Consider the following 57,069-nt stretch of genomic DNA (forward strand, 5'->3'; position numbering starts at 1 on the left):
TGAGGATTCTCAAAAACGCAGTTTTTGGCAAAATAAAAAAGCTGCCCCAAAACTAGGGCAACTTCCAGTGATATCAATATTCTATATTCGTTAAAATATGAATTAATCAAATTATCGAAAACGCTCGTTTTTGGTATAAAAGCCTCTTTCCTTACATTTAATGTTAAAGGAATGAAGCAGCATTGTCAATTTGAAAAAAGGATCAGAAAGGATGAACTGGAATGTATGTTATTCAAATGACGGATGAGTTCGGCATTACCAGTATTTTTTCTTCGACATACAGATGGGGAGGAGAAGTGAAAGCTCTAATAGCTATTGAAGGTGTTAATAAACCAAAAATATATTCAAGTGAAAAAAGGGCTAAACAAGGTTTAAAAAGTTTAGAACTTAGATTAGCAGCAGCAGATAAAATGGAAATCATTCCGTATGGAGGGAGTATCAAAAAGAATCAACAACTGAAGGAGTGAAAAATAAATGTACCTAACAAAAAAAGAACTGCTTTTTTTGACGTTCTTACTTGATGGTTGGGGTGAGGCAGGGTTTAATGATTCCGAAATGTGGAATGCTTTAACGCCTGATCAATTAGATAATATCCAATGGCTTTTTGATGGCAAGGATAGTTTTGAACTAAAGCTAAAAGAAGCTGGCTACACTCTGCAGAAAGTTATAGATGAAATGGACTTGCCGGAAGAGATAAAAGACTATCTTCGATAAGTTCCCAAAAAGGATCGGAAATGAAGGAAGAAAAAATGGAAAAATCAAAGGACGAAAATATTAAAATTAAGAAAATATAATAATAGAGGAGAGATATTTATGGCTTATGATAAAGCAAAATGGCATTTTGATGCTGAAGATTTTCCAGAAGGCATTGAAATTGAACAAGGTGGAGTACATATTGCTTTTTTCTATAGATGGATGATAGAAAATAATTTTTCTGGACAAGATATGTTAGAGGAAGTATCTAACGAAATACAACTAATAAAAGAAGGAAAGTATAGTGCTCTTGATTTGCTATTTGATTTTTGTGATGGTGTTTTTATGGGAGAAGACTTTGAAGGGAAAGGAGTAGAATTTGCAGACCAATATTACGAAACTGGAACTCCCTTTTCAGAAAAGTATAGTTCTTACTTAGAAGATTATATAAATTTGAAGTTAGAACATATGAATGATTTAGAGAATTCAGATTATGGTGTGACATTCACCAATAGAAATTATGAGATAGTAAAAGCTATCATAGATAAAAGATACAGTGAATACTTAAATTTTATTGAAAAATAATCGTAGTAAGGGATGTATCAAAAAGGATCAGAAGAGGAGAGTTTGAATTTATGAAGGAATATATCAAAAGTCTTTCTGAGTTAAGAATTGAGGAGATACCATGGCAATGCTTATCAACGCCCTATGGTACAGGTGAAATGATTCCAGAAATGATTAAAAACAAAGAGATTAAAAAGATTGGAAATCTAATAGAACACCAAAGTACTTTATGGCAAGTAACTCCTTGGACAATATGGTTTCTATTAAAACTACCTAGTGCTACATATACAACTGAGGAGCAAGAGCAACTAAATGATTTGATTGATACTATTTTATTTTGCTGTGAAGAGTACGATGTAGCTAATCTTACCAAAGATAGTATCCACAATAATCCACTGCATTTACTGCATTCAGAATATTTATGGGATGATCAGATTGATAGTGATTTAGAATGGGAAAAGACTGAGCCGAGGGGCTATGATCAAAAAACATTTGCTAGTTATTATTGGTACAGTAGGAAGTTCATTTTAGACTATCAAAATAAATAGGATTCTCAAAACGGATCAATAGAGGTGAAAACATAAAAGAACATGGTATAGGAGACTATCTTCAGAAAGATGGCGATGTGTATAAGATAGAGCCGTTTCAGGTACACAACGAAGAACTGGCTGAGTATGGGCTGTTATCCACTTTTTTGAAAGTTACTACTAACGAAATGTTTTGTACACCGTTTCTAATTGCTAAAGATGATATGAGTTTTGCTCATGCTACAAAACAACAAAAAGAAAATTTTGATAAGATAGCACAGCTGTACAAATAGTTCTCAAAAAGGATCGGTAGCAGCATGAATGAGATTCAAAAAGGATCAGAAAGTAGGCGAATAATATGAAAGTATTGTTATCTATTAAACCTGAATTTGTGGAGAAAATAATTGCTGGAACAAAAAGGTTTGAATACAGATCCAGGATGTTTAAAAATAAAGATGTTTCGTCTGTCATTATTTATTCCACTATGCCTGTAGGTAAAGTTATAGGTGAATTCACCATTGAAAATATTATTGAAGACACACCTGAAAAACTTTGGCAGAGAACGAAAGAGTATTCAGGAATAACTGAAGCATTCTTCAATGGATATTTTAGTGGCAAAGAGAAAGGTTACGCAATTCAAATAAAGAAATTTCTTGAATATGAAAGACCTTTAGACTTGAAAGAAATAGATGTAAGTGCAGCACCACAATCATTTAAGTATATCGAAAAATGATTATCAAAAAACGATCAGAAAGGATGACAAAATGAATGTAAATGATTTTGCGTTGATGGCTAGTCTGATAATGATAATTCTACCAGCTGCAATATGGTTAGCTTTCAATCTGTTACCTAGAATTATAGCTACTGGATTCAAAACGAGCCTCTATCTTAAAACATTAGGAAATAAAAGCTACAAAGAGTGGCGAACTTTCATGAAGAGTCCGTTACCACCCGTTTATGGAGGGGCAACTTTTATTCATAAAAATTCGATAAGAAATATGGACGGCAATTTGCCGAAAAAGGATAATTAGGAGGAAAAAATGATTGAAGTGTTAGGAGTTTTAGCAGTTATTTTGGTGTTTTCATTTGTGTGGAACATGCTCTTATGTAAATATAAACAGGCTTTATTAAGTATAGCAGGAGCTGTTTTCTTTGTTGATATTGTTTCATTCCTTAACAAGTCAGATCATGGCAGTGCATATTTTATTTTGTTAAGCATTGTTAATGCACATTTAATTGTGTTTTTTTACCTGTATTTGACAGGTAGACTGGAAAATACAAATTGATTACCAAAAGGGATCAATATCAGTATGCATGAGATCCACTAAGTAAAATTGCGTAGAAGCGAACGATCGATAATACCAGAACATGGCCTGGACCCTAATGTTTTATCATAAGCAAATTTAGGAGAGAAACGAAAATGAGACACCTCCTTTTGACACTTTGGTATACTTTATGGTAAACTAAATCTGCGAAACGTAAGAAGTTCGACAGAGCAGCACGAAAGCCCTCCTACAGCGAATAGGAGAGCTTTTTTTGTACACTGGATGCGACGGCCAGCGCGTGGGTTATTAGGCAACTGCTTTAATTATCGTCCCGATCAGATAACCAATGATCGACTAGTGTTGTCACTAGAGCCACAAAAAGTGGTGCGATAATCAACGTAAGAATTTCGTACATGAGAGCAGTCACCCCATTTCTGGGCAGTTGCCATTTATAATTGTACCATTATTCAAATTTTAATCCTATATCACATTAAAAATTAGATTGAATATCCTAAACGAATAATTCAGACACAAAACAGATAAGACGAAGCATGAGTAATACTAAACTGTGTGTCTTTTTTGTATTAGCCTAAATAAACGGTTTACTGAGTTTCTTTTCTTCAAACAATAAATATTGTATAATAATATATAACAATATTTATTGTTTGAAGGAGTAGAGGAACATTATGATCAATTTAGCAGAATTAAAAATAATGACGTTTCCTGAAGCAAGTGAACGTTGGAATCGAGAGCGGACGTTTGTTTTCCAAAAATATTTTAGTTCACCGGATAAATTTCTACCAGGATCAGTTGATGTCATTGGAAATGGTAAAGGAACTTGGATTATTACGAAAGAAGGAATGGAACATTTAACGGGTCAAACAGAAAAAGAAGCAAATGCAGGCCTATGGCGTGTAATCGTAGAGTTTGATTTCAGAATATTAGAGGAACACAGCTGCGATTCTGAAGGAGAAGCAAGAAGTCTTCTTGAAACGCTGGCCAGAAAGGAACTAATCAAACGATCACCGGAGCTGCTTGATCAAGTAAAGTTCTCCTATTTAGATAAGCAAAAGCGGAACTATGGTGTTAGAATTGCTGGTAACACAGTAATCTATGCTAAAAAGATTAGCAAGAAGTAAAAAATGGAGGTCTAAAAAGTGGCAAGAAAAGTATATGATCAATGGAAAATAGAACATACCCAATTTAATCGATCAGAAGTGTTCTATGTAGAATGCGATTGTGGTGAATTAGCTCGAACTGCATTTCCAAAGAACTATTTTGAATGTTCAGAATGTGGGAAAAGATACGCACTGCATTATGGCGATTATGTTGAAATTGAGTCAAAAAAATGAGAGCCACTGAACTACTAACTATTTTGTCAGTTGATTTTCAGCATGATGTTGTCCAGGACATCAAGGTGGAACTTCAGAACAAAATATCACCAATTGGCAAAGTAGAGCGGCAAGAAGGTTGCCTGGTATTAATAGCCACTGACGGGAACATGAAACCATTGGAAACCAAAGAGATAGTGACTACGCTGATGTTAAATAAGCCATTAAAGTTAGTCAAGATCGGTGAAAATATACAACCGATATATGGTTGTAGGGTCGTAGGTAATTCATTGATTTTGTAATGGAGTTGTCGATTCCGGAAGAATGAGTTAAACTAAATTTAGCGGATCTTTCCGCCACATCGTTAATCTGTCTGATTCTTTATTGGAGAAATTAGGCAGATTTTTTCTATATTTAAAATGTAATCCTGTTATTAATGGAAAAAATACCCCTCTTTTTGTGTTAAACTAGTGGTAACTAGACAAAAAGGAGAAAATTATGGGGATCAATAGTAGTTTATCGATCGCTGGTGGTGTATCTGCACAAATGAGTAAAGCAGCAAGTGGATTGTCTTCAGTCAATGCAACAACTTCTTTGGCAGAGCGCACGTCGGTCAGTGGCAACACGAACGCAAAGAATAGCTTAACAAGCGTACATAGTAGAGGGCAACGGTTATCGAATGCAATTGCTCGTGATGGAAATAATATTCATTCCGTGGCCAAAGAGTTTGCGGCAATCGATCAAAAGATAAATGCCAGTATGACGAACCTTTTTAATGGAGTGACGTTCAAATGAAACAGGTAGATAGAGAAGCGATGATCCAGCTGGAACTCACACAACTGGATTTAGAGCAAGAAAGCAATCAAAGAGAACTGAGAAAGCTGGCTGAAGCTGAATATGACTATGGTGAGATCCAAAACTTGGAACAGCGATTTTACCAGGAATTGATGGAAGCGAATCAAGGGGCAGAAAAGCAACATTACTTTGTCGAGTTAGAAGCTGAAGCACGCTCACTACAACAAAAACAACGTCTGCGAGTCGAGGAACGATCAGAAGTACTTTTAACAGAACAGAAGAATCTCGCTGATAAAGAAGATCAACTATTTTTGGAAAGAAAGCAGCTGCTTGATCAGGAAGTGGGTGCGGACGAATGGGAGTAGATTTTTTTGTTGGCGAAGTCAACAGTCAAAGTGCTGCTGCGAAACAGATGGCCGCTCAGTATGTCCAGTTCAGCGGTGTTCTAAAAGATAGTGTCAGTCATTTTATGAGTGCGCCTTTATCCGGTAAAACGTATGATTCTGCGAAGCAGTATTTTTCTGCAGTTTATCCAACGTTAGCCAGTGGATTTATCCTGGTATGTGAAGCATTGATTGAAGCACACAGTAAGTTTCCTGAAGAGTTTCAATCACAAGTCGATACCTGCGATGTGATCGAGGAGCAACTGAAGGCAGTGATCGCACAAGGCAATTTGACCTTACAAAGCATGGCTCAACGAATGGATAAAGAGAAAGAACCCAATCAAGGACTAGAACAACGTTACATGCATGTACAGGCAGCTATTAGAGAAAGTGAAGAAAAGCTTCAGAAGCTCTATGCTTTTCATGCCAGTTCTCCAGGTCTTTTCGCTGATTTTGAAGCACAGTTGGCCAACTTTGATGCTGGACTAGCTGAAGTCGAAAAAGGTGCTGCATGGAATGCTTCTTCCGGAACATTTGATTTAGGAAGAATGAATATGTCTTGGGCAAAGCCGATCAGCCGTGCTTGGGACAAGAGACAGAAAAAGATCGATGCAAAAGTAGAAACTCACCGATTAGAAAATCAAGAGATTACTTATACTTTTGATGAATTTGGAAACGTAACAGGTGTCTATGTGGATGGTACATTCAATCCTAAAATGACTATAGCAGTCCAGGAAGCAATCGCAACAAATAATTGGAATGCATTAAAGGATTTTGGTGTAGGGATTGCAGATAAAATTTATGAAAACTTCGGACTGAGTGCCTTAATGGGAGAACGTACACTTGATACTGATTCTGTAGGAACTAAGCCGTATGCCGTTGCACAGTTTGTGGGAGACCTTCTTTCAGTCGCAGGTGGTGCAGCTGAATTTATTGGTGGTTTTTCTTGGCTAGTAGGTGGTAATGCTGCTTCACTTGCAGGTACGCCGTTTACAGGTGGAGCTACTGCAACATTAAGTCCTGCAGTAACGGCTAGTGGTGCAGCTGCAATGACTCATGGAGTTGGAACGATTTGGAATGCATTTAGCAGTTTCGGAGAGGGGTATGATCTTGATACAGGTGATGTTACTCCAGGTGGCCGATCAATGTCGAAACATGGCGCGGAAAGAGCGAATGAGAGAGGGTTTTCTCCGGAAAGAATCGATGCTATTATCGATAACAATATGAAAAGCAGAAAATCAAAAGTTGATTCGCTTGGACGGAAAACCTGGGAATACAAAGATCCAAGAGGAAATAAAGTAGTAACCAATGAAAGGGGAGGGATTGTCTCTGTACATTCCCCTGATCCGGATGGAATATATATACCAAAACCAAAGTAGAAAGTTGGAGTAAAATGACAGACTTTTTTAAAAAGATAGCAGAAGAAATAAATCACGAACATGAAACAGGAATTGAATCTGAGATCAATTCATTTATAGAATATCAAGGAGAAGATATTAAAAAATTCTCTTTAGGTTTTGATAAAGATAGAGAATTCTTTATTTTAAAAATTGAAACAAACAATATGGAACTACTGGAGAAAAAGCAGTTGTTTAGAAAATTGGTCCGTTTTATTGAATTTCCTCACACTACATTCTACACAGTAGAACAAAATGGTGAGTCTCTTCACTATCAACTAATTTCATATTCTAAGAAAAATATAGGTTTTGTTTTGGATGCGCAGTTTATTTAACAAATCAATATCTTAGCAAATCTCCCCTTCTGCTTGTAGAATGATGATAAGTTATTCAACAGACAGGAGGGTTTTCGTATGTGCGGAAGGTTTTTGTTAGATCCAACAGATTCTAAAGAGATCGAGGAAATTATCTGGAAAATAGAAGCAAAGAACCAGGAAATCAAGACTGGAGAAATATTTCCAACGAACACAGTCCCTTTACTAGTCGGCACGTCTGATCACGATATCGATGTTGAAGCAATGGCTTGGGGTTTCCACGGGTTTAAAAAGTCTCAATCGATCATAAATGCACGGTCAGAGACAGTCACTGAAAAGAAAATGTTTGCTAAAGCATTCAGCAGCACTCGTTGTGTCTTCCCCACTTCCGGATTTTATGAGTGGGACCAGGAGAAAAGAAAATTCCTCTTCAGAGAAAAAGGTGCTAAAATTCTTTATTTAGCTGGGTTTTATAAGAAGTTTGAGGATGGAAACAGAAGTATTATTTTGACAACAGCAGCCAATAAGTCAATCGAAGCGATACATAATCGTATGCCGGTTATTCTAGAAAAAGAAACGATCGATCGCTGGTTGTTTGATGATCAGTTTGCTACAGACTATCTAAAACAACCGATGCCGGACTTGATCAGCAGTGCAGTTTGACCTGAAAATAAGAAATGTAATGGACTTATGCCGTATGCATAAGTCTTTTTTTCTCTTGGTAGAGTTTCTGAGGCTACTAGAATTGTCTAATTAAATGCAACACTTTTATTCACTTTCTATTTTTGTTAGTATTAATATAGAAGGTTTTTTATTCTGGAGAACTGAAATATGCACATTTACAAAAAGGATGGAGTAGATTAACATTGAAAAATAAAGTAGTATTTTTACATGGGCTAGGTCAAGATTCAACTAGTTGGAATGAAGTTGAATCAAATTTACATAGCAATATAGAAAGTATCTATATTGATTTTCAAAAGATACTGAAGAACAAACAAATCACATATCAAAATTTGTATGAAGAGATTTGTAAAATATTAGATAATATAGAAACCCCGTTTAGCATTTGCGGATTATCACTAGGCGGAATGTTAGGGCTAGAATATGCAATTGAACACCCTGAAAATATTTCAAATCTTATTTTAATAGGTACTCAATATAAGATTCCTAAAATATTATTCTCACTTCAAAACTTAGTATTTCGTGTCTTACCTAACAAATTTTTTAAAAAAATGCATTTTTCTAAAAAGGATATACTTTCGATTACTACTTCAATGAAAAATATAGATTTCTCAAAGGATTTGGAAAACTTAACTGCCCGAACACTCATTATTTATGGAGAAAAGGATAATGCAAATAAGAAAGCTTCTGAGGGTTTAGCTAAATCTATACCAAATTCAAGATTATTGATCCTTAAAAACGCTAGACATGAAGTTAATTTGGATACACCCAAAAATTTATCCGATGCTCTGTGTGAATATGTAAGCCTATAACGAAGCCGATGCTTGCCAACTATATTTTCAAAAAGCAATTAGTATATTAAACTAAGCTTGAAGATATATTATAAAATATCTCATATGGTGTTTTCCAACTTAGACATTTTCTAGGTCGATTATTTAGTTTATGAATGACGGATTCAATATATTCTTCTGAAACTGGAGTCATATCAGTACGTTTCGGTAAATATTCACGAATTAGCCCATTTGTATTTTCATTTGTTCCGCGCTGCCATGGAGACCACGGATCTGCAAAGTAACAATCAATATCACATACTCTACTGAAATACTTGTACTTTGCAAATTCCGGTCCTCTATCTGGTGTAATCGTTTTGCGGTGCTTTTTGTTTAGAGGAGACAATAGTTTTACAATCATATCCCTTACACAGATTGAATCATTTTTAGGAATTCTGCCCGCTAGTAAAAATCGTGATCTCCGATCAACGAGTGTGACAAGACATGATTTTCCTCTGTGTCCTAATACAGTATCAGCTTCCCAGTGACCAAGTTCTTCTCTAGTCTCAGCTTTTGTTGGGCGCTCATGAATCGTTCTCACATCGGTAAATCGTCCACGACGATCACCGATTCTTTTATTCACCGATTTCCTTCCTTTTCGTCTTAACATTTTTCGTGCCCCAGGACTACCTACAGGAAATCCGTCATCAAATAGACCATCGTAAATAGAGCGATAAATAGTAGGGTAACTGAAAATATATTTATTACTCTCTAAGTTGATTCTATTTGCAATCTGTTCTGGAGACCATTGGTCTTCAAAAAGTAGTTTACGAATGGTTTCTTTATATGGTGATTGATCCAATATTTTCTTTCGCCCACATTTCTGCTTATTCTTATGATACGATTTTTGCGCTTGAGAAGGCGAATAAGCTCTAAACTTTGTAGTATTCCTCTTAAGCTCTCTCATAACAGTTGAAGGACTTCTTTTGATTAAACGTCCAATTCTACGAATAGTAAAACCAAAACCATGATAAAGAAAAATCATTTCACGCTCACGTATCGTAAGGTGTGTGTATGAAGTCATAGCTGAATACCTCCTAGTCGATATAATTCGTCAACACCATTATAACAGGCTTTTTTACCTTTAATTTTTAGTGTTGCACTTAAATTATACATTCGAGTAGACAAAAAGAACAAACGTTCGTATAATTATAGAACAATGTCAGTATAAAAAAGGTGAGGTAAATGAAATTTGACTACAGCAAAGAACCTAGTAGAGATATCCTATGTATCGACTGTAAGAGTTTTTATGCAAGTGTAGAATGTGTGGAACGTGGCTTACACCCTCTTAAAACGATGTTGATTGTGATGAGTGGTGCAGAGAATTCAGGTGGTCTAGTGTTAGCTGCTTCTCCCCTTGCCAAAAAGGTATTAGGAATTTCCAATGTAACTCGATCGAATGAAGTTCCTTATCACAAGGATTTATTGATTGTTCCTCCCCGTATGTCCTATTACATGGCCAAAAATGTAGAGATCAATCAGATTTATAAATCGTTTGTGGCAGATGAAGATCATGCCGTTTTTAGCGTCGATGAGTCGTTTCTTGATGTGACCAATTCCCTTAAATTGTTTGGCTGTAAAAATGCATATGAAATGGCTCAACTGATTCAGCGCAAAGTCAAGGATCAAACAGGTATATATGTGACCATAGGAATAGGCGATCAGCCCTTACTTGCCAAATTAGCATTGGACTTAGAATCCAAATGTAGCAAGGATTTTATTGCCGAATGGCGATATGAGGACGTGCAAGAAAAAGTTTGGAATATCCACCCTATGACAGAGTTCTGTGGTATTGGGAATCGAACAGCGAAAAGACTTAACCTGATGGGAATTAGAACAATCAAGGAAATTGCAGAAGCTGACCCTTATCGGTTAAAAAGAGAATTTGGTGTCATGGGTTTGCAGCTGTATGCACACGCTTGGGGGATCGATCGTAGTTTTCTGGGCCAACGAAAACCAGCTGCTAAAGTTGATAAGTCCATAGGCAATAGCCAGGTACTCCCAAGAGATTACACTCGACAAGATCAGCTGGAACTTGTGTTAAAAGAAATCGCAGATCAAGTTGCTACCAGGTTACGCAGCAGCCACTTAAAAACGGGCTGTGTTGCTGTATCAGTGGGCTACTCTAAAGGATATATTGATAAACAAGGAAGATCAGGATGGCGAAAACAAATGAAAATACAGCTCTCTAACAACACTAAGACCCTCTCAGACTATGTGCTTCAACTTTTTAGATCAGAATACAACGGCCAAGATGTAAGACACGTTGGTATCTCGTACTCAAAATTAGAAAAAACGGATTCCCTTCAGTTGGATTTGTTTTCTGATCCTGAGGAAGAATTTAGTGAGCAGCGCTTAGACTTTTTAATCGATGCTATCCGGAAGAAATATGGCTTTAAATCATTAATACATGCCTCTTCCCTGCTTGATGGCGCGACTGCTGTATCACGATCAGGTTTAGTTGCCGGACACGCTGGCGGAAATGTTGGGGTACAATGATGAAACGTACAAAAAAAGAGTTTTTTGACTATAACGAATATCGTGATCGTGGCATGGCTTATAAATGGGATACGGCTTTTGCTATAGGTGAGCTGCAAGAAGGAATCAAGGAGTCTTCAGTTGAGTCTAGTAGAGATTTGGAACGTCTCCCCCAGCAAAATAGGAAATACATTGAATACTGCCTAGAACGCTCGATAAAACACAATAAGATACTTGAGATACAGTTAAACAGCTTAGATGAATTAGGGCGTGTAAAGGAGCCTATATGGGGAAATTTTAGAGGATTCTGTGATCTGGATGTTCTTTTGATTGGTGATCACTACTTAGATTATACAGATATCCGTTTTATTACGATCCATGACTTTAGAAAATGGTCGGAAGATCCTCAAAGTGATCTCCCCTCCCCTTTTTCCTTAAGTGATCTATCAGTTACGAGTGAATTTCAAGAAGAGCTAGATCTAATCTACTCAGACTATTTTGATGATGATAACTGGATCGAATAAATATGGTATACTAATTGATGTAGAAAAGTTATGACGGTGGCGCTCTTTAGGAGGTGGTGCATATGATTGTGTGTACTGAATCTATTGAAAGGAGAAGCCTTTTGTCCGCATTAGAAACAATTCAATTGATCCTAAGCTTCGGTATGTTTACCATTGCTTTGATTAAATTGATTGTAGATATGCTTAAAAATGACAAAAAAAATGACCGCTCATTAACTTTGGCAAGTTAGCGATCATTTTTACATGATTTAAAATTATGCTGCCGTCTTAAACGGTTCTACTGGAGAAAGATATGTTAGCGCATGTCTTTCTCTTTTTTTCATTATAGCATAAAAGTTTTTTCATTGCCACAAGCTGCATACATTAGGAGTTTCAGGCTTGTTCTCCCCTGGCATGTAGTGCTATAATTTAAGTAAGTCATATTATTGCAAACGCAATAATATGACTAATTAAAGGAGCCTCCCACCATGAAAACTAATACCTATGTATATCCGCACCCTATCAATACATTCATTATCAAGCAACTAGGGGTTACTGTAGAACAATTCTGTGAACTACACGGCTATCCTCAATCTACAGTGGCTACATGGATCACTCGCAATCGATCTGTAGAGAACCTACCTGCTTCTTTTATCTATTCTCTCTCATTAGCCGCAAGTAGATCTATGGATGTAGTCTATTCTGATCTATTACTGCTGCAAGATGATTATAAGCAACACCTTCATGATCACAGACGTACAAAAAAACATATCGATGGATAAAAAACAACAGATTGATGCATATTATTTCATATCTATAAACTATCCCACTTAATTGCAGGGTAGTTTTTTTATTTATCTTATAAGTTATAAATTATATTTTTAAACTTATAACTTATAAGATAAAACGAATTGTCTAGGGTTATTGATTCATAAAACAGCTCGTCCATACATTTGTGTCTATTGCAACAATTCATTTGGCATATCTGAAGGTGATCATAGATACTATTTAAATCCATACGAAAACTTCCCTACTAAATTTATTGAAATAGATAGCCATATATTTCGAGGAAGTTGTTGCTCTAGCACTTGTCTGAAAAATGCAGCATTGAATGTCGCTATTGAAAGTATAAAGCCAGAGTATGCAAAATATTTTGATGCTAGTCTTATCAAAATTGATATCTATAATTACACTGACAATTTAGAGATCAAATAATATATAAGTTATAACTTATATATTATTTGTTAACCTTATCCCCTATATGACAATGTTTCATATTTTTCTTATAACTTATAATTAAAATAAGTTATAAGTTTATTGACTTTCAATATTTAATAACTTATAATATAAATAAGTTATTAAATATTGAAAGAAGGTAGCTATATGACAGCAACGACTTATGTAGTAGGAAACTTTAAAGGTGGCGTTGGTAAAACCAAAATTGTTACAATGCTAGGTTATGATAATGCAGTAATCAAAAAAAGAAAAACTCTTGTAGTAGATCTTGATCCACAAGCAAATGCTTCTCAAGTGTTAGCTAGAACAGGTAATATCCAATCCATTGATAAGACAATCACAACTGGTCTTCAACAAATGGATCTTACTGATTGTGTGACTCCTATTATAGAAAATTTGGATTTAATCGCATGTGATACAAGCTTTAGATCTTTTACAAAGTTTGTTATCAAAAATTTTGATGATGAAGTAGATCAAATATCAGTATTAGCAAAACTTTTGCAACCACTTAAAGAAAACTATGACGATATTTTTATTGATGTCCCCCCTACTATTAGTGAATTCTCAGATAACGCTATGGTTGCTGCAGATTATAGTATCATTGCTTTTCAAACTCAAGAAGAATCATTAGATGGTGTTAAAAAATATGTAGGGTATCAGAATTTCATGGTTGAGCGATACGGAATTGATTTACAAGTAATCGGAATACTCGCATGTATGCTAAAAAGAGATAGTGACTTCGATGAATCAAAAATGATCGAAGCAAAAGAACTTTATGGCTCTTCAGTCTTTGATACAGTAATTCACTTTCAAGAACGTCTTAAAACCTATTCTCGTGATGGCATTCATTTAAATGTAAACAAAAATGGTAATTACGAACAGTGGGATTATCGTGCACATAAAGTCTTTATTGATATTTTGAATCAAGTTGAAGCTCGTAAACAATATCTAAATTCATAAGAAAGGATGGTCCGTAACCATGACTGAAGATAGATCAACATTTGGTAGTGAAAATATTGTACCGCAGCAATTTGATACACTATTAAAGAAACCAAAAAAGGGGAAAACTATTGATATAAATGGTGAATTTGATTTCAGTAGTGATGTTTTGACTAAGACAGTAGCAACAAGCACAGCTGCTGGACCAAATACTAATGAAAGTTCGTCTAAACGAGGTCGTCCTGTCACTATAAAAGACCCTCGATACAAAGTAAATCGTCCTAAAATGATATCTTCTGCTTTGGAAAGTAAGTTATCAGTACTACAAGATTATGTAGAGGAATTTCAAGATATCACTGGAAGAATCACTTTTGAGAAATATATAGATACACTGGCTGAGTTTTACATAAAACAGAAGCTTGGAATAGCAAAAGAAGAACATTTACGCTTTGAAATTAATGAAGCATTTGAACAATTAGAAAAGAAATAATTAGTCCTTTTTAAGTTATAAGTTATAAAATAAATCTTATTATCAATATATAAGATATAACTTATAATTTTACTTTCAACAATAACTTATAAGTAAATTAAAAAATCAAGGGTTCTAACTTTATATAATCGTTGATACATGGCTATTTAATTAAAATATAAGTTATAAGATATTGTTTTCTTTTGAAATATAAGTTATAAGATAAATAGTTATAAGTTATAAGTTAAACCTTCATATTTAGGTTATAACTTATAACTTATATTTTTTTATGCTTGTTCATTTTTTTTTAACATGCTATATTTACTGCAAATAAGAAATAATTTCAAGTGATCATACACTCTTAAAATACAGAAAACGGAGACCAACTATGGCTAAAAAAATCACCTCAACAAACAATGATATGTTACAAGATAAATTAGAGATCGAAGGCGTAAACTCAAATGGATACGGCATAATGCCTAAGATAGTCATGCAAGACAATAGACTAACAATTGAATCAAAAGCGATTTATGCTTATATCGTTAGCTATGCAGGAGCAGGAAGTTCTGCATTTCCAAGTGTAAGGAAAATTTTATCAGACCTACAGATCAGTGAGAAACGCTTTTATAAGCACAGAAAGTTATTGATTGAATGTAATTATATTACAGTTAGAGCTATTCGAAATGAGAAAAATGAAATAGTCAAGAACCTCTACACTCTTATTTCTAACCCTAAAATTGAACCAGTAGAGGGTACCCGTCAAAATGACGGATACCCTACCAGTCAAAACGACGGGTACCCTACCAGTCAAAACGACCGATATAAAAGTAACAGTATTAAAATTAACAATACTAAAATTAACACTGAAAAAGAAAGTACACTACGTTCCCTTCCTTTTTCAACCGACGATGATGATAAATTAAATAAAAAGACGTCCCCAAAATACACGGAAAAACTCTCTGATCAAAACACTAAAGACATTGAACCAAAAGTATTACTTGCTGCATACCTCAAAGACAAAGAACACTTAAAACCATTAGCTATGTCTTTGCTCATTGCAGGATTATCAGAAATAGATTGTCTAGAAATTATAGAGTTTTTAGCATTGTTGCCAGTGATTGATCAACAAGTTTCGGACATAGTAAATGCACAAATTAGAGCCAATGAAAAAGAAGCTCTTTCTAACGGTCTAACAGACTATAAAGCTTATTTCTTAAAAGGGTTGGAAATGAAACTTGCTAATGGAGGTTTACGTGTTCGTGAAGCAGATATAACTGATCCTGACACGATTGAATCGATCCCTCAAGTAACCCTGCATAACTGGGTAGATCCAGAGTAAACGTGATTCTTTGATTTGTTGATAAAATGAAATATAACGAACTGGCTATTTACAATACGTTTTCAGAGCTGTACTAGGCGTTTGCTACTTTTGACACAAAGAAGAATGAACGGTATGTTAAACAAGCTATAAATGGCTATATAACAACTGTTCTAGTTGCTTCACCTCTTTACAAAATTAGAAATTATGCTACGATTAACGAGCTATATTTATAAAGCGAGGTGAATAAATGTTTCAAATGTTTAAAAAAAGGAAGCCAACAAATGATGTTAAATTTTTGCGTGATCAAAAAGGTATTTCTCAAGAGGAATTAGCTAGAACAGTGGAAACTATATCAAAAAAGCAATTTGGAAAAGCTACCCCTTTGTCAGTCCAAACAGTAAAAGCAATTGAAGAATATCGCTATATGCCTACATTCGGGCTAGCTCAACTAATTGCTGAAGCATTGGATGAAGATTTAGAAACAGTTTTTAATAAAATTAAATGATCGGTAAAAAATACATAGAAAAAGCATACTCCCGTACTTTACTTCGGAAGTATGCTTATTTTTGTGTTTTTTATTGATTCGTTATCTGGTAAGGCAAGTGCAGATAGATTTATAGTTAAATCTTTGAAAGTGAAGATTGTTCCTTTTGTCTCAATGTAATAGTTTAGAGCATAAACTAAAAAGTCTGGATCAAGTTTAAACTGTTGGCTCATTTTTTCAATGGTCAAATTGTCTTTAGTGTAAGCAAACTGGAACGAGCTGATAGGGAATATCTTTTCGATCATATTTCTTATCAACGTAACGAAATCATTAGATTGTTCTTTACCTTCTGACAGATACATTGTAGTGTCAATTAGAAGCTGCTTTGTAACAGGATCTCGCACTTCATCGTAGGTTTCTAAATAACGCTGAATGTACTTCCCAAACTCTTTTAAGACAATGTTTTCACTGAACAACAAAGTAACTGCTTGTTGTTGTTGAGTAAACGCTGTTTCCCTTCGATTCTTACGATTATGACGGATTCTAAACTCGTACATGGTTCTTAGTAGCTCGTCTTGTTCTTCAGGATCAAGTACGTGAAAGATTTTTCGGGCTTCGATCCCGTAATCAGTAATGCCGTAGTAATTTTGGGCATTAAAATCCTTTGGATCACCATTAGCTAGCAAATCAAGAGATACATTGAAATAATCAGACAATGCTCGCATTTTAGATAATGGTGGTTCGATTTTGTTTGATTCCCACTTTGAAATATGAGTATCATAAACTCCGATCAATTCAGCTAATTCTACTTGTTTAAGCTTATTTTTTTTTCTTAAATACTTTATGTTAGCACCGATAGACACATTCATTGCTCCTTTCTGCATGTTTTTTTATATAATTCATTTTATCACATAATTAGACCAAAAAATATTACAAGTACATTATATTATCGTTAACTTACAAAATAAAGCAAATAAATATTGATATTTGAAAAGAAAAGGATTATAATATACACATAGATTATTAATGATAACGAACATAGAAGTATTTTATATTTCAGAAAGGAGAAATACTTTGGATAAAAGAATGCTTGGTAAACTTGTCAAACAGCTAAGACAAGATACAGGACTAACTCAAGCTGCTGCGAGAGAAAACGTCTTAGATAAAGCCTCTTATTCTAAATTTGAAAATGGGCATAAACCAATAGACTTTAATAGTTTGCTGCAAATACTATCAAATTTGAAAGTATCATTTCGAGACTTTACAGCAATGTATCTTGAACCGAACTGGGAAAAAACGATAAGACGACAGTATGAGAATTTAAGAGCAGAGCTTCCGTCAAAGAAAGCTCAAAAAGAGATATTTGAAATATACGATTCACTATCTGCTCGTTTTCCAAATCTAGAAATAGGCGAATTAACTGTCTATTTTGATATAAAAGCGAATTTTCATAAAAATAATCCAACTAAAATAGCTCCGATCACACCAAAAGAACAGCGGTTTATTTTGGAAAGATTTTACAGAATGAATCAAAAAGCTATTTTTGAAGAGGATTATAAACTTATTTCTCAAGTAGTTAATGATCTTTCGCCAGACGATATCATGAAAGTGGCAGCAGTGGTTTTCCCGATTGATTCTCACAGAATATTATCTTCAGAGATCAAACGACACCTGTGCAATATCTTGCTAAATTCAATCACTCCACTTTTTTTCAACAAAGAATACAAGAAAGTCAAAGCGTTGTTAAAAATTGCTGAAAAGCACAAATTTTTGTATTCAGATAGCTATTATTATTTAGCCCAATTTACTTATTTACACAATCTTTATTTATATATAGTGAAGAATGATACTGACGGATTTAAAAAAGTTACAGCTGTGATCAACGCTATCGATTTGATAGGCGATAAAGGTTCGGCAGCTTTGATGGATAAAGAGGTGCAGAACCTTGTTGATGGCAAAAAAAATCAAGGATTTTCTCAATATGATATTTTAATAGGCAAAAACTAGTTGTCATTTCAGATAACCAAATTTGAATATTTCTTACATTTTTGGGGGTATTTGAAAAATAAATGCCGAAAAGGTTGTCAAATCCGCCAACCTTGTAAAAAATTTCTGTTTTTCTTATTGAAAGTTATATATAATTACTTTATAAGCAAGAAAGGAGGACAAAATAATGAAAAAACATAAGAATATTTTAGGTACGGTAATCATTTGTGTTCTAACTATGGCGCCAGTTTTTCAAAACCTTTTAGGTTAATTTGAAAAACCTGTTTTACAAAATGACTTGTATTATCAATTTGTCTGTGGTATCTTCTAAGCGTAATACAAAATGAATTATGACAATAAGATCAAATAGACATTGAAATAAAAAATCGCCAACTGACTTGTTCCTAATATCTAATGTGATCTAGGAGTGAGAGGTTAGCGGAAAACAAAAAAAGAACCGTCTCCATAAGGCTACCAACCTTAGAGGGAGATACGACAATTCACACAAGCTTGGCGGCTTGAACTGTCTCGGCTCTTTTGTTGTAGCTATTGCTACAACGTTTGTATTATATCAATTATCAATGAAAAAATACAGTGTTAATTAAATACTCATGATATTATCAACTCCCCCAGAGCTTTGATAAAATCCTTTTTTCTTGCTGAATTGGTAAATACAATACGTGGTATATGGCTATTACAAAGGGAGAGTGTATGCAGTTTAAGCATATACTCTCCCTTTTTTTGTTTTCCGCTAACCTGTCAAATTTATTAAGAATCCATTCAAGAAAGGAGAAACAGATATGACAACAACGAATATGACACCAGAAGAAGTGTTGAAATACGGAAAAAGAGTGGTTCTATTTCAAAAAGGGAAAGGACGGCACAAACAAGAGTATGTGATTGAAGACTATCGACTATATCAACGGTCTTACTTATTTATTGATAAACGAAAGCATATTATTACTACGAATCCAGTGGAGATTATGGATATTTATGATCAGATTGAACGTGTTTATTCTCGACAGACTAAGGGAGTTTTAATAGCCCGTAGATCAGGGAACTATGAAAGCAATCGTAAACGATTGTTGCCGTTGAAAAAAACTGGAAAAGGAATGGGTGAAGTGATTCAAGGCGCACAACTAGCTAAAAGAGTCTCTCCATACTTAGATGTTGATAATCAGTGTGATGTAGTGAAAAAAAGAGCGCAGCAGCGTTTACAAAAGGGAGCATGTTGAACATGAAAAAACTGAAATACTTTGGATTTTTGATTATTGTTATTGCTACTATAGCAGGCTGTAGTGAATCTACGGTGGTATCAAGCAATTTGAGTGAAGATGCGGATAATTTTAAAGTGCTTCGCAAGATTACATTTATGAATACTGTCACAGATGAAGTGCTTTACACGGTAGAAGGCAATTTTTCGATTACTGCAGATACCGAAGATAATCAACTGGAAATTACAGCAAAAACAGGATCTGACGAATACCAAAAACACTTTTTGGGCTTATCACCTACTACTGTTTATATTGTGGAACAAATGGAATGGCAAGAGACAAATAAGTATAATTTCAAAATTACCGTAAAACCAAGTGCAATGATTCCTGATATAGACGTGAAGTAAAAATATAAAGCAATTAGCCTTTTCTTATTTGCTAATTTAAAACGAACGAATTAGCAACACATGTTTCAGACGATTTCAGACTTTTTTAGAGCAAATTCGAAAGCCTATGAACTTAGGATGAGAGCTTAACTAGATCAAGCCACGATGAGATATTATTGTTTGTTTTCTAGTTAACTGAGGTAGAGGAAGCAGGACAATGCCTATTTTGAACTGATAGGATGGAAAACTGAGGAAGAACGAAAGAAGACGAGACCTATATGTCGGTGTGCAATGACCGCCCTGTTTATCAGCGTGACTACTAAGGGACAGGGGTTAGAACTACAACAGTAAAAATGTCACATACATGGAGAGAATGATCGATGATCATTAGCTTGCTCAGGCGTACGAGAGGTTCGTATGTCGTTTCCTAGAGTTTGGGGTTACGGTTGCTATAAACCCTGCGACAGCAACACTATTGCGTAACAAAGACAAAAATTAGTAAATAAGAGAAGGCTAATGAATTTTAGGTGCTGTACCCAAATGAAATGGGTACAGCACCCGAAGGAGTGAACACCATGACTTCAAAAAATCGAAAGTCTATAACATTCACCAATCAAATGGATCAAGATTTGGCATTTCTACTTGCTAAAAAACGAGAGGAACGTAAGAAAGCAGGAAACAATCGTCAGTATCATGAAAAGGATCTGATTGCTGAAGTGTTGCACCAGGCACGAGAAGTAAAAGAAGCTTTTGGATAGGAGGGAGTGCATGAATGAATGATAATAAAAACGAATGGAAAAAGTCGTTGATCGAGTTTCTATTTTTATTTGTTATTTATGAGATAGTGTTGCTTTTTGGCATATTTCTACTCATAAAAGTGACTTTTTTACAGTCGATCAATCTTCCAATTATTGGATACATGTTTGAGAATGTAAAAGAAAGTATTCGACAACTGAATTTCATAGATTTTTTGCATAAAGATAAAGGTCTATCCATGCTGCTTACTTTCTTTGCTTCAATACTAGCTTTTGAATCAATGGAGTAAAAGCTAGCTGTCCTTTAAAAAGCGATTATTTAAGGAGAGAGCATATGAAAATAGAGTTTCGTTTGTTTGATAACACTACGAGTAGTGTTAAAATAGTCTATTTTAAAGAATGGAAAATAGATAAAAGACAACCTCTGTTTACCAGTAATTCCTAAAAAAGCTAAAGAATATTGGCATGATGGTTTGGCTGAAGAGGATGTCAACTTGTTAAAAAGAGCAGAATCACGTACAGCTGTTACGTGATCAATAAAATTGGTAACGTAACTTAATGAAAAAAGAATCTGATTGCTGAACTGTTACATAGTGCAAGAGAAATCAAAGAAGCGTGGGAGTGAGAAATGTGAATGTTGAACAAGATGACAACGAGAATTACATTCTGTTAAATCCAAGAAATACTCAGCAAGTTGTTTCTGAGCCAGTGTTTGGAAAAGAGATAAAAAACGAAGAACAGGGGCAATTTTTTGGAGTACCAATTGCTGTTCTAATTGTAAGTACTGTTATTATATTTTTTCTGCTTACTTTATTGAAACCAGTTGGAAAAAGAAAAAAACAAAAAGTTCTTACTCTAATTAATTGTTCAGCAGATCGTATCCTTGTTTATGAAGAGCATATTTTCTCTAAGGCGATAGATATTTTCGCTTATGGTTCGACAGGATTAATCAGAGAGCACTGGAGATTTCCACTAAGATACAAAAAGTGTATTAAAAGAATTACTGAAGAGAACAATTGTAAATTAATTTCTAGTGAGGAGTACTGTAAAACTAACTATAGAACAGAGACTGCAGGTGACAGCAATATGACCCAAGGAGAGGTTTTATCGATCTATCTAACTAGTGGAGAAAGTTTTGATCATAATATGGATGAGGTACAAACAGACAGAGAATATATAAAAAATGTGATAATGACTTTTCAAGTAGATCATTTTACGATCGAAGATGCGGATGGAATAAGCAGTTATAAAACTTGTAATGTTGAAGCAATGACAATGGAAGGGGTATAAAAATGAAAAAATTTAGAATTAGACGTTTTATTCGTCAACTTTTTAAAGAAAACAGAGACAAAGAAATGTTAATTATCGACACAACAAAATTTTCTGAACACCAAAATAGAGTGATCGTGAATGAACTTTGGAAGAAAAACCTACTTGCAAGTAGTCGTAAAAAAAATCAAGTTATATCAATTAATACACACAAGAGTTAGGAGTGGAAAAATGGCTGAATCAGTAAAAGAATCAATAGATTATGCAGAGTGTAAGCTAAAAAAGAAAAAACTCTTAAAGCTCCTTGATAGAAAAACAAAAAAGGTTCTTTATCTAGAAAAAAGAGCAAACCTCCTAAAGAAGTTACCATTTTTAGGGTGTTTTGATCGAAGCAAACTTGTTTTGAGAACAAAATGGTACTTGATTCCACTTCTAGCTGTAGTTCCATTATTCGCCCTTTTCGGGAAAACGATTTACGATTCTGGGTTTGAACAACCAGATATTGTACATATGATGGTGCCTGCTACATATCTTTCTTTGTTTGGAAATGTAATTTTTACTTTAATTGTACTCTTCTTGTGGTTGTTGATTTTAGGAATCATTAGCCTAGCGATAGTTGAAGTAATTGTTGAGGTAGTAAAGTTTACTTCTTACGTATTTTCAGATCGTTATTTAGTCATTGAGCTAAAGGAGTTAGTAGAACGAATTGAAAAAGATAAACGAGCGATAAAAAAAGCACAGGAAGAATTGAATTTACTAAATGAGGAGTTGGAACTTTATGCCGAAGAAAAAGAATAGCAGCTTTGAGTCCAGTATCCACGTGTGGAGAGCAAGAAAACGTATGACTCAACAAGAATTAGCCGATAAAATAGGAGTTGCGAGAGTAACAATTGTTCAATTAGAACGAAACCGTTATAATCCGTCACTTTTATTGGCGCATGACATTGCTGAGGTTTTTGAAGTGCCAATTGAGCAAGTATTTACCTTCAAAAAGATCAATGAGGAGGAACATGAAAGTGATCATTAGCAACTGTGTTTTATCAAACATTGGCGCAACTCTTATCATAGTAGGATTCTTTACATTTAATGAAAAGTTGCAATATTTTGGTTGGGGAATGATATTGGTGTCAACTGTTAATGCAATTGGATGGATCATTGGCAAGGAAAAAGAGAATAGGAAAAAAGATGAGTTATAACTTTTACTATTTTGACTTTCCTTACAAAGCATGGGTCATTGCCACTGAACCTGATGAAGCAGTTGTTGCCTATCAAACAACGGTTTCAGATATTCAAGACGGTGTTTCATTTGAAGTAATGAGTGATTCGGAATTTTTAGAATCCTTTGCAGGCACAACGACAGAAGAAATGCCTACGATAGAGCGCGGGTTGACAAATGCAGCACTCACTATGAAAGATTGTTTGTTTGATTTAGCTCAAAACAATAAAACCGCAAAAATATTAGCTGCGGACCAGGCATTGATCTAGAAAACGCTTGATAAAATGTGAGTAATAACTTACTCTTGAGTCATAAGGAAAATGCTTCGTGCCTACTGACTCTCTTGTTATTTAGTTAAGAATAGAAAAGTGGTGGGAAAATGGCGTTTCAAGCACAGAAAAACCTTAAATGGAACGAATTGCTTCGTTTACTGGATTTAGATCCAGATTGGTATAAGAAACCTGAAACTGAACGGTATAGGAAAATCACAACATTAGGAAGAGAAATTTTTCAACAAGGAATGAAAAATAATCCTGATAAAATCGATGAACAAAAATATTTGGTGTTAGTCGGGTATGGCTACACACTCAATGAAATAGCCAAAGAGTTTGACGTTACAAAAAATACCTTACTTGATTGGCGAAAAAATAAAGGGTATACAAAAAAACGTGTGATGGAGGAAGTACAATGAAAAAAGTAACCAAAAAACAAATGGGACTCATTGCAGCCGTTGTTTTATTAGGAGTAGGTGGAACCTATGCCTATGTACAAAATCAATCAAGTGTGAAGGCTGCTGAAGCAAAAAAAGAAGTGAAAGCAACAACTGACAAATTGGATGGCTTGAATACAGAAATCAATGCTTTGTATGATAAGAAAGATCCTGATTTTTTAGTAAAAGGAATCAAAACCAAACAAATCACTGATTTACAGAAAAAAGTAACAAAAGAAACAACGATCAAAAAAGAAAAGAATCTCTCAAAAAAAGACTATACTGATCTTGACCAAAAAGTTGAACTGGTCAATACGAATATAAAAAAAGCTAAAAAGGCGATGGAAGCACTTATTGCTATCAATGGATTGTACCAACAAACACAAACAAGCGTTGCAATCAATGGTTCTGTGGTGAAAAAAGATTTAGCTATTGTGGATGATCTAAAAAAAGAGACTGTTGAAAATGTCAATAAAGCCTTCTTTAAAGAAGGGGCTACAAAAACATATGACAAAACAATCAATGAATTGATTTCCAATGCTGAAAAGCAATTAAATCAAATAGATACGTCGAAAGCAGCTGTTGCAAAAGTTTTTAAAGAAGGAAAAATAATCTCTATAGATAATAAACTGTATGATGTGGCTAAATCTGAGACAGATAAAATTAAAAACGAAAAAGCTAAAAAAGCTTTGCTAGATCAGTTAGCGAAAGTAAAATCAGATATTGACAAGAAAGCAGAAGAGGAAGCTGAGAAGGTTGCTGCTGATCAAACAGCACAACAACAAGCCCAGGCTCAAAGCCAAGTGAAACAAGAAGAACAAGCAGTTGTAGATCCAACGACCCAGCAAGCAACGAATGAACAAAATCAAGGTTCCCAATCACCTACCTATGCTGGTGGAAACACAGAGTATCAAGCACCAGCTTCTACAGGAGAAGGTACAGGTGCTGGGTATCAACCACCAGCGACTAACGGCGGTGGTGCAGGTGTAACACAACCACCAGCAACAGCTGGAAATGGCCAAGGAGTAATGACACAAGCAGAAGGTGATAAAGCTGCTGAAGATGCTTCAACGAGTGATTGGTCACAGTTTTTCCCAAATAAATAGTTGAGTGAAAGAAGCGATTTAGAGATAATTCTAAATCGCTTCTTTTTTGTCGAAAGGAAATTATTATGATACGTATACGTTCACCGTAATATCAGTTGAGAATAAAATAAAAAAATAGACAGGAGAAAAAATATGAAGAATAAAATTTATACAATATTAAAGAAAAAATGGCTATTCATTGGTAGTGTTTTTTTTGCTTTAGTAGGTGGAGTTGTGAGTACACAAGCTGTGACGTTACCAAGTGGTGCAACACAAGTTGGTACAATAAATGGCGCACCAGTAATCAAATCACCGACTGATAATATGGCAAGTAAAACATTTCAAGATATTATCTCAGGATTACTAGAAGATGTGGGAGACCCACCATATATTATTAATCAAGCTTCTTGGGGGTCTTCAACAAGTTTAGCCGGTGGTAAACCTGTATCAGAAATTAGCTCTGCTGCGTCAGCAGTTTTTGGTTTGGATGGATTTCTTCCTGCTGATCATGCTGTTGAAATTCCAGTGGGACAAAAAGCAATGATATACAACGTAGGAACTGCTGTTGAAACTGCTACAGGGAAAAAGATTCCAGTCTCACTTGGTATTACAGTAAATAGTGCTACTGATCCTGACGGGGTTCCATATGACACTGTAATTATGGGCGCAAAATCCCAAAGTAGTGTTATTACGTTAGCATGGGGATCTGTGGTGCGCGGTGGTTCAAATACTGGTGGCGGTCAGGGAGAAGGTGGTGGAATAGGCGGTGGCTCTTCAGATGGTACTTTAATGGGATACATTGAGTCTATTGCTTACACTCTAACATTTGTCAATAGTGATACTGGTCAGCCAATAACCAACGAAACACTAATGCCAATTAAAAACTCTGATATTGATGGGAATCAGCTAGCTGAAATGGATGGAAATGGAGCTTTGGGCTACATTTTATCTCCGGACACAGCCTTGAAACAAGAAGGCAATGGTTTTAGATCTACTTCAGATGGAACAATTGAAGACGATTCTTCAGATCTAACAGCCAACAGCTACGTAGTAATTAAAAAATACAACAGTAACTGGGTACAATATCAATATAAAGATGGCGCGCATGATCACCTAGACATTGTTACGGCACACTTTGGAGACACACCATTTAAGCTTAACGAATTAGTTGGCGGTTATCTTGAAATTGATAAGTCTACAATTCAATATGGAAAAGACAACTGGAATGATCTTTATTCTTTTGATACATTGCAATTTGAGGTAGTGGATAAGTCAGGAAAAGTTGTTGACACGCTTAAAATTGATAAAAATGGGAACTCTTCTAGATCTAAAATTCTTCCGCCAGGGGATTATGTTTTACATGAAAAATCAACAAACTGGTCAAGCAGCGGTCAAACGGTGAGAGCAGATACAACTGTTAAGGTTGAGTCAGGAAAAACTAACACTGTAACGCTAAAAAATACAGCTGTTACAGGTCAAATTACAATCAAGAAAACTGGTGTAGAATCAGGAAAAGATTTATGGAATGAACGATATGATCTAAAAGGAAATAAATTTGAGCTGAAATCTGTTACAGATGGGAAAACATATACCATTACAACAGACGAAACAGGAACAGCAATCAAAAAGGACCTTCCTTTAGGAGAATATACGATTACAGAAATTAGTTCTTCGGCTGGTTTTGCAAATACATTTAAACCACAAACAGTGAAATTGACCTACAAAGACCAAAATACAGAGGTTGTTTTTGGTGAAACAAGTGGTACTAACCAGGAGATCAAAGGTCAAAATTTACTGCAAAAAGAAGATGTGGACACTGGCTTAGATCAAAATGGGAAATCAATTTTGAAAACTGCTAAGTTCCAATTATTTTATGATGATGACTCAACAGGATCTAGCAAGCACAAACAAGGTGATCCGGTAAAATGGACAGATACACCGAATCCTGAATTACTAGCTGGTGAAAAAGTAACTAGTGCTGTAATTGGCGGTAACAAAGTAGATTTTGGTGAACAAGTAGTTGTTGATGTTGATGATGAGAAATTGATTGCTTCAATAGGAAATCTTTCTCTTGGAAAATATTACTGGTATGAAGTTGATGCAGGTGAAGGGTATGTAACAGATGGTACGAAACATACCTTTGAAATTACTAAAAAAGATGATCAAACAGTTACTTCAGTAACAACTGATACAAATAGTAAAAACCGTGCGATTGAAGCAGCAATCAAAATCAATAAAATGTTTACATTGCCGGAGAATGAAGGTGCTTCAGGATTTAATGACATTGAGTTCGTAGCAAATCCATTAGAAGGCACCATTGCTGAACCCGTTACTATGATCACAGGAGTTGATCCAGTCACAGGTGACGATGGTTATGCATTAGGTAATCTAGTATACGGAGACTGGGTTTTAGAAGAGAAAAGTGAACCAGAAGGCCGTAAAAAAATCAGACCTATCTATATTCATATGGAAACAGATGCAGAAACAGATATTCTAACAATTAGTGCAAGCTACTACGAAGATTTTTCTAAACCATTCTCTCAACGGAAATTCGCATTGCAAGATAGCAGTGAAGAAAAGAATCCTAACAGTCAAGGGACGGTCGGTAGTGTAACTACTGAAAAACCAACAATTAGCTTATCAACATTACACTTTAACAACAATCCTGACACTCCTGAAGTTCCAACGCCACCAACGCCACCAACAAAGGATGTCACGAAAACTGACGGTGGAGAATCTATCAATGAAGGAAATGTAGCGTTAAACTCAGATTTCTTCTATGAATTAAATTCAAGTATTCTGCAGCCAAACCGTCAAGACACTAACAGCTGGACAATCAATGATGATTATGACGAAAATTTTGATCGTTACAATGGGACATTCAAATTATATGCTACCAAAGACTTTGATTCTTACAAAGCAGGAGACGAATTGCCACAAGATTTCGTCAAAGCTGAAGATAAGAAAGGCAAGGTCTTATTTACTGCTCAAAAGGCGTTCTTAGACGTTGTTAACAAGCATAAGGATAAAGAAGTAGGATTTACTATTCATGCTTCATTCTACCGTTTCAAAGACTCTGACAAGGTCGTAAATACATTTGTAGAAACGATCAATGATGTGAAGCAGGATTCTAACGAAGTTTATACCAAAACACCGAAACCTGAACCACATAAATTCGATTTATCAAAAGAAAAGTTTGATTTAACAGGAGACAAGCTTTTAGACGATGACAGCGAAATGAAGGATCGTTATGAAGAGTCAAACAAAGATCCTTACAATGATAAAACAGATAATAACGAAAAAGAAAACATTAATACTACTGAAGTGAAACCTGGTCAAACAATTGTATATCAATTATGGCTAGATACAACACCATTTGATGAAACTAGCAAATTGACTTATCTTCGTATGGTCGATAAATATGATGCTGCGTCAGTAACAGTAAATAAAGACAAATTGAAAATCTACGATGCTGAAGGAAACGATGCAACAAAGAACTTCAAATTTGAAGACGATGGAAAAGGGACATTAACGATTTCCGCGAATGTTTTCAAGAAATCTAAGAACTCTAAAGGAGAAGAGGTATCTATTGTGGATACTGAAAAAGTACCTTTAGGACAAATTTATAAGATCGATGCACCAATGACTGTTAAAAACGATGTAAAAACTGGTACGGATATTATCAATACAGCAAGTCAAGAGTGGGCCGATTCTGACGGGACGGAAGATAGTCATATCACTGAAAAACGGGTAAATAAAGTACCTGAAGGAAAAGAAACGAAAAAAGATGATTCAAAAAATCCGGTAGAGAAAGTTGCTGAAAAGGTACTTCCGCATACGGGTGACAGTCCAACAAGTATTTTTATTAAATTAATAGGTTGGGCGATTGTCTTAGGTACTATTATCTTTTTTACAGTTCGATCAAAAAGAAACCAACAAATCGTAAATGATGAAGAGCCGTTCTAATGAACGGTTCTTCTTTTTTTAGGCGAGGAGGTGAATGTATGGGAGTTACTATTTTTAAGGAAAAGAAAAAGAGACACAGTTTATCAGTTAGAAAAGATGATGTTTATTTGCAGTTTAATGAAAAAGGGACTCGATTGAAGTTCATTCAATTGAATGCAAATAAAGTGATTGAAATGCGCCAAAATCACTTATTAGATCAGCATAAATTACAAGAATACAATGGTATTTGTTTGATTCATGCGAAAAAACAATTATGTATTCCTATTGTGCAGGGAAGTTGGCGCTATTGTGGCCATAATAACGGTGGATTACGTTTCTCTGTTCCTAATAACATTAGAATTGCTAAAGCAGAAATGCATAATTGGCACTTAAGATAAGTTGAAAAGGTGGTTAAAAAATGTATCAAGAATATTTAAGTGAAATAGATAATGTTCCTTTATTTCCAATCTGGCTAATTGCGACTCTTGCTGTGATGATCATTGTGTTTATTTGTTTGATTGTATGGATTTTAATTTGTGTGCCGCATTTCTTATTGGATGATGCACTAACATTTTTTAGCATATTTTTGTTCTTAAGTGTTGGTTCAATTGGCTTTTCTTTTTACAAGCAATCAACAGCCAAAGACTTTATAGATTATCGATATGTCATAAAAACAGAGAATGGTTACCAACTAAGAACTTTATCTAAACAGTATCCAGGTTTATCTGAAGGCGAAATTTACATTCAAGAAAAAGCTGAAACTGTTTCACCCAAAATTATTCTTGAACAACGCCAATATAAGGAAAAAGAATTCAATAAAGTTTTTGGTTCAGGAGAAAAAAGAGTGATTTTTATCGTTCCTGAAGGGACGGTTCAGACAAAATTTGAAGAAGGAGTGATCAAATGAGTAATCTGAGTGTATTAGAAAGAGTTGAAGCCAAGTGAGTTCTTTAGAGCAACTTTTAATTTTTGGAGCGATCGTTGCAATTGGGTATTTGTTAATGCAGCATTTTACTGATTCGAATAATGAAGAAACAAGGCTATTAGATCCTAAAAATAGAGAAGCTATTTTGAAAACGAGTTTTTATAATCGGTTTGAAAGAAGGATTTATAGCCAAAAATTACGAAAACTAGAAGAGAAACTTGAGTTGATGCAGCATTCGAAAGACATATCAAGTATAAAGCATTGCGAGTTGGAGCAAAAAGCAATGAAGGCAAAAGAGTTAAGACAAGCAATAGAAACTGACGAATATGTAATCAAATTAAGTGCAATGAATAAAGCTGATCGTAGATTGGACAATTGGGATGATTTCTAGTGTTTAGATAGAAGGAGAGGAAAATTATGAAGTACCAAAGACCTATGGAAAGAACAACTGGACCAAAAGAATTTGTAGCAGGAACGTATGCAGCAACCATAAGAAAAATTATTAATAAACCTTCAGGTTCAGGGAATAAAATGTTCACTCTTTTTTTAGAAGGGAAAAATAAAGAACAAGGGCGCTCATTTTTAGTGTTTGGCAATGACTTTACCCAACAAACACTGAGTTTTATCCTTGCAAGCATTGAAGATAACGGTGTTGAAATACCTGATATCGAGTTTGGATGGAATAAAGACACGTATAACTTCTTACTAAACAAAGATGTCTATATTCGTGTAGAAGATGGTTTTTACAAAGGACAACCACAAACACAAATTACCGAGTATTTGACTTTGGAAGAGTTTGAAGGCAGTGAAGAAGATTCTGGATTTGATGAATTTGGGCAATCTGATCACACTCAAGATCCAGGTTGGGAATAAATAATTTAGAAAAGAGGAAAATTTAATGGATATCGTATCAAAAATCGTTACAGCGATAGGGGCAATTATCACAGTAGTGTCACTGGTAGGAGTCTTGCTTGGTGTAAAAGATGTTCGTTCAGGAATGGCGAATGATGATCCAAGGAAAACAGATAAAGGAATTGAAGCGATAGTTGTAGGCGGAGCAATTACACTTATTGCAACTGGTGTTGCAGCAGCTATTCTTGTTCAATTAGGAACAATTAAATTTTAAGGAGGGAACGACATGAATGTTCCAGAGTCTACCCTCAATCAATTATTTCAAAGTTTAGGAGAGTATAATCCAACAACGAATGAAATTATGGAAAAGATTGCTAAGGTTCTTATTCCATTAGGAATAGCAATCTTAGGCATTCTTTTCATGGTGGAACTGTCAAATACGGCCAAAAAATTTAAAATGGAAGAAGACCGTTTAGGCGTTGAAGTTTTGGCAGATCTAGCGATGAAATATATCGTAGCATTCATTTTGATTATGATGTCAGGATATATTGTGGACAGTATTGTATGGTTCGGAATTCAGATCGCCAAATGGATCAATTCGATTGTTACTATCGCCGGAACAAGTGATGCTATACCTCAAATGGGCAAAGTTTCTTGGTGGGCCAAACCGATCGTATTTTTATTTCAAATCTTTGCGTATATTGCGTTGTGGTTATCAGGTGTTATTGCGAATATCCTCATTTTCTTACGAGGAATTCAGCTGTATATCGTCAAAGCAATGGCACCAATACTTATTGCATTCTTTGTCAATGATGAACTTCGATCGATTGCTGTGGGGTATATCAAACAAATCATGGCGCTTGTGTTACAAGGAGCTTTATTAGTGTTGATCATTGGTTTGATACCAATTCTAACAGCGAACGATTACTTGTCTTTCGCTTCATTCGAAGGTGGTGTCTGGTCAAGTGCAGGCGCATTGATCATTAATATAATGATCTATATTTCACTTGTTTTGAAATATGTAGCGATCATTATCATTTTGATAGGATCACAAGGAATGGCCAAACGATTTATGGGGGCGATGTAAGATGGCAATAGGATCACAGTTTTATAAAGATGTGTCCAAAATAGAGCGTAAAGTTTGGGGAATCAGTATAAGGCAGTTCAAGGCATATGTCATATTCATTGGTATAGCTATTGTATTAGGAATAGAAATCTTTTTTCTTCCTGATTGGGCTTTCTTGATTCTCTGTGTGCCAACAGCGCTTATTTTAGGCGCATATCCAGTACTTTTATTATTAGATGCGTGGAGAGAGAAGAAACGAAAGATTGAACTCTACTTTTATTATGAAGATCGTCCTTATAGAACAGGGCAGATAAGGAGATATGAGAAACATGAATTTACTCAAAAAGAGACCGTCAAAGAAACAGATGAGATCTAAGCAAACAGAAAAGCAGATAAAGCAACGTGTGATGGAAAAGGCAAATCCTACAGCTCAGGACAGTATCAAGTATACAAGTCAATTTCAAGAAGGATTAATGCATATTGTTGAAGGGGAATACTCAAAGACCTTTCATTTAGGTGAAGTAGATTATGAAGTTTCTATGGAGCAGGAGCAGGAAGATATTGTTGTTGGGTATGCAGACGGATTGAATACGCTAGATAAAAATTCCCGATATCAATTACTAGTTTTAAATAAGCGGATTAAAGACTCTTTATTAGAGTCTATTTTAGTACCTTATGCAGCTGATAACTTAGATAATTACCGTCAAGAAATGAATGAGATCATAGATAAACAGTTCCAGCATGATCAACGGAATTTTACAATTGAAAAATATGCGACATTTACAACGAAAAGTTCGTCTAGAAAGCAGGCAAATAAAAATCTAGATACAATCGCTAAAAACTTCAAGAATCGTTTTGAAGCAAATGATGTTGATCTATCAGTTACGCCGCTTAATGGTGTAGAGCGATTATCTGTAATGAATGAATTATTGCGACCAGGTTCTTATTTTGGAACAACCTATCAGGATATTGCAGTATCCGGATTGAATAGTAAAGCCTTCATTGTTCCAAATAAAATTCGTTTTGTTAAAGAAAAAAGATACATGAAATTAGGCGAATATTACGCGGCAGCAATGTATGTACGACAATATCCAAAGTATTTAGAAGACCGTCTGATTCGTGAATTGTGTGCAATCGGAATTGAACTGGCAATCAGTATCCATGCAACACCGTATGACATGATTCAAGCAAAGAAAAATATTCAAACAATGCAAACATTGAATAATGTGGCTATCAGTAAGCAGCAAAAAGATAATTTTCGTTCGGGTGTTAGTGAGGATATGATTGCCGGTGATCTAAAAGATACAAAAGAATCGACTGAAGCATTGATGGAAGAAATCAAAGAAAACGGACAGAAAATGTTTTCTGGAATCTTCACTACATTTGTCATTGCTAAAACAGAAGCTGAATTAGAAGAATCGATCAAGGCCGTTGAAGATGTAGGATATACCTGGCAAGTGGATTTTGAAGTGATAGAAGACTACAAAGAAGAAGCACTAAATACGATTCTTCCAATTGGCAAGCCTTATCTTGATGTGGAAATGAATTATATGCGTGATATGACAAGTACTAACGTTGCTTCTCAAGTACCATTCACAAATATTGAATTACAAAGTCCGACAGGTCAATACTATGGGCGAAATCAAATGACTAATAATGTGATCACGGTGGATCGTAAGAAAGACTTACCAACTCCGAGCGGTTTGATTTTTGGTACGTCCGGTTCGGGTAAAGGGATGGCTACGAAATGGGAAATGATCAGTGCTTTATTACGGTACCCGAAAGATTTATTTCGAATTGTCGATCCGGAAAGTGAGTATATTCCAATTGCACGTGCATTTGGAGCTGAAATACTTGATATTTCAACGGGAACACAACACCACTTAAATATTTTAGATATGGTAGATAGTCGTTTGTTAGATTCGGAAGATCGAAATGTAGATTTAATTAAAGAGAAAGCAAATTTATTATCCAACTTATTTGAATCCCTATTAAAGTCATATACAGATGAAGATGCCTCGATTGTTGACCGTGTTACAAGACAAACGTATGCAGCATTTGAAGGAAGTAATGAAGTACCTACCTTAGTTGAATGGTACGATATCCTACTGGAACAGCCAGAGCCTGAAGCTAAGTCGTTAGCAACTAAAGTAGAAACGTACTGTATTGGTTCGCAGGATATTTTCGCGCACAAAACGAATATTGATTTAAATGCAAAATTTGTCGTGTTCAATATCAAGAAATTGGATGAAAAAATGAAGCCTTTCGCAATGAAAGTTATTTTAGATCAAATTTGGAAGCAAGTCGTAGCAAATCAAGGAAAAGTAACTACTCGCTTGTATTTTGATGAATTGCAAGTGAATTTCGAAGAAGAAAGTTCAGCTAGCTGGTTCTTAAACCTATGGGTACGTATCCGGAAGTATGGGGCCGTTACAACAGGGATCACTCAAAACATTTCTACTATGCTTGATAGTCCAGCTGGAAGAAAAATGATATCAAACAGTGAATTTATGATACTTTTACGTCAAAAACCTGTAGATTTACAAAGACTAAAAGAAGCTGTTAATTTGAAACCGAAGCTACTGAAATATGTCGGTGAAAAAGTACCACAAGGAACAGGTTTGATATACGCCAATGGAACGATCGTTCCATTTGAAAACCCAATTCCAGCGAATACAGAACTCTTTGAAATCATGAATACGGATGCTGCTTAGGAAGTGAAGGTATGACAGACGAAAAGAAACCTTCTTGGAAAGAGCAGCAAAAAGTTTCTCCTAGGGTGAAGGATGGTGTGAGTAAGAATGCTCTTCTTCACTCTAGAGAAGCAACCAAAGTGTCAAAAAAGGCGTATAAACAAGCAAAGAAAGACTACAAGCTATCTCGAAAGACTTATAAAAATGAACTAAAGAAACACAAATTTAATGTTAAAAAAGGTGATCGACCATTATCGATCAACCATATCGTTGCAAAGAAAAAGTTTATTGAAGACAAAAAAGGAAAGAAAGTAGCTAAACGAGTTTATCAAAAAACGAAAGCCAAAGACAGTACTCGTATTTCGGTTCAGATTAAAGGAGAAGCACGAGTTTCTTTGAAACAAGATGTGAACCAACAGATTTCAAAAGTAATGTATCAAGATGATTTGTTGGGTGATGCAAAGGAATCATTCAACAAGGCACAAAGAGCGAAACAAAAAATACGTGTGGGATTTAGAATTGGTAAAAATACAGGTAGAGTTGCATTGAAGGCTGGTAAAAGCGCCTATGGTATTGGGAATCGTACATTTAATTTCTCTAGAGGTCGTGGATTTCACCGAACTCCTGAAAACTTAACAACAAGAAAACAGCTTATGTATAAATTCCGTAATCATAGGCAACGTATGAAGGCAGCAAAAGCAGCAAAGAAAGCTGAAAAAGGCATTGGATTGGTTCGTTCTGTTCTGACAGGTAAAAAGTCTGCTTTAAAAGCAATGTCTGTAGTAATTCAAAACCCAATCACATGGATTGTGCTGCTTATTATCATAGTTGTTTTCACGCTAGCAGGAGTAGCCGGTGGTACACAAAAACCAGCAATAGTACAAGATGATGTTGATTTGACAGATTCTTGGACCTATATGACAAAATTGGATGCCGAACATTCAGATGACTCTAATCAATTTTATAGTAATATCGATGATGTTATGTTCCATATGAATTATCGATTCGATGAATATAAACTACTCGACATGATGGATACAGGGACCAATAATTATGAAGGATTTCTAAAAGATTTGTGGGATGATTTAAATGGAAATCCACCTGATTATTCACTAAAAACTATGGATGAACTAGAAAAGGATAAAAAATCTGAGTATTACATTTCCGATGATGAATATGAGCATTATCAAGAAGTTAAAAAAGAATTAGGTTACACAACATTAGATGATCCGTTGGCCTTTCCTTTTGAAACAGATTCGCTTATCGTATCAAGACGTTATGGGTATGAAAAAAAGGAATCGAAAGAAACCTTGTTCAATGGAATTGAGATCTTAGCAGAAGCTGAGAAAGCATTTAATTCGCCAATGTCAGGCATGGTATCAAGTGTTCCTAGTTCAACAAGCTTGGTGATAGAGAAAGAAAATTCGGTACGATTAACGATCGAAGGTGTCAAAAGCAGTCGATTCAAAGGAAACGAAGAAGTACAAGAAGGGACATTTTTAGGAAACAGTCCAAGTGAGTCAGTCACACTAAAGTATGAAAAGTATGATCCAGAGGAAAAGGAGTGGTATTTTGTAAATCCAGCATTCTATTTTCCGAACGTCACTTATACTCAAACAACCATGCTGGGTTCTTCAGACTTTGATCCAGGACAGGACGTTGAAAGTCGTGCTAGAGCAGTGTATGACTATTTAACTAAATTAGGATATAAAAAAGAAGGTATAGCGGCTATATTGGGGAATTTTTCAGTTGAGAGTGGTATAAATCCCAAACGGGCTGAAGGAGATTATCTTAATCCGCCAGTAGGGGCCACTGCGAATTCTTGGGATAATCCTTCTTGGTTAGCAATGGGCGGTATGGATATTTATGGTAAATTTCCTAATATAGTACATAGAGGGCTAGGATTAGGGCAATGGACCGATACTGCCGATGGAAGCACAAGACATACATTACTACTAGACTATGCGAAAGGTAAGAATAAAAAGTGGTACGATTTACAGTTGCAACTAGATTTTATTTTCAATGGAGACTCTCCTGCGTACCAAACAATGGCTGCCAATACAGCCGGTAATAAAGTTTCGTCCAATGTCGCTGAACTAACAGTCTACTTTTTAAACAATTGGGAAGGTAATCCAGGAGATAAAACGAATGAGCGAATTCAAGCAGCCCAAAATTGGTTTAACTTCCTATCAAGTTCTGGAAATGAAGTAAACGGATCTAGTAGTGAAGTATTTGAAAAATACAAAGAAAAAATGAAGCCGTTACCTACTGATAAAGAAGTTAAAGAAGGTCAAGGCTGGCCTGGTAATAATTATGCACTTGGAAATTGTACGTGGTATGTGTACAACAGAATGGCGCAACTAGGAAAAACGATTCACCCAACAATGGGAAATGCGAATCAATGGGTAATAAATTATATATTAACGCCAGGTGCAAAATTAGTTTCAACACCTAGACGTGGGGATGCAGTTATCTTTACAAACGGTGTTGCTGGATCAAGTGCTATTTATGGGCATGTGGCTTTTGTCGAATATGTCAATAGTGATGGAACGTTTGTTATTTCAGAAATGAATGTGAGTGGTGAGTATTCAATGAGTTGGCGAGTTTTAAGAAAAGAAGCTGGGGAGTACTTCATGCGAGTAAACTAAAGGAGAGATTGAACTATTATGCAGCAAAAATTTGAGTCGATAGGTTTAATGAATTCTTTGTGTAAAAAACAGGGAATGTCCTGTACCGAGATTTACGGATCTGTTTTTTCATTGTCCGATCAAAAGGTACAAGTTATCGATCCTAAAATCGAAAGTGTATCACAGAAAAGGGGAATGAAAATCCATGTATAATCAAGCAAAAATACAAAAATTGAAAAAAGTGGGCTGGACATTCGGCCTGCTTTTTCTTGTTTTAATTTGTTTCTTTGTTGGTTTGAGTGTCGGGAAAAGTAAACAAAAGGCGGAACAAAAACCGATAAAACAAGAAGTTGTTGAAAAGAAAGAGGGATTGACTACAGATACGGTACAAAAATTCCTCATTGCCTACTATACAAGAAAAGACTTAGGAGAGAACCGCAATAGATATGAACCATTGGTTACTTCTTCTATGTACAATGAACTAACTACGGAAGAAGATCAGCCCGTCAACCAAGCATACAAAGGGTATGTGGTTAATCAAGTATTGGATTCTGCCGATATTTATATCAACGAAGAAAATGACACAGCAATTTGTGTTGTGACGTACAAGAATACACAACGTAGAAAAATTGGAAGTGATGAAGGGGCTTTAAAAAATCAGTCAAATCAGGAAGCAGTCCAAGTTACATTTACTCAGCAAGGAAAGAAATTTAAGGTAGATAAAATGGAACCTGTTACCCTGACTAATTTATTATCAACTGATAAAAATTCTTACAACACAAATGTCACAATTGGATCAGAGGAGTTAAACAGCACGCAAAGTGCTTCTATCAATCCAAGTGATGTTCAAACAACTACGAGATCCTTAGAGGGAACACAAACTACAAGTACGAGTGAAACTACAGTATCTACTACGGAGGAGTCAAACCATGAGTAAAAGTGAAGATTTAGAAAAAAAACAAATTAAAGTTCAAGATGAACTGAATAATGCAAAAGATCGACTTGAGAAACAAAAAAAAGCAGTATCAAAAAAAGAAGCTGAATTAAAACAGATTGAATCAGAATTAGTATCAGCTTTACTGGTAGAAAATGATCTTACCTTATCCGATTTAAAATCATTATTGTCAAATAAGCCTGAAGCTTCAGACTTTTTAGAAGAAGGGCTGCCGCATGAAGAATCAGAACAAGAAGAATTAGGTGGTGATGATAATGTTTAGTTTCTTTAAAAGTAATTTTCAATTTGAAGTGATTGTCTCTGACAGTATCGAATCAGAAACGATCACTTCCCCTGAAGGGTTGATAAATTATGTTATTGGAGTCAATAACCATTTGATAAAAGAAGAATCTAATGGCTGGATCTATGCTGAAAAATTCAAAGAATCGAAAAAAGGGAAGGAATTACTATATGCTTTGAAAGTGGACTTACCATTATATGAAGATAATCCTTATTTTGATCAGCTACTTTCTCCTTTCTATACTAAGAAAAAAATGCCTTTTGAAGAAGTGATTCTTCAGGAAAATAAACAAGAAAAGGTTAAGGAAACTAGTAGCCCAGCTCTTCCTCCTGAACTACAAGCTTTAGCAGACGAAGGGAAAGATCGCTTAGAAATAGAAACTAACTCTGAAAGTATGGAATCTAGTGAACAAATTATGCCAGTCAAGGAAGAAGAGCAGGCCGAGCAGCAGCAACTTATAGACAGACTAATGTATCAATTAGAAATGAAACAGGAAGAAATTGAACAGTTGAAGGAAGACAATGCTACAAACCAGCAGACAATTAATACTATTAGTTCGTCTGCTGGTAATGAGCAGGAAACAATTGAACAAGATAAGCAATCTAATTCAATTCCACCTAAAAAGTATTCTGGTCTTTCTTTAGATAAAAGTGAGCAAATAGAAGTTGAAAAAAAGGAAACAATTTCACCCGAATCTGAAACAACTGCCGATGTTAGTGGTGTATTAGATCTAGTAACGAAAGAATTTACTTCTCGACTTTCAAAATTTACGACAGAAGAAAAAAAGAAAATCAATCAAGAAATTCAGGTCTTAGATAAGCGGCATTTGATTGAGTCTGAAGTCACTAAGAAAATAGAAGAAGAGAAGCAGCGAGCAAAGGAACACCAATTTTCGACATTGGAAAACGAGCGTAAAGATCAACTTGCTGAAGAACGTCAAAGACATGAAGTTGCTTTAGCTGCAATTGAGCGATCGTTCGCTGAAAAGAAGACAACAACTGAAGCCGAAATAGAAACGCAGTATAGTAAACAGCTTGCTACTGAAATTTCTGCTGAGTATGAGACTCAAACAGAACAACTGTCCCGCATATTACAAGGGAAAATGGATGAGTTGAAGTTTAAACAAAAAGAGATGAATGAAGGGTTAGAAAAAAACTTTGCCCAGGTATTGGCAGCTTTTAACGCCACACATGAAAAAGTGATTGAACAAGTGGAGCAGCAAAAAGAGGCCAATCAACCAATTGATTTTCTAAAACATAAAAAAGTAGTTGGTTGATTATAGAAAGGAGGTGGGGGTATGAAGTCATATAATGGAGACTGGAAAGTGATTGAAGGAACGTGCCTAGCAAAAGTGATGATTAGGAGTGATCTTCCTGATTGCTTAGAAAAAGAACATTTGCTACAAATTAGTACTATGTTAAGGCATGAAGGATTTATGCCGATTGATTTTCATGTATATGAATATCCAATAGATGGATGTTATTACATTAGAGATCAAGAAAAGAAAAATATTTTTTGTATTGCATTTGATGAAAATGAAAAGACTTTGAAACCAACATACACAACCGTGGATGTTGATGAGAAAGGAAATAATACCTTTTGGTGTCAAACAATTAAAGAGTCAATTGAACTAATGGAATGCTAGCGAAAAGTAGAGGGATAGCATATGGAACAACGAGAAATTGTCCACCGTTATTATTTAATGGGAACAAATACCTTAGATAAGACACTTAGAGCATTGTCACACCTATCGATGGACGGATTAGTAAAAATAAAAGACAGCCGATTTCCAATGAAGGGAGAAACAGATTTATATAAACTAATGAATCGAAGTGATCCGTTAACTTCAGCTTTTTTGAAGGAAAAAGTAAACCTAACAAAACTGAAGGAACACTTAGAAGAACAAGGCCTTCCCTTTGCCTTTAAGGAGACCTCAGAAGGCACCAACCTATACTTTAGAGTAAAAGATAAGGAGTTAGCTAAAAAAGCCTTAGAACGTGTGATAACGGATATAAAAAAAGATCCAAAAATTATATTAAAGAAACCAGGTTCAATGACGTTTGAAGAAAAAATTGCTTATGCTAAATCTCAAACAGTCTATAAAGGCTCTGTACAACCCACAAAACAAGAAACGAAAGGACGTGGTGTGTAGTGCAAACCTATAAAAAAGAATTGAAACCCTATCTGATTCTTGCAGGTATTTTGTTTGTAGTAGGTTTTGCAATAGGAAATTTCTTTTGGCTTCTACCAGGGTATGACTATTTTTCAAAAGTAAATTTTTTACTAACCAAAGAACTCCTACCGTATGTAGAGAGTTCTTTTTTTTCATTTTTTATTACGCCAAGCCTTTTAGCACTAGGTATTGGAACTCTAGGTTTTTTAACGGGACTGCTAATGTATGTGTATGATAACGATCGAGGAGTTTATCGTACTGGTGAAGAACACGGTTCTGCTAGATTTGCGACTAAGGAAGAGATTAGCAGATTTGCAGATGAAATTCCTGAAAATAATCTAATTTACACGAGGAGTGCACGAATGGGCCTTTTCAATAGAAGACTTGCTTACGAATATCAAAAAAATAAAAATGGTGTGGTCGTAGGTGGTCCTGGAACTGGTAAAACCTTCACGTTTGTCAAACCTAATTTGATGCAAATGAATGCTTCGTATATTGTTACCGATCCTAAAAAGTTACTAGTCCATGAAACAGGTGGCATGTTTAAGAAGAACAATTATAAGATTAAAATATTTGATTTAGCAACACTTGCCAATAGTGATAGTTTCAACGTTTTTCAGTATATTAACACAGAATTAGACATTGACCGTGTACTAGAGGCAATTACTGAAGGAACAAAGAAAAATGATCAACAAGGAGGGGATGATTTTTGGAGACAAGCAGAAGCACTATTGATTCGATCGTTTATTGCTTACTTGTGGTTTGACGGAAAGGATAATGACTATCTTCCGCATTTGGGCATGATCGCAGATATGCTGCGCTTTACGGAGCGTAAAGACCCTAAAGTTCCAAGTCCTGTGGAAGAATGGTTTGAAGAGCAGAATGAACGACACCCGAATAATTATGCTTATAAACAATGGTCTTTGTTCAATGATCTTTATAAATCAGAAACTCGTATGAGTGTTCTTGCAATAGCAGCTGGCCGTTATTCAATTTTTGATCATGAACAAGTTGTTGATATGGTTCGTACTGACACAATGGATATTGAATCATGGAATGAGGAAAAAACAGTAGTGTTTATTGCTATTCCTGAAACGTCTGATACGTACAATTTCTTGTCAGCTATTTTTCTAGCGACCGCAATGGAAGTTTTAAGAAATAAAGCGGACCAATTATTAACGGGTGCACGTGTATTAAGTGGGCTAAAACGATTATTGCATGTCCGATTTATCATTGATGAATTTGCGAACATTGGTCGTATCCCAAATATAGACAAAGCGTTAGCTACATTTAGAAGCAGAGAGATGTCGATCGTGATAATTTTACAAGCTTTAGACCAACTAAAAACAATGTATAAATACGGTTGGGCAACATTAATCAATAGTTGCGATACATTCCTCTTTTTAGGAGGAGATGAAAAAGAAACAACTGAATACCTGTCTAAACGAGCAGGAAAGCAAACAATTTCTGTTAGAAAACATAGTATTTCTAAGGGAAGACAAGGAGGCGGTTCTGAAAATCGAGATACAATTGGCCGTGACTTGCTAACACCAGATGAAATTGGGCGATTAAAAGGAGCAGACGCATTATTATATATTGCTGGACAATATGTTTTTAAGGACAAAAAATATACTGTGAGTGATCATGTAAATGCTTCGGAGCTTGCCAATGATCCAGGTGACAAAAACTGGTACACATACAAGCGTTATCGTAACGAAGAAGAAGAATTACTGGATAAAGTAAGAAAAGAAGATATCGTGGACCACGGCACGATTATGGATGATGCTGCATAACTTAAAAGTAGAACGGTCACGTCTTGATCGTTCTACTTTTATTTAGAAGGGGGGATTTAATGTGGCAAGAACGCATGAAGAGCGCGAAAAGGCGTTAAAAGTAGCAGAAAGTAAAAATGTAGTTGATGTTGCGCAAAGCTTAGGAATGGATCTAGTTAAATCCGGTAGAAATTATACTTGGTCTGAACACGATAGTTTTGTATTTAATACTAGAAAAAACTTATTCTATTGGAACTCTCGGCAAAAAGGCGGAGGAGCGATTCAATTAGTTCAGATTATTAAAGGATGCAACTATGGTGAAGCAGTAAAATACTTGAATAATGTGGATGTTGGAACATTTGAAGAAGTAGAAATCGAGAAAAAAGAACCGTTTAAGTATTTTATGAAAGAACACACAAAAATGAGTGCAACAATGGATTATCTGATAGGAGAAAGAAAACTTTCTAAAGATACCGTTGATTTTTTTATTTCTAAAGGAATTCTTGCACAAAGTACCTGGAAAGATAAAGAGTCCGGAAAAACTGAACCTGTCATTGTATTCAAACATACAGATTTAGAAGGAAATATCAGAGGGGTTTCTTTACAAGGGATTTGGGAAAACAAAGAAATGCATGGAAGTAGAGGAAGGCTGAAGAAAACATTTGGTGATGGATTTTACGGTATGAATGTTCGAATTGGAAATCCTCCTAGTGTAAGAGAAGCAACAAGTGAGAAGCCAATTAAGATTATTGCGTTTGAATCTCCTATTGATCTTATGAGCTATTACGAGCTGCATAAAAGTTCTATTGGTGATGCTATTTTACTATCAATGAATGGCCTTAGAAAAGGGACGATCTCAACTTATGTTGTGAATGAATTAGGGCTAAAAGTTGATGAAAACAAGAAAAGTACAATGTTGGATGTAATGAACAACTTGTATCAACCAATAGATATTATTCAAATCGTGTTAGCTGTAGATAATGATGAATTTAACCCCAAGTTAGGATTCAAACCAGGACAAAATTTCGTTGACACATTTGATGTGGATTTTATACCAGTGAAAAGTGGTATTCCGGAACTGCTGCCTGGTAAAAAGAAAACAGATTGGAATGATCATGTTAAAGATCAAAAGGCTAAACAAATGGGAAAAAGAGGAGAGAAACAACTAATGGATAAACGACTAAATAAGGAACATGTGCATGTAAATTCTTACGATGTTACTTCTGAAAAAGCAGATAATGATTTTGTTGAACAAACAAATTCATTATCTGCTTTTGATTTTTCAGACTTCGAGGATGAGGGCTTGGAACTGACAGAAGATTTAAATAAAGCTATATACATTTTTGAAGATGGGTCGTTGTGGAGTGGTTTTTCAGAAGGTGGCGGAAATATACGTGATATTGATCATGGAATTGTCGAAGCTTTTATGACTGACCAATCAATGACCCGAACTAATCCGGAATTTTGGTCTCACGTTCTAAACGAGCTTATCCAAATTGTTCCTGAGTCAAAGACAGTACTTTGTTTAGAAGGAGTTGAATATTCAAAAGAACAAGAAGTTCGCTTAGAAGAGTATGTTTCAAATGGTTATGAGGTTCAATTATTAGAGAATATGATTACGAAAAAAGAGCGAACCGAAGAAGTCGTCATTGAAAAAGAAAAATCAGAATCAGTAGATATTGCTGATAAGAAGGAGGAAGGAAAATTGAAGAAAGTGGTATCGGACAATACTAAAACAATTGTCGTTTCAAACAATTATTTACAAGGGTTGATAGATGTTTTAGAAGATTCGGTGGACACGATGGAAGCAAAAGACAATCCAAAACATTATCTTACTGAAGAACAAATTCAACAAATTTTGAATGATCATTTTGTAAAAGTAGAACAATTAGTAGCAAATTTTCAAACGTCTTATGATTTGCTAAAAGAACCTACAAAAGTTGAGGCAGCACAACTGAAAAATGGATTAATTGAAACTGTGGAGTCTGCTAATGATGATGTGAAACGTTCACTAAGCGATGCTTTAGCTGAAACAAAGCAGCTTGCAATTACAAATGTTAAAGAAAAAGCGAGTGAGCTTCGCCGGTTCGTTAAAAATAGTTTTAACAAACCGATTCTCGCTCTTAATAGCAAGATCCGAGGATTTGTTGAAACGATTGATCGAAAGTTTGCACTGGAAACAGCTGAAGGGAAAGTTGAATTGGGTTCTGAAGAAACAGAGATTGTTCCTGAACAAATAGAGAATGAACCGCAACAGCAATCTTCTGTGCTGATTAAAGAGGTACAAGAATATATTGCATTAAATGCTGCTAAAGAATCACTGTTAGCTCAAATACAAAAAGAAATTCAAGACAATCCGTTGGCTAAAATCGATACGCTACAACGAACTCTTGAAGAGAATCAGCGTGCTATAAAAAATGTAGAACAACGAATTGAAGCAGTCACTCCTTCAATGATAAATCAACAGGACCAAGAAGCTAAAGGGGAGACATTAAACGAATTAAGTAATCTCGTAAAAGAAAAAGAACGACTAGAAGCAGAACGAAATCAAATCGTACAAGAACCCGATTTTCTACGTAAAGAAGGCTCTCTAGATTCCTTTAAGCAAGTTGATCAACAACTGAATGACGTGAACGAAAGGCTTATGAAAATGGAAGAAGCAACGCAAAAGAGTCAAGAAAAAGAATCTAAAATAGAGCCACTGGTTGTTGGAGCTGCAGTAGCTGATCAAGTGGTCAAAAATAAAGAAAATCAGAATGATACGTTGAAATCAGCTCTTACTTCACAAGATACAGCTGCGATCAATAGCCAATTAAAATCGAATATGGCAGAGTATTTTGATCCAAAGAATGTGAAAACATACCTAGATTCTGCTAGTAAGTTTCATAACTACTCGCCCAAAAATGTTCAGTTGATTATGGAACAAGATCCAAAAGCTACTCAAGTGGCTAATGAAAATAAATGGAACCAGTTGGGATATGAACTACGTGAAGATGCGAAACCGATTCAAATCTATCAACCTGTCTTTGTCCCAATTCGTGATGAAGAAGGTCGGGTTAAGTTCAAAGAAAACAATCAACCAGAAACGGAAGTTGAGTTCCAACTAAAACCTGTATTTGATGTGAGCCAAACAACAGCTGGTCATTTGAAAGCACCAACTCAATATGATTTAACCAAAGACGATCAGTTTATGACTGTTTATAAAACAATAGAGGACATGTCCGATACCAAAGTTGAGCTTCAGCCACTTGGTAATTTAAATAGTCACTATGATTCAAAAAATAGAACAGTAATTGTAAATGAAGGACTAGGTAAAAAAGAAACTATTCAAGCGCTGCTTAATGAAGTATTGCCTTTGTATAACGCTGAAAATGAAAAGGTAAAAAATGAGAATACATTAAATGTATTTGAGCAAGAAGCAGCAGCGTATATGATTGCCAGCCACGTAGGTTTAGATACAAGCGGTTTTACTTTTGCTTCATTGTCTCAGTTAAAAGAAGAAGGGTATTCGCTAGAAGACTTTACTCGATCATTGACTGATAGTTCTAAAAATGCCACTGAAATAATCAATAGTATTGATAAGAATTATGAAAAGAGTAAGAAGACAAGTAAGACAAAAAATAAATTTGACGAACGACTTTCACAAGCTAATACAAAGAATAAAGAAACAATGGAGCAGTTCCAACTAAAAGATCAATCGGTTGAAAAGTCAGCTTCATTAAGAAGATAAAATTCAGCACGAAAAAGAAAAGGAGAGAAGTTTCTTATGCTGGAAAAATCATTTGTACAGGAAAAAAAGACCCCCAATCCTTCAGTGGAAGAGATCATAAAAAAGAAAGATTACAAAGAATTATCTAAACATTTAGAAGAAGGGATCAAAGAATATTTGAATGGTGATACATTTAAAAATTTCTTAGATTTTGTATCGAAGTTTCATAAATACTCTTCAAAGAATGTTCGGTTAATTTTAGATCAGAACCCAAATGCAACACATGTTGCTGGGTTCAAATCATGGAAGAAAATGGGAAGATATGTAAATAAAGGATCAAAGGCACTTTACGTTTACGCTCCAAGTATTAAAGATAAAGTTGACAAAGATGGAAACAAAGTAACAAATGAAAATGGAGAAATTGAAAAAGAAATTAGTTATTTTCTTACTCCTGTTTTTGATGTAAGTCAAACTTCCGGTGAACAGGAGTTACCAAAGCAGGTTTATAACTTAACTGAAGACATGGATGATCCCAAAGTGTTCACTCAAACCTACAAAGCACTCGTTGAGATCTCTCCTGCACCTGTGACAATTGAATCGTTTGATGATTCTGCTGAAGGTTATTATAGACCGTCCACGAATGATATTGTTATTCAAGAAGGATTAGGAGAAGTTATGACCTTGAAAGTGTTGCTACATGAAATGACTCATGCAATGCTTCACAGTAACTCAGAAGCTCAATATGGGGATCAGGTATACAGCAAACAAGAATTTGAAGCGGAATCAGTTGCCTACATTGTTTCAAGTCACTTAGGAATTGATACAAGTGATTATTCCTTCGGATACCTTGCTTCATGGACAGAACAGGGACGTAAGTTAGAAGAGTTGTCCAACTCATTGGAAGTCATTACTTCGCAAGCAAAAGAATTGATTGATCGTATTGATCAATCATTAAACAAAGTTTATACAATGGATGCACCCAAAAATAAATTTGAAGAAAGAGTAGCGATTGCAAGAACAAAGGGGCCAGTCGAACCTCGTAAGCCAGCGAAAGAATATGAGGTAGCAGACCCAAAAGTAAACCGTCCCACCAAGACTCTGTGAGCCAGCGGTTTGGGACGGCTACCAAAGAAATGAGTAAAGGAGCAATGACAAATGGAAGTAACAAATGATGAAGTGAATTATATTCTTGTCCAATTATTTCTCGATGATCCAACAAGTGAAACTCCTCGTATCCATGTAAAGAAAAGAGAAAAAAGACAAGGAGCATTGATCAAAGAATTAGATACATTGATCAATGATTATGAAGAATTGGAAACGGATATTGATATTTCACCTTATAAGGAAGCTGTAAAAATACTACGAAAAATTAAAGGGAAAGATGCATTTAATCAATTTGTTGATGATTTGCTTCGCCCTTATGAATTTTGATTCTACTATCTAAGATAAATAAAGGTTAATAAAGGTCAAAGTATCTAAAAGGGGATTGGGGAACCCCCAAACATTTAAGAGGAATCCACCTGAACTTCGGGTGGGTTCCTCTTAAAATTTCGTAACATGGGACCATGTTACTATGCTCGCAAAAGAACAAGTCTAATTTGGGATGGTTCACAGTGTCAAGCGCTTTTTTTGGTAAGGAGAGGTTTAAATATATGAAGAAAGAGTACAAGTTGAAACGTCCAATTCCAAAGAAGGTTCGTTTCAACAAACAAGAATGGTCTTATATAGAAAGTAAAATTGAGAAAAGCCCGTTCAATAATTTTCAGAATTTCGCTCGTGTGTTACTGATCACTGGTGAAATAAGAATGATTGACTATTCAGAACTAGAAAAACTGAACAGAGAAGTAAACAGAATTGGAAATAATATTAATCAGATCACAAAATTGGCGCATAAGTTTGATGAAATTTCTAATGCCGATATTCAAAACCTACAAAAAACAATTGAGGATTTGAAACACCTGGTATCAAGAAAGTTAGATGAAGAGTTACAACAGGAAAGGACAATCTAATGGTTTACACAAAACATTTTGTGATCCATACAGTAAAACATTTGAACCAAGCTGAGGAATATGTGGAGAATGCAAGTAAAACACTTATTGAGAAGCAAGAAGCGGATGAGTCCCACTTAGATAATATATTTCCCTATGTCATGAATGATGATAAGACATTAAGCAAGCAACTAGTATCAGGGCATGGAATAATTGATGTGAACAATGCTGCTAACGAATTTATAGCAACGAAAGAGAGAGCAGAAATCGCCAAAGGGACAAATCTAATTTTTGATCCTAAAACAAAAAAAATGATTTTTGATAGAAAAAGTATTGAAGCAGGAAACGGAAGAGGGAAGGCTGTATTGGCGCACCACCTAATACAATCATTTTCTCCGGATGATAACTTAACGCCGGAACAAATCCATGAGATTGGTAGGCAAACAGTTCTTGAATTTACTGGTGGTGAGTATGAATTTGTTATAGCAACTCATGTTGATAAAGCACATATTCATAATCACATTGTTTTAAATTCAACGAATATTATGACGGGAAAAGCGATGGAATGGAAAATTGTGAAACTGAAAAATGGACAAAATAAAGATAAGCAAAAAGAAGCATTTGAAAAAATATCCGATAAGATTGCTTCAAAATATGGGGCAAAAATTATTGAGAAGTCGCCCAAAAATTCTCACAAGAAATACACCATGTGGCAAACGGAATCTATTTTTAAACAAAAAATAAAATCAAGATTGGATTTCCTTCTAGATCATAGTTCAACGATTGACGATTTTTTGCTGAAAGCTGAAGCACTTGATTTATCGGTTGATTTTTCTAAAAAGTGGGCAACCTTCAGACTATTAGATGAACCACAATTTAAAAATACTCGTGGCAGAAATTTAATGAAGAATGATCCTACTAGATATAATTATGATCGAATAATTGAACGATTATCGGAAAATGAAGAGTATTTCTCATTGGAAGATGTGGTTGCTCGGTATGAGGAAAAGACAACTCGGCAGTCAAATGATTTTGATTACCAGCTAACAATAGAACCGTGGCAAGTTTCTCACAAAACAGAGAAGGGATATTATCTTAATGTGGATTTTGGCTATGAGAATCATGGGAAATTATTTATCGGTGCATACAAAGTAGATGCATTAGAAGATGGGAATTTTAATATCTATGTTAAGCGAAATGATTTTTTCTATTTTATGGATGATAGAAAAGCGGGGCGTAATCGATATATGACAGGAGAAACGTTGATAAAGCAGTTGCGACTGTATAATGGATCAACACCTTTGAAGAAAGAACCAGTCATGCGAACAATTGACGAGTTAGTTGATGCAATAAATTTCCTTGCTGAGAATGAAGTAACGGAAGGTAGACAACTAGAAGCCTTAGAGGAAAAGCTAGAAAATGCCTTTCATGAAGCGCATGAAACATTAGCGATTCTAGAAAATAAGATGATCGAATTGAACAATTTAGGAAAGCTTTTATTGGACAATGAGACAGATGGAAGTCACGAAATTATACAAGGAAAACTAAAGGAAATTATAACGGATGCGACTTTAACAGAAATGTCATTTGAAGATATTCAGGATGAAATAGCGTCTATCTCTGCTAGTCGTCAGATACTAGAAAGTAAATTAGATCAGACTGTAAAAGAGATGAATCAATTGCACGAAATTCAAGCGGTGGCGAAAAATGAACAAGAAAAAAGGCCAACGATTTAACAAAGGTTGGAGTGGATAATAGGAGAAATAAAAAATAAGAACTCACAAAAGTGGGTTCTTATTTTTTATTGATTTGCTTTTTATTTTTTGCGTATTCTTCCACTTGCGAACGTAAGTAAAGCTTCACTTTGGCTGGACCTTTACCGTCTGATTCAAAAATAGGTTGTAGTTGACGAGTAGCTACAGATTGATTAAATGATCTGCCCGTCTGATTGGTAATTAACATGGCTTCGTTCTTTGTTAGCAAATTTTCTTCTAAAAATGTTTTGAATTCTTCGAGTTCTTGATCATTGGATAAATTGATATTCATAATCATTCTCCTTAGTTGTTTATGGTTAATAGTATAAACAAAAAAATAAAAAATAGCAATAACATGGTTGTACTTACATGTAAGTAATGGTATAATAAGTATAAGGAATTAGGAAAGAGGAGGAACAAAGATGTTTACCAAAGAAAGAAAACGAGAGCTAAAAAAATTATACAAAGCAACACAGGAAGCTTCAAAAATTCAAAAGGAGTTAGCAGAGTTTGCGTTCTACTTGATTGGTTGGATTCAATCATTTCCTGAATATAGTGAGAAAGATGTGAAGCTACTGGAAAGTATTAATTATGTTATTGAACAACAAGAAATTTCATTCGTAGTTTCAACAACTCTCACTAATAAATATACCGTAAAAGAAATTAAAAAGCGATTAACTCAACAGCATTTAGAACTTGCTAAGGTGTTATCTGTTTTGACGGAATGCGGATTTGCAGATTTACCTTCGTGGCATTCTGATACATGGACAGTTGCTCCAATCATTAACCTGTTTACTGATATTGAATATGTACTTACTGAAAATGAATTAGAAATCATTCCATTATAAGGAGGAACAACGAATGAACAAATTACAAAGTTTTTGGACAGGCAAAAAGAAACTAGAAAGTAATCACGCTCTTACAATAGAAGAGCGTGATGCACTCCTAAGTGTACTCGCTGAAGCTGAAACAGTCTTAGTTCCTTCTGAGAGAGAATTTGAAGTTTATATGGAAGCTAAAGAAACCTTGGCACATTTTGACAGTAGAGAGTCACAAGAATCCTTGTACAGCTTTTTTGAACCTAAAGTCCAACAATTCGAAAATAAATACGGAAAAATTATCGGAGTAGCGTGAGCTACTCTGATAGTAAAGGAGAGATTTAGATGATTAATAATGTTGTATTGGTTGGACGATTAACTAAAGATCCTGATCTGCGTTATACGCATAGTGGAAGTGCTGTAGCAACGTTCACTCTTGCTGTAAACCGAAATTTTACTAATCAAAGTGGGAACCGAGAAGCGGACTTTATCAATTGTGTTATTTGGAGAAAGCCTGCTGAAAATTTAGCAACATACGCACGTAAAGGAACTCTGATCGGTGTAACGGGTCGTATTCAGACTAGAAATTATGAGAATCAACAAGGACAACGTGTTTATGTAACGGAAGTCATTTGTGAGAATTTCCAATTATTAGAGTCACGTTCAATGGTAGATGAACGAAATAAAAATAATGCTGACTATAATACTGCGCAATCCAATCATGAACCTAATAACAATACAAATCAGCAACAACAAGGAAACAATTCGATGCCGAACTTTAACAGTAATAACAAACATTTTGATGGAAAAGGTTCTACTATTGATATCTCTGACGATGACTTGCCCTTTTGAAGAAACATTCAAAGGGGAAGTCAATCCTCAAGCAATAATGGATGCTGCAAGGAACTTGAAAGAAAAAAATAGTTTTCAACCGTCTATCGATGGCCTAAACGAAAGAGGGTTCAATACGAATTAAAAGGAGAAGTCTATGACTAAAAAACGTTTTTTCTCAATAAGAAAGCTACATGTACTTGTTGTTCTTATCGCAAGTCTTTGCTTATCTTTTCAACACAAAAATTCTACTTTAAAGAATGATACCGACTATGCTAGATCAGATGTTTCTGCAACCTTAAGCCGATCAATAGACGGTGATACTTCTGAATTTATTGTTGATGGTGATAAAAAGAAAGTTCGCTATCTGCTTATCGATACACCTGAAACCGTAAAAAGCGGAACACCAGTCCAACCATTTGGAACGGAAGCAAGTAACCGAACAAAAGAGCTGCTTATGCAAGCGAAAGAAATCAAGCTTAGTTATGAAAATAATAATCGAACAGATAAGTACGGGCGTGAATTAGCTTATGTGTATGTTGATGGGGAACTATTACAACTGAAGCTTGTTCAGGAAGGATTGGCTCGTGTTGCGTATTTTGACAAAGCTGAAGACAAGACAACGCTAAACACTTTGTTGGAAGCCCAACAGAAAGCTAAAGATCATAAAGTTGGCATATGGAGTATAGAGGGGTATGTATCAGAAAAAGGGTTTGATCAGTAAAAGAAGGAGGAATAAAAAATGATGGATGAGAGCTTACTTATTTTTATGTTGTTCATGTTTTTTTCACTATTATTCTTTGTGATAAAAATGTGTTTTAAATGTCTAAGTCTCCTGGTTAAGGGTAGTTGGTTATTAGCAAAATTAGTTTTTAAAAGAAAAGTAGTGCTATGAATTTTAAAAAGAAGGATGTCCAGTAAATGAAGAAAAGAAGAGAGATTGTAGTAGATAACTTTGCCGGTGGTGGCGGAGCTTCCACAGGAATTGAAATGGCAATTGGCCGATCGGTCGATATTGCTATCAACCATGATCCAGATGCGATTGCTATGCATACAGCGAATCACCCTAACACGAAGCATTATTGTGAGAATGTTTTTGATGTAGATCCAGTTAAAGCTGCGGCCGGTAGACCAGTAGCATTAGCTTGGTTTTCTCCTGATTGTAAACATTTTAGTAAGGCTAAAGGTGGAACGCCAGTAAATAAAGAAATCAGAGGACTAGCATGGGTTGCGCTTAGGTGGGCTTCTAAAGTTAGACCAAGAGTGATCATGTTAGAAAACGTTGAAGAGTTCCAAACGTGGGGACCATTGGAAGCAGTAAGGGATGATAAAACAGGTCGAATAGTGACAACGGATTTGGTGCGTTTCTACAATAAAAAGACAGGAAAATGGACCACAAAGAATCGAATCGCTGAACCTGGTGAAGTCACACCGAATGAAAAACAACTATTTGCACCAATTAAAGAAAAAAAGGGACAGATCTTCAAGAAATTTATCAAACACTTAGAAGCTTTGGGATATACCGTTGAGTATGACATTTTAAAGGCTTGTGATTTTGGTGCACCTACTACAAGGAAGAGATTGTTTCTAATTGCAAGATGTGACAAACGGCCAATTGTATGGCCACAACCGACTCATGGACATAAAGATAGTGAGGAAGTAGAAAAAGGCTATTTAAAACCATATCGTGCTGCTAGCGAAATCATTGATTTTTCCAAAAAGGGTAAATCGATTTTTAACAGGAAAAAACCACTATCGCCAGCGACAATGAAGAGGATTGCACGTGGGTTATTCAAATTTGTTCTTAATGAACCTGATCCGTTTATTGTGAGGATCGGTCAAACTGGATTTGGAAAAGATGGTTTACAATACCCAATTGATGAACCACTGACCACTATTACAACTAAAGCCGAACATTGTCTAGTCACCCCTACGGTTCTAGTGAATACAACAGGGCATAAAGGCAGCAAGGTTGATGAACCATTGAAAACAGTCACAACAGGCGGACACCATGCACTGATAAGTCCTACGTTAATACAAATGGGCTATGGTGATCCTGAAGGAAAAAGAGTTTTAAATATGGATCAGCCGATTGGAACAGTGACAAGCGGTGGCAATAAGTTCGCTTTTGCTTCAGCTTGGATCAAAGAAGACTATGGAAATAGCACAGGGACAACAGTCAATAATCCCCTGGGAACAATTACTTCTCAAAGTAACCACCACTCATTGATGACAGCCTTTCTTTCTAAACATTACGGTGGAAATTACAAAGGTGCCGGTATTGATCCTAGAAATCCTACGGATACGATTACACAAGTAGATCACCATAGTTTAGTAACAGCATTTATTTCTAAAAGTTATGGCGGTCAAACAAGATCAGTAGCGAGTGATATTAAAGATCCGATGCACACTATTACAGCAAGAAATGTTCATTCTCTTTGTGAAATCGAACTAAATGGCAATATAGACAATAGCTTGCAGGTTAAAAAATTCTTGTCAGAGTATAGTGATGATGTTTCCTTTGGATACAGTCAGTCAGCATTTTTAACAAAATACTATGGAAATGATGTAGGTCAATCATTGGACGAACCAATCCACACCATACCGACAAAAGATAGATTTGGATTAGTAACGATCAAAGGTGTTGATTATCAAATTACAGATATCACGCTCCGAATGTTAGATCCTCGCGAGCTATTTAATGCTATGGGCTTTCCTGAGAATTATGTGATCGATCGGGACCATGAGAACAAAGTAGTACCTAAAAGTGTACAAGTGGGTAGATGTGGTAATGCGGTAAGTCCGAATATACCTGTTCATTTGGTAAGAAGCAATCTTCCTGAATTATGCAGCATGGCACCATTTGAAGAACAAGTGGAATTATTGAATGCTGACTTTGGGTTCTAAAGACAATAATAGAGAGGTGAATAAACTTTGATGTTACTATTTGCATTTTCTGGTATGGGAAAAACTACACTAGCTCAGGACGATCCTAACATAATTGACTTAGAAACACTAAAATACGAATGGATTTATGATGATATAGCAAAGAATTGGCATGATGAAGCTTTAAAAGGAAGAGATGATATTCGGAAAAGAAATCCGGACTTTCCTAAAAATTATGTTGATTTTTTAGAGAAACAGACTGAACAAGAAACGATCTTTCTTTGTCCAACTAACGAGTTAGTGATAGATGAATTGATTGCTCGTGGATACAGCTACACTGCTATCTATCCAACTAAAGAAGCGTTCAACAAGTATTATATTGACCGATTTAAGCTAAGGGGAAACTCAGAAGCTTTTACGGATATATTGAGTACTAACTTTGATGATTATATTAGAACGATTCGAAAAGGAAGTAACATGAATATTGAAATCAATAATAATATATACCTAAAAGACGTACTACGAGTATTAGGAGTATTAGCAATTTGATAATGGAATATGAACAAATTCAGACAAAAAGAAAGGGCTAGGGACGCTTCCCTAGCCTATCTTCAAAGCCACTATAAGACCAAAGGCCTCACAACAGCTTTCTTATTATACCATAAGGAAGTGATGAATGGTGAGGCTTTTTGATGTCGAAAAATATGAAATTCCTGCGATCGATAAGATCAACTGGAAAGAAACAAAAATGAATGTGGGAATCTTTTTGTCTGCATATAAAACAGCACGGGAACGTGTGGGGCTTCCTATGCTGCCAAAGTTAACAACTGTCTATCATTTGACTAATGAAGAAAATCAATGGATACAGTCAAATGAAGGGCTGAACGCTTATGAAGAATATCGTTCTGATTTTCTCCGGTTAAATAAGTTATTTATACTAGGCTATTCCTCAATAATGCACCCGTATAAACCTGAAGTAACTGATCGTAGGAGAAAAGTCTTCATGTTACGTTATGTGTATGGATTGTCTGTTCCGCTGATCAGTGAACGTATCAATTATCAAAAAAATATTATCGTTGAAGATTCCAAAGACTCAATGCTGCAGTTTTCCCGTCCGTTAGATCTATTGATCCAAAAAACAAACATTCCGTAAACCTTTATACAGCAATGATCCTACACTTTCCCAACGGGCTAACCGTTAAACTATGTATATCAAGCGCTTGAAATACTTGATACACATGTGGGAAAGAAAAACTATGAATACTGTAAAAGAACAACAAAAAAATGAAACCAATTTACCAGTGATCAATGCAACGATCAAAAAGAAAAAATCGTTAACGTTTTTGGATCTGTTTGCTGGTGTAGGTGGTTTTAGATTTGGAATGGAAAAAGCCGGTCATAGATGTATCGGATTTTGTGAAATTGATAAGTTTGCAAGACAAAGCTATAAAGCAATACACAACACAACAGGAGAGGTGGAAATGCATGATATCACAACAGTTACAGATGAATTTATTAGAGGAATTGGACCCGTCGACGTTTTGTGCGGAGGATTTCCATGCCAAGCTTTCAGCATTGCTGGAAAACGGAGAGGATTTGAAGATACAAGAGGAACTTTATTCTTTGAAATCGCACGGTTTGCTAAACTACTCAAACCTAAGTACTTATTGCTTGAGAACGTCAAAGGATTGCTCAACCACGAGAAAGGAGCTACCTTTGAGACGATCCTCAGAACGCTGGATGAATTGGGGTATGACTGCTCATGGCAATTGTTTAACTCTAAAGTATACGTACCGCAAAATCGAGAACGGGTCTATATTGTCGGATGTCTTAGAGGAGCAGATACCCGAACAATTTTTCCTCTCGCCGGAGAAGACAGCGCAGCTGATTGTCAATCAAGCAAAATAAACTTGGCCGGTACAACACATAAAGATAATGATTGCTCTAAAAACACGAGAGAACGCACTTTTTACACAGATGGATTGATGGGAGCCTTAACTGCGACTGATTACAAAGCCCCAAAACAGATTGTCGTTGGGAATGTCAATCCGTCAAACCATGGAATGAATGGCAATGTATATCATTCTGAAGGACTTTCACCAACGATCACCACCAATAAAGGTGAAGGTAGTAAGATAGCCGTGCCGGTCTTAACGCCGGACCGACTAAACAAGCGACAGAATGGCCGTAGATTTAAAAATGATGGGGATGACATGTTTACTATTACAGCACAGGATCGTCATGGAATTATGGTCGTTGGCCAACTACCAGGTACCTATAGACAAAGTGGTAGTGTTGTAAGTCCTGAAGGCGTATCACCCACTTTAATGACTATGCAAGGAGGAGGACAAGAACCAAAGATAGCAATAAAAGAAGCGACTATAAAAGGCTACGCTGAAGCAACACCAGGTGACAGTATAAATCTCTCATTTCCCGACTCAGCTTATAGACGAGGACGTGTCGGAAAAAATGTATCAAATACAATTTTGACAGGTGATCAACAAGGAGTCCTGACAGAAGAACTTAGAATCAGAAAATTGACACCTTTAGAATGTTGGCGACTTCAAGCATTTCCTGATTGGGCATTTCTTGCTGCTAAGTTTAACAGTAAAGAAATTGCATTTGATATCCTTAAAAACGGACTGGATCACTACGATTGTAAATATGATCAAAAGCAGTCAAATAGCCAATTATATAAGCAAGCAGGAAATAGTGTAACAGTATCAGTTGTCTATGAGATTGCTTGCCGCCTCTAAAAAAATAGCTAAAAAGTAGCGATAAAAATGTCGCTACTTTTTCTTTTTATAGTTGTAATCACATGGTAGTAATAGTATAATTAGTTGTAAGGAATTAGTCATTAAACAAAAAATAATACATAAGAACAGGAGACTTCAGAATGAAGATACTAAGTGCAGGAATATTTATGGAACCAGCGGGAATTACACATTATTCTGAGAAAGAAATA

General features: G+C 35.4%; 70 protein-coding genes (1 of these 70 only partly in view). 66 read left to right on the plus strand and 4 right to left on the minus strand.

The window, feature by feature from the left end; translation table 11 throughout:
• The first annotated feature begins 221 nt into the window (after positions 1-221).
• From H3T55_RS16060 to H3T55_RS16090, 7 genes are all read left to right on the plus strand, one after another.
• Positions 222-467 carry a hypothetical protein gene (locus H3T55_RS16060; RefSeq protein WP_225535358.1) on the plus strand — a complete coding sequence of 82 codons (246 nt, stop codon included), beginning with the start codon at positions 222-224 and terminating at the stop codon, positions 465-467.
• Between the two features lie 7 nt (positions 468-474).
• Entirely contained in the window at positions 475-714 is a 240-nt protein-coding gene (locus H3T55_RS16065) for a hypothetical protein (RefSeq protein WP_225535359.1), read from the plus strand.
• Between the two features lie 99 nt (positions 715-813).
• The gene (locus H3T55_RS16070; protein WP_225535360.1) at positions 814-1,278 is read left to right on the plus strand and encodes a hypothetical protein; all 465 of its coding nucleotides are present in this window, start codon (positions 814-816) and stop codon (positions 1,276-1,278) included.
• Between the two features lie 50 nt (positions 1,279-1,328).
• Positions 1,329-1,805: a hypothetical protein gene (locus H3T55_RS16075; protein ID WP_225535361.1), complete on the plus strand. Its 477-nt coding sequence runs from the start codon at positions 1,329-1,331 to the stop codon at positions 1,803-1,805.
• 337 nt (positions 1,806-2,142) lie between these two features.
• A complete protein-coding gene (locus tag H3T55_RS16080; protein ID WP_225535362.1) occupies positions 2,143-2,517 on the plus strand; it encodes an ASCH domain-containing protein in 375 nt (124 codons plus the stop codon).
• A gap of 31 nt (positions 2,518-2,548) precedes the next feature.
• On the plus strand, positions 2,549-2,815 hold the full coding sequence (locus tag H3T55_RS16085) for a hypothetical protein (RefSeq protein WP_225550251.1): 267 nt from the start codon (positions 2,549-2,551) through the stop codon (positions 2,813-2,815).
• Between the two features lie 9 nt (positions 2,816-2,824).
• Positions 2,825-3,070, plus strand: a complete 246-nt coding sequence (locus H3T55_RS16090) for a hypothetical protein (protein ID WP_225535363.1) — start codon at positions 2,825-2,827, stop codon at positions 3,068-3,070.
• A 298-nt stretch (positions 3,071-3,368) separates the two neighbouring features.
• Here H3T55_RS16090 and H3T55_RS16095 read toward each other — a convergent pair whose 3' ends face one another.
• A complete protein-coding gene (locus H3T55_RS16095) occupies positions 3,369-3,464 on the minus strand; it encodes a type I toxin-antitoxin system Fst family toxin (protein WP_225535364.1) in 96 nt (31 codons plus the stop codon).
• A 271-nt stretch (positions 3,465-3,735) separates the two neighbouring features.
• On the opposite strand from H3T55_RS16095, the gene H3T55_RS16100 reads away from it, so the two are divergent.
• The 8 genes from H3T55_RS16100 (at position 3,736) to H3T55_RS16135 (ending at position 8,762) form a co-directional block, all read left to right on the plus strand.
• Positions 3,736-4,188, plus strand: a complete 453-nt coding sequence (locus H3T55_RS16100) for a helix-turn-helix domain-containing protein (protein ID WP_225535365.1) — start codon at positions 3,736-3,738, stop codon at positions 4,186-4,188.
• Positions 4,189-4,206: 18 nt separating this feature from the next.
• The gene (locus H3T55_RS16105; RefSeq protein ID WP_225535366.1) at positions 4,207-4,401 is read left to right on the plus strand and encodes a transcriptional regulator; all 195 of its coding nucleotides are present in this window, start codon (positions 4,207-4,209) and stop codon (positions 4,399-4,401) included.
• 477 nt (positions 4,402-4,878) lie between these two features.
• Positions 4,879-5,175 carry a TIGR04197 family type VII secretion effector gene (locus tag H3T55_RS16110; RefSeq protein ID WP_225535367.1) on the plus strand — a complete coding sequence of 99 codons (297 nt, stop codon included), beginning with the start codon at positions 4,879-4,881 and terminating at the stop codon, positions 5,173-5,175.
• A complete protein-coding gene (locus tag H3T55_RS16115; RefSeq protein WP_225535368.1) occupies positions 5,172-5,540 on the plus strand; it encodes a DUF3958 family protein in 369 nt (122 codons plus the stop codon). Before H3T55_RS16110 ends, H3T55_RS16115 begins: the two co-directional genes overlap by 4 nt.
• Positions 5,531-6,937, plus strand: a complete 1,407-nt coding sequence (locus H3T55_RS16120) for an LXG domain-containing protein (RefSeq protein WP_225535369.1) — start codon at positions 5,531-5,533, stop codon at positions 6,935-6,937. Before H3T55_RS16115 ends, H3T55_RS16120 begins: the two co-directional genes overlap by 10 nt.
• A gap of 14 nt (positions 6,938-6,951) precedes the next feature.
• The gene (locus H3T55_RS16125; RefSeq protein ID WP_225535370.1) at positions 6,952-7,290 is read left to right on the plus strand and encodes a hypothetical protein; all 339 of its coding nucleotides are present in this window, start codon (positions 6,952-6,954) and stop codon (positions 7,288-7,290) included.
• 78 nt (positions 7,291-7,368) lie between these two features.
• Positions 7,369-7,932 (plus strand): SOS response-associated peptidase, encoded by a 564-nt coding sequence (locus H3T55_RS16130; RefSeq protein ID WP_225535371.1) that lies wholly within the window; start codon positions 7,369-7,371, stop codon positions 7,930-7,932.
• Positions 7,933-8,135: 203 nt separating this feature from the next.
• Complete coding sequence (locus tag H3T55_RS16135; RefSeq protein WP_225535372.1) at positions 8,136-8,762, plus strand: alpha/beta fold hydrolase; 627 nt, start codon at positions 8,136-8,138, stop codon at positions 8,760-8,762.
• Between the two features lie 46 nt (positions 8,763-8,808).
• Here H3T55_RS16135 and H3T55_RS16140 read toward each other — a convergent pair whose 3' ends face one another.
• Positions 8,809-9,804, minus strand: coding sequence for an IS30 family transposase (locus H3T55_RS16140; protein WP_225535373.1), 996 nt, complete (start codon positions 9,802-9,804; stop codon positions 8,809-8,811).
• A gap of 161 nt (positions 9,805-9,965) precedes the next feature.
• On the opposite strand from H3T55_RS16140, the gene H3T55_RS16145 reads away from it, so the two are divergent.
• The 8 genes from H3T55_RS16145 to H3T55_RS16180 all read left to right on the plus strand — a co-directional run bounded on the left by H3T55_RS16145 (position 9,966) and on the right by H3T55_RS16180 (position 16,231).
• Positions 9,966-11,279: a Y-family DNA polymerase gene (locus H3T55_RS16145; RefSeq protein ID WP_225535374.1), complete on the plus strand. Its 1,314-nt coding sequence runs from the start codon at positions 9,966-9,968 to the stop codon at positions 11,277-11,279.
• Positions 11,276-11,782 (plus strand): hypothetical protein, encoded by a 507-nt coding sequence (locus tag H3T55_RS16150; RefSeq protein WP_412523587.1) that lies wholly within the window; start codon positions 11,276-11,278, stop codon positions 11,780-11,782. The genes H3T55_RS16145 and H3T55_RS16150 overlap by 4 nt, the downstream gene beginning before the upstream one ends.
• Before the next feature lie 62 nt (positions 11,783-11,844).
• Positions 11,845-12,012, plus strand: a complete 168-nt coding sequence (pepG1, locus tag H3T55_RS16155) for a type I toxin-antitoxin system toxin PepG1 (protein WP_225535376.1) — start codon at positions 11,845-11,847, stop codon at positions 12,010-12,012.
• 237 nt (positions 12,013-12,249) lie between these two features.
• Positions 12,250-12,543, plus strand: a complete 294-nt coding sequence (locus H3T55_RS16160; protein WP_225535377.1) for a type III secretion system protein PrgN — start codon at positions 12,250-12,252, stop codon at positions 12,541-12,543.
• A 601-nt stretch (positions 12,544-13,144) separates the two neighbouring features.
• Positions 13,145-13,957 carry a ParA family protein gene (locus H3T55_RS16165; protein ID WP_086347190.1) on the plus strand — a complete coding sequence of 271 codons (813 nt, stop codon included), beginning with the start codon at positions 13,145-13,147 and terminating at the stop codon, positions 13,955-13,957.
• 19 nt (positions 13,958-13,976) lie between these two features.
• Positions 13,977-14,426, plus strand: coding sequence for a hypothetical protein (locus H3T55_RS16170; protein WP_225535378.1), 450 nt, complete (start codon positions 13,977-13,979; stop codon positions 14,424-14,426).
• 367 nt (positions 14,427-14,793) lie between these two features.
• A complete protein-coding gene (locus H3T55_RS16175) occupies positions 14,794-15,744 on the plus strand; it encodes a helix-turn-helix domain-containing protein (protein WP_225535379.1) in 951 nt (316 codons plus the stop codon).
• A 229-nt stretch (positions 15,745-15,973) separates the two neighbouring features.
• A complete protein-coding gene (locus H3T55_RS16180) occupies positions 15,974-16,231 on the plus strand; it encodes a helix-turn-helix transcriptional regulator (protein WP_225535380.1) in 258 nt (85 codons plus the stop codon).
• 38 nt (positions 16,232-16,269) lie between these two features.
• Here H3T55_RS16180 and H3T55_RS16185 read toward each other — a convergent pair whose 3' ends face one another.
• Positions 16,270-17,073, minus strand: coding sequence for a helix-turn-helix domain-containing protein (locus H3T55_RS16185; RefSeq protein WP_225535381.1), 804 nt, complete (start codon positions 17,071-17,073; stop codon positions 16,270-16,272).
• 211 nt (positions 17,074-17,284) lie between these two features.
• Here H3T55_RS16185 and H3T55_RS16190 point away from each other — a divergent pair, with 211 nt between their 5' ends.
• The 33 genes from H3T55_RS16190 to H3T55_RS16350 all read left to right on the plus strand — a co-directional run bounded on the left by H3T55_RS16190 (position 17,285) and on the right by H3T55_RS16350 (position 49,551).
• Positions 17,285-18,217 carry a helix-turn-helix domain-containing protein gene (locus H3T55_RS16190; RefSeq protein ID WP_225535382.1) on the plus strand — a complete coding sequence of 311 codons (933 nt, stop codon included), beginning with the start codon at positions 17,285-17,287 and terminating at the stop codon, positions 18,215-18,217.
• A 779-nt stretch (positions 18,218-18,996) separates the two neighbouring features.
• Positions 18,997-19,431, plus strand: coding sequence for a hypothetical protein (locus H3T55_RS16195; RefSeq protein ID WP_225535383.1), 435 nt, complete (start codon positions 18,997-18,999; stop codon positions 19,429-19,431).
• Between the two features lie 2 nt (positions 19,432-19,433).
• Positions 19,434-19,817 carry a hypothetical protein gene (locus H3T55_RS16200; RefSeq protein WP_225535384.1) on the plus strand — a complete coding sequence of 128 codons (384 nt, stop codon included), beginning with the start codon at positions 19,434-19,436 and terminating at the stop codon, positions 19,815-19,817.
• A gap of 554 nt (positions 19,818-20,371) precedes the next feature.
• Positions 20,372-20,554, plus strand: coding sequence for a hypothetical protein (locus H3T55_RS16205; RefSeq protein ID WP_225535385.1), 183 nt, complete (start codon positions 20,372-20,374; stop codon positions 20,552-20,554).
• A gap of 14 nt (positions 20,555-20,568) precedes the next feature.
• On the plus strand, positions 20,569-20,841 hold the full coding sequence (locus H3T55_RS16210; RefSeq protein ID WP_225535386.1) for a hypothetical protein: 273 nt from the start codon (positions 20,569-20,571) through the stop codon (positions 20,839-20,841).
• Positions 20,842-21,181: 340 nt separating this feature from the next.
• Complete coding sequence (locus H3T55_RS16215; protein ID WP_225535387.1) at positions 21,182-21,841, plus strand: hypothetical protein; 660 nt, start codon at positions 21,182-21,184, stop codon at positions 21,839-21,841.
• Between the two features lie 120 nt (positions 21,842-21,961).
• Positions 21,962-22,618 carry a hypothetical protein gene (locus H3T55_RS16220; RefSeq protein ID WP_225535388.1) on the plus strand — a complete coding sequence of 219 codons (657 nt, stop codon included), beginning with the start codon at positions 21,962-21,964 and terminating at the stop codon, positions 22,616-22,618.
• Positions 22,599-22,847 carry a helix-turn-helix transcriptional regulator gene (locus H3T55_RS16225; RefSeq protein ID WP_225535389.1) on the plus strand — a complete coding sequence of 83 codons (249 nt, stop codon included), beginning with the start codon at positions 22,599-22,601 and terminating at the stop codon, positions 22,845-22,847. The genes H3T55_RS16220 and H3T55_RS16225 overlap by 20 nt, the downstream gene beginning before the upstream one ends.
• Positions 22,831-23,016: a hypothetical protein gene (locus tag H3T55_RS16230; RefSeq protein ID WP_225535390.1), complete on the plus strand. Its 186-nt coding sequence runs from the start codon at positions 22,831-22,833 to the stop codon at positions 23,014-23,016. Before H3T55_RS16225 ends, H3T55_RS16230 begins: the two co-directional genes overlap by 17 nt.
• Complete coding sequence (locus tag H3T55_RS16235; protein WP_225535391.1) at positions 23,006-23,305, plus strand: hypothetical protein; 300 nt, start codon at positions 23,006-23,008, stop codon at positions 23,303-23,305. The genes H3T55_RS16230 and H3T55_RS16235 overlap by 11 nt, the downstream gene beginning before the upstream one ends.
• Positions 23,306-23,415: 110 nt before the next feature.
• Positions 23,416-23,727 carry a hypothetical protein gene (locus tag H3T55_RS16240; RefSeq protein ID WP_225535392.1) on the plus strand — a complete coding sequence of 104 codons (312 nt, stop codon included), beginning with the start codon at positions 23,416-23,418 and terminating at the stop codon, positions 23,725-23,727.
• Entirely contained in the window at positions 23,724-24,851 is a 1,128-nt protein-coding gene (locus tag H3T55_RS16245) for a hypothetical protein (protein ID WP_225535393.1), read from the plus strand. The genes H3T55_RS16240 and H3T55_RS16245 overlap by 4 nt, the downstream gene beginning before the upstream one ends.
• Positions 24,852-24,983: 132 nt before the next feature.
• Entirely contained in the window at positions 24,984-28,796 is a 3,813-nt protein-coding gene (locus tag H3T55_RS16250; protein ID WP_225535394.1) for an LPXTG cell wall anchor domain-containing protein, read from the plus strand.
• A 38-nt stretch (positions 28,797-28,834) separates the two neighbouring features.
• Complete coding sequence (locus tag H3T55_RS16255; protein WP_225535395.1) at positions 28,835-29,173, plus strand: hypothetical protein; 339 nt, start codon at positions 28,835-28,837, stop codon at positions 29,171-29,173.
• A gap of 20 nt (positions 29,174-29,193) precedes the next feature.
• Positions 29,194-29,682 (plus strand): hypothetical protein, encoded by a 489-nt coding sequence (locus tag H3T55_RS16260; protein WP_225535396.1) that lies wholly within the window; start codon positions 29,194-29,196, stop codon positions 29,680-29,682.
• Between the two features lie 34 nt (positions 29,683-29,716).
• A complete protein-coding gene (locus tag H3T55_RS16265; protein WP_225535397.1) occupies positions 29,717-30,091 on the plus strand; it encodes a hypothetical protein in 375 nt (124 codons plus the stop codon).
• Between the two features lie 26 nt (positions 30,092-30,117).
• On the plus strand, positions 30,118-30,573 hold the full coding sequence (locus tag H3T55_RS16270; protein WP_225535398.1) for a type III secretion system protein PrgE: 456 nt from the start codon (positions 30,118-30,120) through the stop codon (positions 30,571-30,573).
• A gap of 25 nt (positions 30,574-30,598) precedes the next feature.
• Entirely contained in the window at positions 30,599-30,826 is a 228-nt protein-coding gene (locus H3T55_RS16275; RefSeq protein ID WP_225535399.1) for a type III secretion system protein PrgF, read from the plus strand.
• A gap of 12 nt (positions 30,827-30,838) precedes the next feature.
• Complete coding sequence (locus H3T55_RS16280) at positions 30,839-31,639, plus strand: type IV secretion system protein (protein WP_225535400.1); 801 nt, start codon at positions 30,839-30,841, stop codon at positions 31,637-31,639.
• 1 nt (position 31,640) lies between these two features.
• Positions 31,641-31,994, plus strand: coding sequence for a PrgI family mobile element protein (locus tag H3T55_RS16285; RefSeq protein ID WP_225535401.1), 354 nt, complete (start codon positions 31,641-31,643; stop codon positions 31,992-31,994).
• Positions 31,948-34,332 carry a VirB4-like conjugal transfer ATPase, CD1110 family gene (locus H3T55_RS16290; protein WP_225535402.1) on the plus strand — a complete coding sequence of 795 codons (2,385 nt, stop codon included), beginning with the start codon at positions 31,948-31,950 and terminating at the stop codon, positions 34,330-34,332. The genes H3T55_RS16285 and H3T55_RS16290 overlap by 47 nt, the downstream gene beginning before the upstream one ends.
• Positions 34,333-34,343: 11 nt before the next feature.
• On the plus strand, positions 34,344-36,959 hold the full coding sequence (locus tag H3T55_RS16295; protein ID WP_225535403.1) for a phage tail tip lysozyme: 2,616 nt from the start codon (positions 34,344-34,346) through the stop codon (positions 36,957-36,959).
• 184 nt (positions 36,960-37,143) lie between these two features.
• On the plus strand, positions 37,144-37,875 hold the full coding sequence (locus tag H3T55_RS16300; protein WP_225535404.1) for a hypothetical protein: 732 nt from the start codon (positions 37,144-37,146) through the stop codon (positions 37,873-37,875).
• Entirely contained in the window at positions 37,868-38,155 is a 288-nt protein-coding gene (locus tag H3T55_RS16305) for a type III secretion system protein PrgM (protein WP_225535405.1), read from the plus strand. The genes H3T55_RS16300 and H3T55_RS16305 overlap by 8 nt, the downstream gene beginning before the upstream one ends.
• Positions 38,148-39,449, plus strand: coding sequence for a hypothetical protein (locus tag H3T55_RS16310; RefSeq protein ID WP_225535406.1), 1,302 nt, complete (start codon positions 38,148-38,150; stop codon positions 39,447-39,449). Before H3T55_RS16305 ends, H3T55_RS16310 begins: the two co-directional genes overlap by 8 nt.
• A gap of 21 nt (positions 39,450-39,470) precedes the next feature.
• Positions 39,471-39,818, plus strand: a complete 348-nt coding sequence (locus H3T55_RS16315) for a hypothetical protein (RefSeq protein WP_225535407.1) — start codon at positions 39,471-39,473, stop codon at positions 39,816-39,818.
• 21 nt (positions 39,819-39,839) lie between these two features.
• Positions 39,840-40,325 (plus strand): DUF3801 domain-containing protein, encoded by a 486-nt coding sequence (locus H3T55_RS16320; RefSeq protein WP_225535408.1) that lies wholly within the window; start codon positions 39,840-39,842, stop codon positions 40,323-40,325.
• Positions 40,325-42,139 carry a VirD4-like conjugal transfer protein, CD1115 family gene (locus H3T55_RS16325; protein ID WP_225535409.1) on the plus strand — a complete coding sequence of 605 codons (1,815 nt, stop codon included), beginning with the start codon at positions 40,325-40,327 and terminating at the stop codon, positions 42,137-42,139. Before H3T55_RS16320 ends, H3T55_RS16325 begins: the two co-directional genes overlap by 1 nt.
• 61 nt (positions 42,140-42,200) lie before the next feature.
• Complete coding sequence (locus H3T55_RS16330; protein ID WP_225535410.1) at positions 42,201-45,848, plus strand: DUF3991 domain-containing protein; 3,648 nt, start codon at positions 42,201-42,203, stop codon at positions 45,846-45,848.
• 36 nt (positions 45,849-45,884) lie between these two features.
• Positions 45,885-46,931 carry an ArdC family protein gene (locus H3T55_RS16335; protein ID WP_225535411.1) on the plus strand — a complete coding sequence of 349 codons (1,047 nt, stop codon included), beginning with the start codon at positions 45,885-45,887 and terminating at the stop codon, positions 46,929-46,931.
• A 51-nt stretch (positions 46,932-46,982) separates the two neighbouring features.
• The gene (locus tag H3T55_RS16340) at positions 46,983-47,258 is read left to right on the plus strand and encodes an LtrD (protein ID WP_225535412.1); all 276 of its coding nucleotides are present in this window, start codon (positions 46,983-46,985) and stop codon (positions 47,256-47,258) included.
• Positions 47,259-47,479: 221 nt separating this feature from the next.
• Positions 47,480-47,836 carry a plasmid mobilization protein gene (locus tag H3T55_RS16345; protein WP_225535437.1) on the plus strand — a complete coding sequence of 119 codons (357 nt, stop codon included), beginning with the start codon at positions 47,480-47,482 and terminating at the stop codon, positions 47,834-47,836.
• Positions 47,836-49,551, plus strand: coding sequence for a relaxase/mobilization nuclease domain-containing protein (locus H3T55_RS16350; RefSeq protein WP_225535413.1), 1,716 nt, complete (start codon positions 47,836-47,838; stop codon positions 49,549-49,551). Before H3T55_RS16345 ends, H3T55_RS16350 begins: the two co-directional genes overlap by 1 nt.
• 58 nt (positions 49,552-49,609) lie before the next feature.
• Here the strand turns inward: H3T55_RS16350 and H3T55_RS16355 are convergent, their stop codons facing one another.
• Positions 49,610-49,861, minus strand: coding sequence for a hypothetical protein (locus H3T55_RS16355; RefSeq protein WP_225535414.1), 252 nt, complete (start codon positions 49,859-49,861; stop codon positions 49,610-49,612).
• A 130-nt stretch (positions 49,862-49,991) separates the two neighbouring features.
• On the opposite strand from H3T55_RS16355, the gene H3T55_RS16360 reads away from it, so the two are divergent.
• The 10 genes from H3T55_RS16360 to H3T55_RS16405 form a co-directional block, all read left to right on the plus strand.
• On the plus strand, positions 49,992-50,417 hold the full coding sequence (locus H3T55_RS16360) for a hypothetical protein (protein ID WP_225535415.1): 426 nt from the start codon (positions 49,992-49,994) through the stop codon (positions 50,415-50,417).
• 13 nt (positions 50,418-50,430) lie between these two features.
• A complete protein-coding gene (locus H3T55_RS16365) occupies positions 50,431-50,703 on the plus strand; it encodes a hypothetical protein (protein WP_225535416.1) in 273 nt (90 codons plus the stop codon).
• Between the two features lie 29 nt (positions 50,704-50,732).
• On the plus strand, positions 50,733-51,239 hold the full coding sequence (gene ssb, locus H3T55_RS16370) for a single-stranded DNA-binding protein (protein WP_225535417.1): 507 nt from the start codon (positions 50,733-50,735) through the stop codon (positions 51,237-51,239).
• Positions 51,223-51,363, plus strand: coding sequence for a hypothetical protein (locus H3T55_RS16375; RefSeq protein WP_225550253.1), 141 nt, complete (start codon positions 51,223-51,225; stop codon positions 51,361-51,363). The genes ssb and H3T55_RS16375 overlap by 17 nt, the downstream gene beginning before the upstream one ends.
• A gap of 12 nt (positions 51,364-51,375) precedes the next feature.
• Positions 51,376-51,942, plus strand: coding sequence for a thermonuclease family protein (locus tag H3T55_RS16380; RefSeq protein ID WP_225535418.1), 567 nt, complete (start codon positions 51,376-51,378; stop codon positions 51,940-51,942).
• A gap of 197 nt (positions 51,943-52,139) precedes the next feature.
• A complete protein-coding gene (locus tag H3T55_RS16385; protein ID WP_225535419.1) occupies positions 52,140-54,125 on the plus strand; it encodes a DNA cytosine methyltransferase in 1,986 nt (661 codons plus the stop codon).
• Between the two features lie 30 nt (positions 54,126-54,155).
• Entirely contained in the window at positions 54,156-54,653 is a 498-nt protein-coding gene (locus tag H3T55_RS16390; protein WP_225535420.1) for a hypothetical protein, read from the plus strand.
• A 127-nt stretch (positions 54,654-54,780) separates the two neighbouring features.
• Positions 54,781-55,257 (plus strand): transcriptional regulator, ArpU family protein, encoded by a 477-nt coding sequence (locus H3T55_RS16395; protein ID WP_225535421.1) that lies wholly within the window; start codon positions 54,781-54,783, stop codon positions 55,255-55,257.
• 103 nt (positions 55,258-55,360) lie between these two features.
• Positions 55,361-56,860 carry a DNA (cytosine-5-)-methyltransferase gene (dcm, locus tag H3T55_RS16400; RefSeq protein ID WP_225535422.1) on the plus strand — a complete coding sequence of 500 codons (1,500 nt, stop codon included), beginning with the start codon at positions 55,361-55,363 and terminating at the stop codon, positions 56,858-56,860.
• 140 nt (positions 56,861-57,000) lie between these two features.
• On the plus strand, positions 57,001-57,069 hold the start of the coding sequence (locus H3T55_RS16405; protein ID WP_225535423.1) for a hypothetical protein. Its footprint extends 267 nt past the window's final position; the window shows 69 of its 336 coding nt (coding positions 1-69); it begins with the start codon at positions 57,001-57,003; the stop codon falls past the right edge of the window.

This window comes from Enterococcus sp. S22(2020) (assembly GCF_020295385.1).
GTDB classification, from domain to species: domain Bacteria; phylum Bacillota; class Bacilli; order Lactobacillales; family Enterococcaceae; genus Enterococcus_L; species Enterococcus_L dunnyi.

Bases quoted from the DNA above. Each gene is read 5' to 3' on its own strand.
- H3T55_RS16235 (WP_225535391.1), top strand. From the start codon at position 23,006: ATGAGTTATAACTTTTACTATTTTGACTTTCCTTACAAAGCATGGGTC.
- H3T55_RS16260 (WP_225535396.1), top strand. From the start codon at position 29,194: ATGTATCAAGAATATTTAAGTGAAATAGATAATGTTCCTTTATTTCCA.
- H3T55_RS16350 (WP_225535413.1), top strand. From the start codon at position 47,836: ATGGTTTACACAAAACATTTTGTGATCCATACAGTAAAACATTTGAAC.
- H3T55_RS16240 (WP_225535392.1), top strand. From the start codon at position 23,416: ATGGCGTTTCAAGCACAGAAAAACCTTAAATGGAACGAATTGCTTCGT.
- H3T55_RS16210 (WP_225535386.1), top strand. From the start codon at position 20,569: ATGAATGATAATAAAAACGAATGGAAAAAGTCGTTGATCGAGTTTCTA.
- H3T55_RS16100 (WP_225535365.1), top strand. From the start codon at position 3,736: ATGATCAATTTAGCAGAATTAAAAATAATGACGTTTCCTGAAGCAAGT.
- H3T55_RS16125 (WP_225535370.1), top strand. From the start codon at position 6,952: ATGACAGACTTTTTTAAAAAGATAGCAGAAGAAATAAATCACGAACAT.
- H3T55_RS16390 (WP_225535420.1), top strand. From the start codon at position 54,156: ATGTTACTATTTGCATTTTCTGGTATGGGAAAAACTACACTAGCTCAG.
- H3T55_RS16395 (WP_225535421.1), top strand. From the start codon at position 54,781: ATGGTGAGGCTTTTTGATGTCGAAAAATATGAAATTCCTGCGATCGAT.
- H3T55_RS16065 (WP_225535359.1), top strand. From the start codon at position 475: ATGTACCTAACAAAAAAAGAACTGCTTTTTTTGACGTTCTTACTTGAT.
- H3T55_RS16080 (WP_225535362.1), top strand. From the start codon at position 2,143: ATGAAAGTATTGTTATCTATTAAACCTGAATTTGTGGAGAAAATAATT.
- H3T55_RS16075 (WP_225535361.1), top strand. From the start codon at position 1,329: ATGAAGGAATATATCAAAAGTCTTTCTGAGTTAAGAATTGAGGAGATA.
- H3T55_RS16115 (WP_225535368.1), top strand. From the start codon at position 5,172: ATGAAACAGGTAGATAGAGAAGCGATGATCCAGCTGGAACTCACACAA.
- H3T55_RS16170 (WP_225535378.1), top strand. From the start codon at position 13,977: ATGACTGAAGATAGATCAACATTTGGTAGTGAAAATATTGTACCGCAG.
- H3T55_RS16355 (WP_225535414.1), bottom strand. From the start codon at position 49,861: ATGAATATCAATTTATCCAATGATCAAGAACTCGAAGAATTCAAAACA.
- H3T55_RS16380 (WP_225535418.1), top strand. From the start codon at position 51,376: ATGACTAAAAAACGTTTTTTCTCAATAAGAAAGCTACATGTACTTGTT.
- H3T55_RS16245 (WP_225535393.1), top strand. From the start codon at position 23,724: ATGAAAAAAGTAACCAAAAAACAAATGGGACTCATTGCAGCCGTTGTT.
- H3T55_RS16310 (WP_225535406.1), top strand. From the start codon at position 38,148: ATGTTTAGTTTCTTTAAAAGTAATTTTCAATTTGAAGTGATTGTCTCT.
- H3T55_RS16340 (WP_225535412.1), top strand. From the start codon at position 46,983: ATGGAAGTAACAAATGATGAAGTGAATTATATTCTTGTCCAATTATTT.
- H3T55_RS16375 (WP_225550253.1), top strand. From the start codon at position 51,223: ATGACTTGCCCTTTTGAAGAAACATTCAAAGGGGAAGTCAATCCTCAA.
- H3T55_RS16285 (WP_225535401.1), top strand. From the start codon at position 31,641: ATGGCAATAGGATCACAGTTTTATAAAGATGTGTCCAAAATAGAGCGT.
- H3T55_RS16150 (WP_412523587.1), top strand. From the start codon at position 11,276: ATGATGAAACGTACAAAAAAAGAGTTTTTTGACTATAACGAATATCGT.
- H3T55_RS16360 (WP_225535415.1), top strand. From the start codon at position 49,992: ATGTTTACCAAAGAAAGAAAACGAGAGCTAAAAAAATTATACAAAGCA.
- H3T55_RS16305 (WP_225535405.1), top strand. From the start codon at position 37,868: ATGAGTAAAAGTGAAGATTTAGAAAAAAAACAAATTAAAGTTCAAGAT.
- H3T55_RS16270 (WP_225535398.1), top strand. From the start codon at position 30,118: ATGAAGTACCAAAGACCTATGGAAAGAACAACTGGACCAAAAGAATTT.
- H3T55_RS16095 (WP_225535364.1), bottom strand. From the start codon at position 3,464: ATGTACGAAATTCTTACGTTGATTATCGCACCACTTTTTGTGGCTCTA.
- H3T55_RS16365 (WP_225535416.1), top strand. From the start codon at position 50,431: ATGAACAAATTACAAAGTTTTTGGACAGGCAAAAAGAAACTAGAAAGT.
- H3T55_RS16180 (WP_225535380.1), top strand. From the start codon at position 15,974: ATGTTTCAAATGTTTAAAAAAAGGAAGCCAACAAATGATGTTAAATTT.
- H3T55_RS16290 (WP_225535402.1), top strand. From the start codon at position 31,948: ATGAATTTACTCAAAAAGAGACCGTCAAAGAAACAGATGAGATCTAAG.
- H3T55_RS16300 (WP_225535404.1), top strand. From the start codon at position 37,144: ATGTATAATCAAGCAAAAATACAAAAATTGAAAAAAGTGGGCTGGACA.
- H3T55_RS16070 (WP_225535360.1), top strand. From the start codon at position 814: ATGGCTTATGATAAAGCAAAATGGCATTTTGATGCTGAAGATTTTCCA.
- H3T55_RS16255 (WP_225535395.1), top strand. From the start codon at position 28,835: ATGGGAGTTACTATTTTTAAGGAAAAGAAAAAGAGACACAGTTTATCA.
- H3T55_RS16295 (WP_225535403.1), top strand. From the start codon at position 34,344: ATGACAGACGAAAAGAAACCTTCTTGGAAAGAGCAGCAAAAAGTTTCT.
- H3T55_RS16275 (WP_225535399.1), top strand. From the start codon at position 30,599: ATGGATATCGTATCAAAAATCGTTACAGCGATAGGGGCAATTATCACA.
- H3T55_RS16225 (WP_225535389.1), top strand. From the start codon at position 22,599: ATGCCGAAGAAAAAGAATAGCAGCTTTGAGTCCAGTATCCACGTGTGG.
- H3T55_RS16220 (WP_225535388.1), top strand. From the start codon at position 21,962: ATGAACTTTGGAAGAAAAACCTACTTGCAAGTAGTCGTAAAAAAAATC.
- H3T55_RS16175 (WP_225535379.1), top strand. From the start codon at position 14,794: ATGGCTAAAAAAATCACCTCAACAAACAATGATATGTTACAAGATAAA.
- H3T55_RS16085 (WP_225550251.1), top strand. From the start codon at position 2,549: ATGAATGTAAATGATTTTGCGTTGATGGCTAGTCTGATAATGATAATT.
- H3T55_RS16165 (WP_086347190.1), top strand. From the start codon at position 13,145: ATGACAGCAACGACTTATGTAGTAGGAAACTTTAAAGGTGGCGTTGGT.
- H3T55_RS16280 (WP_225535400.1), top strand. From the start codon at position 30,839: ATGAATGTTCCAGAGTCTACCCTCAATCAATTATTTCAAAGTTTAGGA.
- H3T55_RS16230 (WP_225535390.1), top strand. From the start codon at position 22,831: ATGAAAGTGATCATTAGCAACTGTGTTTTATCAAACATTGGCGCAACT.
- H3T55_RS16130 (WP_225535371.1), top strand. From the start codon at position 7,369: ATGTGCGGAAGGTTTTTGTTAGATCCAACAGATTCTAAAGAGATCGAG.
- H3T55_RS16120 (WP_225535369.1), top strand. From the start codon at position 5,531: ATGGGAGTAGATTTTTTTGTTGGCGAAGTCAACAGTCAAAGTGCTGCT.
- H3T55_RS16060 (WP_225535358.1), top strand. From the start codon at position 222: ATGTATGTTATTCAAATGACGGATGAGTTCGGCATTACCAGTATTTTT.
- H3T55_RS16160 (WP_225535377.1), top strand. From the start codon at position 12,250: ATGAAAACTAATACCTATGTATATCCGCACCCTATCAATACATTCATT.
- pepG1 (WP_225535376.1), top strand. From the start codon at position 11,845: ATGATTGTGTGTACTGAATCTATTGAAAGGAGAAGCCTTTTGTCCGCA.
- H3T55_RS16145 (WP_225535374.1), top strand. From the start codon at position 9,966: ATGAAATTTGACTACAGCAAAGAACCTAGTAGAGATATCCTATGTATC.
- H3T55_RS16200 (WP_225535384.1), top strand. From the start codon at position 19,434: ATGAAAAAACTGAAATACTTTGGATTTTTGATTATTGTTATTGCTACT.
- H3T55_RS16110 (WP_225535367.1), top strand. From the start codon at position 4,879: ATGGGGATCAATAGTAGTTTATCGATCGCTGGTGGTGTATCTGCACAA.
- H3T55_RS16140 (WP_225535373.1), bottom strand. From the start codon at position 9,804: ATGACTTCATACACACACCTTACGATACGTGAGCGTGAAATGATTTTT.
- H3T55_RS16195 (WP_225535383.1), top strand. From the start codon at position 18,997: ATGACAACAACGAATATGACACCAGAAGAAGTGTTGAAATACGGAAAA.
- H3T55_RS16345 (WP_225535437.1), top strand. From the start codon at position 47,480: ATGAAGAAAGAGTACAAGTTGAAACGTCCAATTCCAAAGAAGGTTCGT.
- H3T55_RS16320 (WP_225535408.1), top strand. From the start codon at position 39,840: ATGGAACAACGAGAAATTGTCCACCGTTATTATTTAATGGGAACAAAT.
- H3T55_RS16090 (WP_225535363.1), top strand. From the start codon at position 2,825: ATGATTGAAGTGTTAGGAGTTTTAGCAGTTATTTTGGTGTTTTCATTT.
- H3T55_RS16335 (WP_225535411.1), top strand. From the start codon at position 45,885: ATGCTGGAAAAATCATTTGTACAGGAAAAAAAGACCCCCAATCCTTCA.
- H3T55_RS16250 (WP_225535394.1), top strand. From the start codon at position 24,984: ATGAAGAATAAAATTTATACAATATTAAAGAAAAAATGGCTATTCATT.
- H3T55_RS16205 (WP_225535385.1), top strand. From the start codon at position 20,372: ATGACTTCAAAAAATCGAAAGTCTATAACATTCACCAATCAAATGGAT.
- dcm (WP_225535422.1), top strand. From the start codon at position 55,361: ATGAATACTGTAAAAGAACAACAAAAAAATGAAACCAATTTACCAGTG.
- H3T55_RS16385 (WP_225535419.1), top strand. From the start codon at position 52,140: ATGAAGAAAAGAAGAGAGATTGTAGTAGATAACTTTGCCGGTGGTGGC.
- H3T55_RS16315 (WP_225535407.1), top strand. From the start codon at position 39,471: ATGAAGTCATATAATGGAGACTGGAAAGTGATTGAAGGAACGTGCCTA.
- ssb (WP_225535417.1), top strand. From the start codon at position 50,733: ATGATTAATAATGTTGTATTGGTTGGACGATTAACTAAAGATCCTGAT.